Genomic DNA, 57671 nt, shown 5'->3' on the forward strand with positions numbered 1-57671 from the left:
ATTTCTATCTTTTTCATCTTCAACATAATTTAAATTATATTGTAAATCTTGCTCTAATTTCGTAGTATCATCATATAACAAATCCGAACAAAATAAAGCATAAATTCCTGCTCTTAAATCCTTAGGGTCTAAATGATAACTAGCTAAAAAGTGTTTTTTTGCTAAATCATATTTGCCTAAGAGTGCATATGCTAAACCTAAATCATATTGCAAAATACTATGCTGTGGATAAAGCTTTACTAATTCTTCTAATAACTCACTAGCACTCTTTATATCATAACTAAAAGCATAATTTAAAGCTTTTGTAATTTGTATATTTATCTTTGATAAAGTTTGACTATTTTTAAGATAATTTGAGCTTTTATCTAAATCATCTAAGTAAATATTAACATTTGCCTTATTTATCATCTTAGTCGCACTTGTCGCATCAAATACTTTAAAAGGCGAAAAATAAAATATCAAATCATATTTTTGTTGCTTTGAATCTATAAAGGTTTTTTCATAAGTATGTTGAGCGTAATTTATATCAAATATCCTATCATCTATGGTTGTTTTGACATTATAACTTGACTTAAGCCACTCTAAATCATTTTTCTCTAATTCTTTTAAAAACCTTGAAGCTTCTTGATATTCTGCTAATTTTATATCAACTAAAGCTAAAGCTAATTTTGTCTCTTTTGGTTTTATTCTTTTTTCAAGTGCATTTTTTAAATAAAATCTTGCTTTGTTATATTCAGCATTTCTTGCATAAAGTAATCCTAAAGATAAATTTTTATCATAAGAATCTTGTAAATTAATCTCTCTTATAGAATCAGAACTTTTATTAAATGAGCTTAATATTTTTGCTCTTAAATATCTTGCGTCGTTTTGATAAAGTGGATGGATTTGTTTATTTAATGCTTGTAAAGCTTCAGGATAAAATCCTTTATAAAAATTCACTAAACCCAAGTAATAATAATAAAGGCTTGAGTTTTTTTCGTTACTTAAATAAGAATATGCTAAATCTATATAATATTTAAATTCTTTATCTTTTTGTAATTTTAAAGCACAAACAGCAGCATTTAAAGCAGCCACCGTGTTATTTTCATTATTTTCTAAAGCCTTTTGAAAACTCTCTAAAGCTCCTTTATAGTTTGCTTGTTTCATTCTTGAAACTCCTAAATTATAATGCGAAAAACTCTCATTATATTTAGCTATATTTTCATATATTTTTAAAGCTTCACTTTTGTTTCCACTCTCATATAAAGCATTGGCTTTTGCCACCATTAAATCTAATTTTTGGCTTTTAAATTGTTGAATGCTTATTTTTGGTTCTATTAGCTCATTTTGCTCAACTTTAATTTCTTTTGACTTATCTTGAGTAAAAATTAAAAAAAGCAAAACTACCAATAAAATAATAATAAGTAAAGAAAGTCCAGCGATTAAAATTATACTTTTTTTGCTGAACTTACTTTGTTTTACTGGAAGAGTATTTCCTTCTTCAATAACAATTACTTGTTCTTCTGCCATACTTTATCTTACATATATTTTTGTAATACTTCAGGTATTGCTATTGTGCCATCTTCTCTTTGATAATTTTCCATAATAGCTACTAAAGTCCTACCTACTGCAAGGCTTGAACCATTTAGTGTATGAGCTAATTTGTTTTTACCATTTTCATCTTTATATCTTATTTTTGCGCGTCTTGCTTGAAAATCATAGCAATTACTAACAGAGCTAATTTCACGATATTTATTTTGTGCTGGTAGCCACACTTCTAAATCAACGGTTTTTCCTGCACTAAAGCCCAAATCCCCACTACAAAGCATTAAATGTCTATGAGCTAAACCTAAGCTTGTTAATAAATCACTTGCACAACTAAGCATATCTTCAAATACTTTATCGCTATCTTCTTGAGTGCTAATGCTTACAAGTTCAACTTTTCCGAATTGGTGTTGGCGGATAATTCCTTTTGTATCACGCCCTGCACTTCCTGCTTCTTTTCTAAAACAAGGTGAATAGCAAGTCATTTTAATAGGCAATTCATTTAAAGCTATAATTTCATCATTATATAGATTTGTTACACTAACTTCACTTGTAGGGATTAAATACAATTCTTCGCCATCAATTTTGAATAAATCATCTTTAAATTTAGGTAATTGTCCTGTGCCAAACATAGTATTAGCATTTACAATATAAGGAGTATTTACAAACTCAAATCCTCTTGAGCGGTTAAAATCTATCATATAATTATATAATGCTCTTTCAAGTCTTGCACCTTCACCGCGTAAAGCTACAAAACGACTTTTAGCAACTTTTACACCACGCTCAAAATCAAGCCAACCAAGTGCCACACCTAAATCATGATGGTCTTTTGGAGTGAAATTAAATGTTGGTGGAGTTAATACCTTTTTAATCTCTACATTTTCTTCTTCATCATTTCCAATAGGCACACAATCAGCTATTAAATTTGGAATACAAGCTGCAATTTCATTTAATTTAGCTTCACTTATGCTTACTTTTTCGTTTAATTCAGCTATTTTTTTCTTATTTTCATCTAAAGACTTTTTAAGCTCACTTATATCTTCTCCTGATTTTGCTTTAAGTCCCATTTCTTTTGAGAATTTGTTTTGAAAACTTTGAGCGTTTTCTAATTCTATTTTTAACGCTTTTGTATCATTGTAGCTATCTAATAAACTTTTTAAAACTCCATCATCTACTTTTTTTGCTTTTAATTTTTGATTAAAAACTTCATAATTTTCTTCAATTTTTCTTAAATCTATCATAATTTCTCCTTATAAACTTAAAGCTTTATAAACTTGTTGCATTTTATTTTGCGCTAATATACTAGCTTTTTTTGCACCATCGTTTAATATATCAGCAATTTCTTTACCTTGCAATAATCTTTCATACTCACTTCTAGCCTTGTCAAAATACTCCCAAATAACATCACATAAATACAATTTAAAATGCCCGTATCCTTCTCCACCTTTTTCATACCTTGAACGAAGACTTGCTAAATCATTTTCATCTAAAAATAATTCAGCAATTTTATATATATTACAATTTTTCCAATCCTTAGGCTCTTCAATAGGAGTGCTATCGCTTACTATTTTATTTACTTGTTTTTTAAGTTGTTTATAACTTGTGAAAATATCAATAGTATTGCCATAACTTTTACTCATTTTAGCACCATCTGTGCCTACTATTGTTTGAGTATTTTCATCAACTAATGCTTCAGGGATAGTAAATACATTTCCAAATTCATTATTAAATTTAATTGCAATATCTCTTGTGATTTCTAGGTGTTGAATTTGGTCTTTTCCAACAGGAACTAATGGTGCATCAAACAATAAAATATCAGCCGCCATTAAAACAGGATATGAAAATAAGCCGTGATTTGCACTAAGACCTTTTGCTATTTTATCCTTGTATGAATGTGCTCTTTCAAGTAATCCCATAGGAGTAAATTGCGATAGTATCCAATAAAGTTCTAAGACTTCTTTAACATCACTTTGTAAATAAAATATACTTTTATTTGGATTTAATCCTAAAGCTAAAAATGCAGCTGCTGCTTTGTTAATATTATCTTTAAAATTACTAGCTGTTTTTTTATCCTTTAAAATACTTGTCATAGCGTGATAATTTGCAATAAACATTATCATTTCATTATCATTTTGTCTTTTCATCATTGGAGCTATTGCTCCAAAATAATTGCCTATATGCAAATCCCCACTTGGCTGAAGTCCTGTAAAAATTCTCATTTGTTCTCCATATCTTTACTTGTAATTTAAAATTTATGCTTAATATAGAGCAAAAAAATTAATAAAGGAGCTTAAATGCTATATGATTTAGTAGTAATAGGTGCAGGTCCAGCGGGAATTGCAAGTGCTTATGAAGCACATAAAAATGGTTTAAAAAATGTTTTATTAATAGAAAAAGCAGCAGAGAATTGTCAAACTTTTAGAACTTATTATAAAGATGGAAAAAGAGTTGATAAAGTTTATAATAAAATTGATATTCCAAACTTAGGAAATATACCTTTTGAAGATGGAACAAAAGAAAGCTCATTAGAATTATTTACAAGCCTTTGCGATGGTTCTTTTGAAGTAATGTTTTCAAATGAAGTTGAGAAAATCAAGCAAGTTGATGGAAATTTAGTTGTATATTCAAGTAAAGGCGAATTTAAAACAAAAAATGCAGTAATTTCAATAGGTAGAATGGGAAAACCAAATAAACCAAGTTATAAACTACCTTCAAAATTGAGTAAAGTTATCAATTTTAACGCAAACGACGCTAAAGAAAATGAAAAAATCTTAGTAGTTGGTGGTGGTAATAGTGCTGTTGAATACGCTGTTGATTTAAGCAAAAAAGCAAATGTTACATTATGCTATAGAAGAGCTGAATTTAGTAGAATTAATGAAATAAATCATAAAAATGTATATGAAGCAAAACTTACTTTAAAATTAGCAACTGATATTAGCGAAGTAAATGAAGTAGATAACAAACCTGAAGTTACTTATACTAATGGTGAAAAAGAGATTTTTGATAGGATAATTTATGGAATTGGCGGCTCTACTCCAGTTGATTTTCTAACAAATAGTGGAATAGAAATTGATGATAAAGGCGTTCCTACTTTTGATACTAATATGCAAAGTAATGTTAAAAATATTTTCGTAGCAGGAGATATTGCTAGTAAAAATGGAGAAAGCATAATAACGGCTTTAAATCACGCTAAAAAAATTGCTGATTATATTATTAAGGGTTAAGCTTGGCTAAGAAGAATTTAACACTATATAGCTTAGGTGCTTGTGCTGTTATTTTAGGTGGAATTTATTTTGTAATTCCATCTAAAGACACAAAAACAAACCAAACACCAATAAAACCACAAGTAAAAATAGAGCAAAAACAACAAACAAAACAAGTGCAATTGCCAAAACTTGAAGAACAAAACTATAAGATATTAAATGATAGAATTGTAAAGCTTACAAAGCAAATAGAAAGCTTAAAAAATAGCAATACCAAAGCCAATGAAATAGAAAATCTATATCAAGAAATTGAAAAATTAAAAATACAAAACGAACAATTAGAAACTAAGAATAATGAATTAGTTCATCGTTTAAATAACGAAAGTTTATTAGTAAATGAAAATAGCAAAAACTCATATCAGCAAATGATAGATAAGCTAAATGAAGATTTAGCAAATTATAAAAGCGAAAACGATAGTTTAAAATTAAGCTTAAATGATAAAGAAAACGCTGTTAAAAATCTAAATTCTTTACTAGGAACTCTTAGTAATCAAAAACAAATGGACGAATTTGAACACGATAATTTAGCAAGAAAATTGCAAGATGAATTAGATAAAGCAAATGCAAAAATCATAGCAAATCAAAAAAATTATACAGATGTGGTTAAAGAAAATGATATTTTAAAACAAAGAGTAAAAAATCTAGGGAATTTAGAAAGTGTAAATGCTGAATTAAGTAAAGTAAATAATGAACTTAACTTAAAAAATCTTGAATTAAGTAAAGAAATAAAAGCAGCAAGCAAGCTAAATGATGAATTAAAAAGCAATAATAATTCTGATTTTGTAAAGCTTAATTTGGATAATAAAAATCTCCAAGCAAAATTAGATGATGCTAAAACTTCAATATTAAAATTAAATCAAGTTAAAAATGATTTAGAACAAAAATTAGATAATTTAAAAAATATTGAAAAACAAAGAGATGAATTAAAAAATGAAGTTTTTCAGGCAAAACTAGAACTTGAAAAATCTAAAAACGAACAAACTAAAGTGATTAAGGATTTAAGTGATAAAAGCCAAAATTCACTTGATAATCTTACAAAAGAGCTAAATAAAGTTAATGAATCTAATGCTAAGTTACAAGATAAAAATACAAAAAATGAAATAGCATTAAAAGATATGCAACTAAAAAATAAAGAACTAGAATTAGACTCAAAGAAAAAAGAAAAAGATTTAAGTGAAACAATAGCAAAACTTCAAAAAATTGATGAGCAATTAAAAGCAAGTAGTGCAAATAATATGGATTTAAAAACAAAATTAGATAATTTACAAAAAGAAAAAATAGAATTAACCACGCAATTAAATAAAATTAATAATGAGTTTTTAAACTATAAAAACGATAGCTTAAGTAATAAACAAAACGATGTTAAGGACTTAAATAATAAACTTTACGAAAGTTCAAAAGCTTATGATGAGCTAAATGTAAAATATATAGCTTTAAAAGAAGAATATGCGGCTAAAGAACTAGATAATAATAAAGCAAAACAAGAAAACAAAACACTTTTAGATGAAATTGAACAACTAAAATTAACTATTAGTAAGGATACAAATTCTGAAAGAGTTTTAGCCTTAGAAGAAGAAAAAGATAAGCTATTAAAACAACTAAATGAAATAAATATCAAAACTTTAAATAACTATAATCAAGAAAATAGCGAACTAATAGCAAAAAAAGAAAAAATTCAAGAATTAGAAAAAAAACTTGAATTAGCTCAAAAAGGAAGTTCGTTAAATACAAATAGTTTAAAACTACAAGATACTTTTGTTTGTGATGATATAAAATCAGGAGTAATTGGACTTAGTAAAACTTGCTCGCTTGAACTTGATAAATTCTTAGCAAAATATAATCAAAATTATTTATATGAGATAACTCCTATAATTGATGATAGTGGCTTTAAGAGTTTAAGTGCTATTGATGGAGTTCATATGGCTAGCAAAGAAGTGCAAAGATTAACTCGCTTAGCTAATTTTGGATTATCAAAAGATAGAACAAAAAGTGCTGCAAGTTATATAAAATCAAAAATTCCTAATGCACTAATTAGCTCAAGTTTAGAGCCTGAATACTCAAAAGACAATAAAAAAGGCTTTATTTTAAGAGTTTATAAATGATAATTTATCAATATAAAAACGGCTATCGCTACAATAGTGATAGCATAATTTTATATGATTTTATAAATAAAGATAAGCTTAAAGGAATAGGACTTGATATTGGTGCTGGGAGTGGAATTTTAAGCCTATTATTAAGCGAAAATAAAAATATAAAAATAGATGCAATTGATATTCAAGAAGAAAATGTAAAACTATGCAAAAAAAATTATGAAAAAAATAATCTTGATTATAAAGTAATTTTAGGTGATATTAAAGATTATAAAGTTTATAATTATTATGATTTTATAATCTCTAATCCACCATTTTATTCTAAAATGCAAGCACAAAATAAGCATTTAAATATTTCAAGACATATTGATTTTTTACCACTTGAAATATTGTTAAAAAGTGCTGATAAATTATTAAAACCAAAAGGTTTTTTATATTTTTGTTATGATGCTAAAAAAATTGATTTAATATTTGAAACCTTAAAAAATACGAATTTAAAATGCGAAATAATAAGATTTATTCACACAAAAGCAGAAAAACCATCAAATTTAGTATTAATTAAAGCAAGAAAATTAAGCAAAAGTGATGTGCTGATTTTGCCACCTTTAATATGTAACGATAGCAATGGCACAACAAAAGAATTTAATTCAATTTATCAAAATATCAAGGTTCAAAGTTATGATTTATAATAAAGATTACTCATATTCATTTGATGAGAGTAAATGCAGTGAGTGTGGCGGTAAGTGTTGCACGGGTGAGAGTGGTTATATATTTTTAACTAGCGATGAAATTATCCAACTAGCTAAGATAAAAAATACAACTTTTAATGATTTTGTTAGTAAATATTGCATTAAAGTAGGCGTTAGGTTTAGCCTAATTGAAAAGCCATATAACAATGGCTTTGCTTGTATATTTTTTGATGAAATTAATAAAAATTGTGGAGTATATGAAGCAAGACCTATGCAATGTAGAACATTTCCGTTTTGGGAATATTTTAAAAATAACCTAAAGGAGCTTAAAAAAGAATGTATTGGGGTAAATTAATACTAATCTTATTAGCTAGTATTACTTTTGCTGATAGTATTGATGATTTGCGTTTAAATGCAATGCTAAATGAAAATAATAATGCTAAATTATCTAGCGAATCATATTTAAAATTATATGATGAAACAAAATTAAAAGCTTATTTAGAAAATGGAATAAAACAAGGTTTTATTGCTAATTTAAATATGGATAAAGCAGTAAATACTTTAAGAGATATTGATAAAGATAATAATTTAATAAAAAAACTAGATATTGTTAAATTAGTAGAGCAAAAAAATTATAAACAAGCAAAAAAAGAATATTACAAATTCATATCAAAAAACGAAGATTTTACACTAGCTAATGCTATGAGTAAGGAGCTGTTTAATCAAGGATTAAAAAAAGAAGCCTTACAAATATCTAAAGATTATTATAAAAAATATAGCAATTTATACTCATTATATTTATATATTGAAATGCTTATGGCTAACGAAAAATATAAAGATGTAGTAAAACTAACAGAAGAATTTAATAAAACCGCAGAAGAAAATAATAAAGTAGATACAGAATTAGCTCCTTTTTTATTAATGCGTTTAAATGCTTTAAAAGCTCTTAATATGTGGGAGAAAACGATTAGATTAGACCCTAAAGGCTATTCAGAACAAATATTAAAATTATTTAAAGAAAAAGATTATAAAAATATCAAAGAATATACTAAATTAGTGCCTATAAATCCTGATTATTCATTGTTTTTATTGTATAGATTAGAAGCGCTTTATGAACTTAATAATTCTTCAGATATTAATGAGATTTTTAGCTTAGGAATGAAGCTTTATGAATTTACAAATAATAAAGATATTTTATACACAATAACTAAGAAATTATTGGAATTTAACAAGAAAAAAGAACTTTATGAAATAGCTAATTTAGATGATGAATTAGCTTATAAAGTATATTTTAATTTAAAAGAATATAAAAAACTTAGTGAATTTTTATATCAAAAAGCAATTAAAGAAAATAATAATAGTTATTTAATAGAATCATATATATACGAAATGCTAGATAATCCTAAAGAATTTGATTATTTCAAATTAGATGAATTAGTAGCTAAAGGTGGTGTTGCTCCTAATATGCTAAATATATATGCTTATACAATAATTGATGAAAAAATTGATATTGCAAAAGGTATAAAACTAATACAAAAAGCTTTAGAACAAGAACCTGATAATGCTTATTTTCTTGATACTTTAGCTTGGGGATATTATTTAATAAATGATTGCAAAAACGCACAAGAAACTATGCAAAAAGTATTACAAAACGAAGATGTTTTAAATGAAGATGAAATAAAACTGCATAATCAAAGGATAAATAAATGCAAGAATTAAGCAAAGAAATTCTAATAAAAAGCCTTGGATTTAATCTGTTTTATCCAAGAGATTTAAGTGAATTTAAAAATGAAATAATTAAATTTAGCTATGACTTAAATGATTTAAATGATGCTTTTATTACCAATGATTTTGATGAGCTAGGTTATGCTAGGCGTTATGTTAAAAAGCATTTATTTTATTATTCAAAAAACTTAAGCGAAGATGAATTAATCAAAGCTAGTATTTACGGAGCTGATGGGATTGTTTTGGATAAAATTGCTAATAATGATTTATTAAATCTTGCAAAAAATTGTGGTTTTAGCTTAGGGTTTTTAGCTAAAAACAATATAGATTTATTTAAAGCTACCATAAAACAATTTGATATTTTTATTGCTAACGATAAATTATTAAAAAATGTTCCAAATACTAAATACAAAGGAATTCTTAATGCAACACCTAAAAGCACCTTGGCGTGATAAATATTTTAAAGAAGATAGAAGTTTATGTCCTTTTTGCGAAGATAGTGAAGTGTTAGTTTATGAAGATGAGTTATGTAGGGTTTTAATGAATAAATACCCTTATTCTCCAGGACATATTCTAATAACTCCTAGAAAGCATGTTGAGTTTTTAAACGATTTAGATGAGATAACTTGGCTTAGAATGGCAAAAATAGCTAGATTTGCTGAAAATATTATGAGAACAACCTTGCACGCACAAGGAGTAAATATCGGACTTAATTTAGGCGATGCAGCAGGTGCTGGTATAGCAAAACACTTGCATTTACATGTCTTACCAAGATGGCATAAGGATACTAATTTTATAACCACTATTTGTGATACTAGAGTTATAGGGACTAGCCTAGATGAATTATATTTAAAGATAAAAGAGAGCTTTAAAAACTACAATGCAGCTAATTAGTGCTAAAGAATTTTTAAATATTAATAAAAATATTTTAATAGACGCAAGAAGTCCAAATGAATACAAAAAAGCACATTTAAAAAAAGCCTTAAACTTTTTTGCTTTAAATAACGAAGAGCATAAATTAGTAGGGACAAAATATGCTACTAATAAATTTAATGCAAAATTATTAGGAGCTAGTTTTATTTGTAAAAACACAAGCATTCATCTTAAAAAAATACAAAATATAGCAAATCCACATAAAGATGAAATATATATTTATTGTGCTAGAGGCGGTCAGCGAAGTGGCGCGATAGGTCATATTTTAAGTGAGATTGGATTTAAAGTCTATAAATGCGAAGGTGGTTTTAAAGAACTTAGAAACGAGATGATTTCATATCTTAATAGCTATCAAAATCCTAATTTTGTAAGCCTAGCAGGAAATACAGCTTGTGGTAAAACAAGGCTTTTAAAATTACTTGATAATAAAATAGATTTAGAAAAATTAGCCCATCATTTCGGCTCAACTTTTGGCTCTCGTGGGTTTTTACAACCTAGCCAACAACAATTTGATATAAATCTAATAAATGAATTAAAAACATTAAAAGATGCAAAAGTATTCATAGAAGCAGAGAGCAAAAACATAGGAACTATAACTTTATTTAATAATTTTTACGAGCAAATGAATAGCGGTATTAAGGTGTTTTGCGAAGCTAGTTTGGATATTAGAGTGCAAAATTGTGTGAATGATTATCAAAACATTAGCTCGGAGTTTTTTTATTTTTGTCTTGAGAGATTAAAGCCTTATTTAGGAAATGCCTTAGTTTATGAGCTAAGCACTGCTTATAATAATAAGGATTTAAAAAGTGTAGCAAAAATACTTTTAGTCAATTATTATGATAAGGTCTATAAAAAACCTAAGGAATTTGATTTATTATTAAATCTTGATGATTTAGAAAAAGCTAAAAATGAGTTAATTAAATTGTAATTTTATAATCTAAAGGATTTTTATGGATAATGTAAGCTCAAGCATATTAACTTTTGATAAATTAACCGAACTAAATCTTAGCATACCTGATTATCAACGCCCTTATGTATGGGAATTAAAGCAGGTTAAAAAATTAATTGAAAGCATAAATAAAGATGAAAAATTACTTGGTTCAATCGTGTTATATAAAAATAATGATACCTATGAAATAATAGACGGGCAACAAAGACTAACCACTATAAAACTTATTTTAAAGGCTTTAGATAAAAATAATAAGTTTTTAGAAAATGCTAAATATTATCATCAAATATCACACATAAAAATCAAGCAAAATTACGAATACATTCAAAAATACTTAAAACAAAATAATAACTTTTATGATAAATTACAAAATACTAATTTTATTTGTATTAGCACGAATGATATAAAAAGAGCTTTTGTGTTTTTTGATAATATTAATACTAAAGGTAAAAAGCTAGAAAATTATGACTTAATCAAAGCATATTGGGTATTAAATACCAATAATGATTTAATTAATTACTATGTTAAAAAATATAATGATTTTATTGAAGATGGCAAAAAGCACGAACACCCTACATATAATGGAGTAATTTATAATAATTATTTTCAATATTTTTTAAAAAATATAGCTATGATTAGGGGGTCTATGCGTGAATATAATAAAAACTATCAAGATATTAATATCATAGATGAATATTGTAAAATCACTCCTTTTAGTGCTGGATTAAATATAAATAATATAAATGCAAGTTTTACTAATGGGGTTAGCTTTTTTGCTTGGGTAAAAAAGCACTATGAAAATACAAAATTAATAGCAAAAAGTGATTTTATAAGTAAATTTCAAAAACTATATGTAAATAATAATTTATATCACTATACTATTTTTGTTTTGATTGTATATCTTGATAAATTCCCTGATGGTGATTTTAATAAAATAGCTAGAATGATAGTTAGGATTACTTATTATAGAGCTATTAATAAATTCTTCTTTAAAAGAAGATGCAAAATACATAATCCAAATCATTTTAAGCTCAAATATAGAAGAAGAATTAATTTATAGATTAAATGATTTAATAGCTCATTATCCTTACAAACAATGTATTAAACAACTTGAATTTTTAGAGCAAGAATTTAAAAATTATGGTATTTTAGGAGCTTCTTATGAATAGCAAAATCATTAAAATAAGCGAAATAAATCAAAGCATTGTAATACCGATTTATCAAAGGTTATATGAATGGGATAAAGAGCAAATAAGAACACTTTTAGATGATATTTTAAACGCAAACGAAGAATATTTCATAGGCACAATTACAACTAGCTTAAGAAATAATGAATTAATAATAATTGACGGGCAACAAAGGCTTAGCACTATATTTTTCTTATGTGCTTATATGTGCTATGAAAATAACAAAATGCAAAAAGCTGAAGGAGAATTTGCAAATGCTTTTAATTTTGCGTATTTAGAAAATGAATGTAGATTTAAAATGCCTTTAAGAGAAGATATAACAGATGCTATTTGGGATTATGATTTTAATAATTTAGGCGAGAATATAGACAATGCCTTTAATACTTTTGAAGAGTATTTTAAATACAACGATATGTCAAAATTAAACGAAAACCTTTTTGAAAATATAAAAATTAATTTAGTAATTTTAGATGATAATTTAGGCGAATATTTTTTAACTATGAATAGCAATTTAATTCAATTAAATCCAAGTGATATTTTAAAATCATATTTACTAAATCTCTTAAAAGATGATGATAAATATTTTTATTATTCAAATATTTTAAATGAATGTATGCAAATGGATAAAATAGCTGATTTTAATACAGAATACAAAGCTCTTAGTATAGATGATATTTTAAATACCAAAAATCATGAAAATAATATAAAAATATACGAAAGCCTTATTGATTACCCTACTTTTGTTTTGCATATTTTTAGGATTTTATTTGGAGATGAAATTAAAATTGATAAAACAAAATTCTTAGAAAATACTTGGAATAAAATAGAGCAAACAAAAGAAAACGCCATAAAAATAATAAATGCTTTAAAAGAATATAGAATTATTTTTGATAGAAGAAGTGTTAGAAAAACTCACGAAGATTATAAGCTTTTAGGAGATTTAAAGGATGCTAAGCTTGAATTGTTTTTAAATTATTTAAGAGTAGCTAGAAATCCTAGTGAATATTTAGAAACTTTACTAACTTGTAAAAGTGATGAAGATTTATTTAAAGAGCTAAAAAACCTAGATGATAATCTAGCAAAAAACGACAATCTTGATGATTTAAATTATAATCATCAAAATATTGTTTATTGGTTACAACGCTATGAATACTATCTAATGCAAGATGTTGATTTTAAAAACAACTATAAAAATTACATTGCAAATTACCGCTTTAGAGATATTAATTCAGTTGAGCATATTTACCCACAAAGCAAAAGTAAAATTGATGACTTAGGCAATTTAGCCGTAATAAGTGATAGTGAAAATTCACAATTTAGCGATAAAGATTTTAATAAAAAGAAAAATATTTTTCAAAATTTCATAAATGAAAAAATAATAATTAGTCTAAAATTATTAGAAGTCTATTCTAAAAATAGCTGGGATTTAGAAGAAATTAATGCCTATCATAAAAAAATGCTAGATATTTTAAATAATTCCTTTTAAGCTAAATACAAAATTATTTAAAATTCCATAAAAAATATTAAGAATTTAAAATAGATTTTGTGTTTAAAAAGTCTTTAGATAAAACGACTAAAATAGCCCTAAAGGATAAATTATGGATTTTACACATTTACATTTACATACAGAATATTCGCTTTTAGATGGCGCAAATAAAATTGATGAATTAGCAAAAAGATTAAAAGAGTTAAATTTTAAATCTTGTGCAATAACTGATCACGGGGTTATGTTTGGAGCAATTCATTTTTATAAAAGTATGAAAAAGCACGGAATTAAGCCTATTATTGGATTTGAAGGCTACTTGCACGATGATGATGATTTAAGCAGCACTGCAACCAATCGCCGTTGGCATATATGTTTATTTGCTAAAAATCAAAAAGGCTATGAAAACCTTATGTATCTTACTTCAAGAGCTCATATAGATGGTTTTTATTATCGCCCTAGAATTAATAAAAAATTATTAAAAGAATATAGCGAAGGTATAATTTGTAGCTCTGCTTGTCTTGCAGGTGAGATTAATTGGCATTTAAATGATAAAGAAGTTCGTCGCAATGGAAAAACAAATGCTGATATGGGTGCTAAAGGCTATGAAGGTGCAAAAGCAGCCGCACTTTGGTATAAAGAAGTTTTTGGAGATGATTTTTATCTTGAAATTATGAGAATGGGTATAAATTCTCAATTAAATATAGATACAAATATACTTAAATTAGGAAGAGAATTAGGCATAAAAGTAATAGCTACAAACGATTCGCATTATACTTATAAAGATAGGGCTCAAGCTCAAAATATCTTTATGGCAATTAGCACAGGAGATATTGTAGGGGTTGATCCTGAAAGTGATGAAGCCAAAAAAGACAATGGCTTAAGACATACAATGAGTGAAATCTATGTAAAAAGCGCTGAAGAAATGCACGAATTATTCCTTGATGTGCCTGAAGTTGTGCAAAATACTCAAGAAATAGTTGATAAATGCAATTTAGAGCTAAACTTAGGAAACCCTACTCCACCAAATTTTAAATTCGCTCTTGAATACGCTGAAAAAATCGGCTTAGAATTGCCTAGTCAAGATATGTTTAGCTTTAGCAATGATGATGTATTATTTGAAAGGCTTTGTTGGGATGGGCTTAATAAGCGTTTAGTATATATTGATGAGAGCAAACACGAAACCTATAAAGAGCGTTTAAGAACTGAAATCAACATTATTAAAAATATGCGTTTTAGTGGTTATATGCTAATCGTTCATGATTTTATAAAAGCTGCTAAGGATATGGGTATTCCTGTTGGACCTGGTAGGGGCTCTGCTGCAGGTTCATTGGTATCGTTTTGTTTAGAAATAACCGACCTTGACCCACTTCCTTATAATCTACTTTTTGAGCGTTTTTTAAATCCTGAGCGTGTATCTATGCCTGATATTGATGTGGATTTTTGTCAAAATAGGCGTGAAGAAGTAATTGATTATGTTGTAAAAAAATATGGTCGCTATAACGTAGCTCAAGTAATTACCTTTGGTAAATTACTTGCAAAAGGTGTTATTCGTGATGTTGCAAGGGTTTGTGATTTACGCATAAAAGATGCTGATACTTTAGCAAAATTAGTCCCTGATGAGCTAAAAATCACTCTAAAAGATGCTTACGAAAAAAACCCTGATATTAAGGCTTTCATTGAAGATTTAGACAATCGTGCAGAGTATAAAAATATAGTTTGCCACCCTGATGATGTAAGGGGCAAAAGCAAAATCGGAACTAGGGTTTGGGAGTATTCATTAGCACTTGAAGGACTTAATAGAAACGCAGGAATGCACGCTGCTGGAGTGGTAATTTCAAACGAAGAATTATGGAAAAAAACCCCATTGTTTAAACAACCAAAATCAGACGCATTAGTAACTCAATATATGAAAGATTATCTTGAAGATGTTGATTTGATTAAGTTTGACTTCTTAGGACTTAAAACTTTAACCGTTATTGATAATGCTATAAAACTCATTAAAAAACGCCATAATATAGATATAGACTGGAACAAAATTGATGTAAATGATAAAGGCGTTTATGATTTAATTCAAACAGGAAATACTCTTGGGATTTTTCAAATAGAAAGCTCGGGAATGCAGGATTTAAATGCTAGGCTTAAGCCAACTTGCTTTGAAGACTTAATCGCTGTTTTAGCACTTTATCGCCCAGGGCCACTTGATAGTGGAATGGTTGATGATTTTATAGATATTAAGCACGGAAGAAAACCAGCTGTATATGCTTTCCCTGAATTAAAGCCTATTTTAGAGCCAACTTATGGAGTTATTGTATATCAAGAGCAAGTTATGCAAGTAGTTCAAACCATTGGTGGATTTAGCTTAGGTGGAGCTGATTTGGTTCGTCGTGCTATGGGTAAGAAAAAGCTTGAAGAAATGGTAAAATTAAAAGGAGAATATCTAGAAGGTGCTATAAAACAAGGCTTTGATGAGAAAAAGGCTGATGATTTATGGGAGCTTATTTTAAAATTTGCTGAATACGGCTTTAACAAATCTCACTCAGCAGCCTATGCTCTAGTAGCCTTTCAGACTGCTTATCTTAAAAAATATTATGAAACAGAATTTATGGCAGCATTACTAACTAGCGAAGAAGGAAAAGTTGAAAAAATAGAAAAATATAAAGATGAGCTAGATAGATTAGGAATAGAGCTTTTACCACCTAATATAAACGATGGCACAAGGGAATTTAACGTTACTATAAAAGATGGAAAAGCTGCTATTGTCTATGGACTTGGCTCAATTAAGAGCTTTGGAATTCCTAGTGCTGAAGGACTTGCAAAAGCTAGGGGAAATAAGCCATTTAGCGATATGAAAGACTTTATTGCAAGGGCTGATGCTGCTTATATGAATAAAAAAGGCTTAGAAGCTTTAGCTAAGACGGGTTGTTTTGAATGTATTGGGATTAATAGAAAAAGTGCTTTAAATGCAATTGATTATATTATTAATGAGTTTAAAGCAAAAAAAGAGCATGATAAAAGATTGCAAGAGAGTTTATTTTCTCAATTTGAAACAGAATATCATAGTAGTATTGATATTACAAACCAAGAAGAATTTAGCGTAGCAGAATTAGCCGAGTTTGATAAAGAATATTTAGGAATATATCTTGGCTCACACCCGCTAGATGAGTTTAAAAAAGAAATTAAATCAATTGAGCATTATAAAAGTAGTGATTTTGAGAATTTAGATGATGGGGAATATCAAGCATTTTGCTTAGGAATTATTGAAGAAGTTGATTTTAAACAAAGCAAAAGCGGTAAAAGCTATGCAAATATTAAAGCGCTTGATTATTATTCAAATTTTAATATTTTATGTTTTAACCCTGATTTAATAGATGTTTTAGCATCAAAATATAAAGCAATGAACCTAGCAGCTCAAGATGTAAAAACCAAAAAATCTCTTTACGCATTTATTTTAAATCTTAAAAGAGATAATGCAAAAAATACTTTATTTTTAAATAATTTAATAGAAGTAAATGCTAGTGAAATAGGTGTAAATACTGATGATAAAAACGCTCTTGGATATGAAGTGTTTAGTAAAAAGGGTGGTAAGAAAATTAAGGGCGATATTAAAAGATTTTCTCATCTAACTCAAAATATTGAATACTTAAAAAGTAGCGATTTTAACAAGGCTGATTATGGAGATTACAATGCTTTTTGCTTAGGAATAGTAACTGAAGCAGAATTTAAAGTAAGCAAAAAAAATAAAGCCTTTGCTAAGCTTAAAGTGGTTGATGAAGGTGGAGAATTTGATATTTTATGCTTTAATGATGAAGTGTATAAAAAGCTAGAAAATGAGTTTTTTAGTAAAGAAAAAGAAGAGAATTTATATGGATTTGAAGTTAGTTTAAGAGCTGATGAGAATGGAGTTGGGGTATTTATTGATGATTTTTTCTTAATTACTAACGAGCTTATAAAAGAGCCAAGTGAGAATAAAAACTCATTAGGTTATGTGGTATTTGAAAAACGAATAGCAAAACCAAGAAGGCAGTATTCTAAAGAAAATAAAGAAGAATTCACGCAAAACCCAAAAGCCTTTGAAGGAGAATTCATACAAATTGATTTATTAAATATCAGTGCAGAGATTTTGCAAGAAATCACAAGATTGATTAAAGAAAATTTAAGTCAAAATGTAAGTGCAAAAGAAATAGTTTTAGAATTTTTAGATGATTCTTGTGTGAATAAGTATTCAAGAAGATTTGGTTTAAATAATGAAGCTATAGAGAAAATAAAGGAATTATCAAAAATTAGCTAAAAAATTAATATTTAAATTCTAGTGGATAAAGAATTTATAAAATAAACTATAAGACTTTATCCACTAAATAATCTTTTAATTTTATAACTAACTTAGATAAAAGTAAAAGAATTTAAAACATAGATTTTTAATAAGTCCTTATTAAGTATAAAATGCTAGTTAAGTAACATAAAATAAGTTGTATAAAAATTTTAAAAAAGCTTTAGAATTAGGCGTTTGCTAGTATTTTTTAAAGTTAGATAAGACTTAAAGCTTTCAAAACTAAAATAGATTTTTCTTACATGGTTTAAACTGATTAGCTAAGTGTAAGCTCTCATAAAGCAAACCAATCAGCTAAAACAAGTGTGCTTAAAACCTTTGCTTGTTATGATTTTTATAAAAAAAGCAATACGCAAAAATACCTAAAAGAATACGAAAATCAAATTCTAAACAAAATAATAAATGCTTAAAATAATAATTAAAATAACAAATTAGTATAATTTACTTCCAAAAAGAAGATATATTGAAAAAGTTATTGTGTTTTATACTTTTAAGCATTTGCATTATCGGTTGTTCTAAAACAAATATGCTAGAAAAAATCAAATGCGATCAAGATGATTACATTGCTTGCGTTCTCTTAGGTTATAATTATAAAGATAATTATGGTTATCAAAAGGCTGCACAACTAGCTACAAAAGCTTGTAATGATGAAGATTTTGAAGCTTGCTATCATTTAGGAGTTTTATATGAAAACGCACAAGGAGTAGAGCAAGATTATACTAAAGCATTTAATCTTTATAAAAAATCTTGCGAAGGTGGGTTTATTTATAGTTGTAATAATTTAGCTGGTTTATATGTTAGCGGAAATGGCACAAAACAAGACTATGCAAAAGCAGTAAAGCTTTATACTAAAACTTGTAGTGATGAGTATGCTGTTAGCTGTTATAATTTGGGATTTTTATATAATGTTGGAGTGGGTGTAAAGCAAGATTATACAAAAGCAATTCAATTTTATACAAAAGCTTGCGATAAAAACTATGCGAGTGCTTGTAGTAATTTAGGAACTTTATACCAAAAAGGTGAAGGTGAAAAACAAGATTTTGTTAAGGCTGTAATATTCTATCATAAAGCTTGTGAGAAAAATAATGCAATAGGTTGTATCAATTTAGGGTTTATGTATTTTAAAGGACAAGGTATAAAACAAGATACTCAAATAGCTAAACATTTTTTCAATAAAGCTTGTGATTTAGGCAACAATATAGGTTGTGAGAATGCTATGCAACTTAAATAAATATATTTAATTATTTTTAACTAAAAAATCTATATAAAAATAGTGATTTAATGTAATTGCTATATATAAATTTAACTAAAATAAGAGATTAAAAAACTTTTTTCAAGTGAAAATGTCTAGATAATGCTACAAGATATAAATAGAATTAAATAAGAGTTTTCGTTTCTAGCAAATCTAAAGGCTATGACATTCAAGAATTTGTAATGCGAGATTTTAATGATTATGTATATATAATTGCAGAAAAAAATAATTAAATTTAAAGGGAAATTATGAAAGCAGCAGTTTTAAATAATTTTAAAAGTGATTTAGAAATAAAAGAAATTGATATTCCAAAAATAACAGATGATGAAGTTTTAATTAAAGTAACTTATGCAGCCGTAAATCCACTAGATAATCTTATAAAAGATGGCGCACTAAATATAATAACTCCTTATAAATTACCACTAATTTTAGGCAATGAATTAGTAGGAGTTATAACTAGCATAGGTAAAAATGTAAAAAAATTTAAAGTTGGGGATAGAGTTTATGCAATGTGTGAAAAAGCATTTGCTGAATATGTAGCGATAAATCATAAGTATATAGCAAAAGTGCCTGAATATTTAAAAGATGATGAAGCAGCTTGCGTGCCACTAGTCTCTTTAACATTTTTACAAGCTATTAAATTAATGAATGCTAAAAATGAAAACTCAATATTTATTTCTGGAGCTAGTGGGAGTTTTGGAAATCTTGCTTTGCCACTTGCAAAAGAGTTTAAAATATATGCTAGTGGAAATGCTAATTTTAAGCAAAAAGCCTTAGAATTAGGCGTTTGCGAGTATTTTACAAAAAGCGATGATTATACAAAAATTAAAGTAGATTTTGTAATAGATTGCATTGGTAAAAATGAAACTTTTAAGCAGTTTAAAATCCTAAATAAAGGCGGAAAGCTAGTATCTTTAAAGGGTATGCCTGATATGAAATTTGCTAAAAGCTTAAAGCTTTCAAAACTAAAGCAAATTTTATTTTATTTTGCAGGACTTAAGCTAAACAATGCAGCTAAAAAAGTAGGCTGTGAGTATCATTTTATGTTTGTTAATAAAAACGGCGAAGAACTTAAGCAAATATCTTCTATGCTAGATAATATAAAATACCGCCCATCAGTCGGTGAGATTTTTAGCCTAAATGATATAAACCAAGCTTTAAAAAGTGTAAAAAATAACAATAAAATCGGTAAGGTTTTAATTAGACTTTAGGAGGTTTTATGGCAAGTAGTAGACGCAGCAAAAACACTTCACAATTTTCAATAATTAGTATAAAATTATGATTAAATTATTTTAATTTAATATAATTATTGTCAAAGAATATAATTTAAGGAAATTTGTTATGATTATTTGTGGGATAGATTTTGATTTAATAGATAGTATAGAACAAATTACGATTGCAGATAGTTTTGTTAAAGGCGGAAATAAAATAGGTACAGGTCATGGCGAAGCAAAGCTTTATGTCGGGCAAATAACAGATAATAGAACACAAGAATTTTTTAATCTAAATCCACAAAATAAGCCTATTAAATGTTTTATATTAAAAGACGACCTTTATAGATATCTACTAGATACTAAAATAGAATATCAACATCCTACGCAAAATTATCAATCAGCTAGTCTTATGCCTATGCTTTGGCAAAAAAGATTGGAAAATCTTTCATCAAAAAACAATGTGCTCGAATTTGAACTAATAAATACAAACGTCACTCCGCCTAGAATTTATTTAAATACCCCAAATACAAATGATGAGAATTATAATTTAATAAGAGAATTTGCTTTGCCAAATTTAAGCTATTTGTCTTGTCTAAAATTACGAGATAAAAGAACTTATCAAATTTATTTTTATTTTAGAATTTTTGCAGACCTTAGCTATTTATCAAATAACACCTTAATGGAAAACGAAATTATTGAAAATCCAATTATGGCTAAAAATATCAGAGATGGTCAAGCAAAATACAGACAAATTTTATTGCTTGAGTGTCCATTTTGCCCTGTAACAATGGTAAACTATGATAGATTGTTAATCGCAAGTCATATTAAACCTTATGCCCATTGTAACGATTATGAAAAATATGACCCCAAGAATGGACTTATGCTCACTCCAACCATTGATAAGTTGTTTGATAAAGGCTTTATTACATTTAACATAAATAAACAAATTGTGTTAAGCCCGTGGTTATCAAAACACACTTTCAGGTGCTTAAATTTAACAGAAGGGACTATATATCCTAATTTGCCTTTTGATGAAAAAAGAATTGCTTATATACAATATCATAATCAATCTGTTTTCAAAGCTTGAAAAATTTGTTCTAAGATTTTAACAAGAATATTAACTACAATTGAGTTACCAGCTTGTTTATACATTTGTGTATCGCTTACAACAATTTTAAAACTATCATCAAAACCCATTAAACGCAAACATTCTCTTGGGGTTAATTTGCGAATTCTTCCAGCATGAGTAACATAATTATCAACCCCAGCTCTATGCATTTTATGCATTGTGTTTAAAAGTGGTCTTGCAATGTTTAAATCAGTTTTTGTGCTAGTTTTAAAATTTTTTGTGCCACCTGCTAGAACATAATCTTTTACTTTGTCGCTTAAATAATACTTCTCTTCTACATTTCTTATATCAAATATAAACTCATCAGGCTCTAAGGCTGTTTCAAAAACAAAATCTCCGTGCCAGTTATATTGTTGATTTGCTTTTTGACAAAGTGCTATTTTACCATTAATTTGGGTGTATTTTTTAAGACGATTTTTGGAGCTTGTAACAAATTTAATACCTTTTTCTTTTAGGTAATATTTACTATCTGTAAAATCTTGTAAAAAATCTTGCATAGTGCTTGTAAGCTCTATTGGTTTTGGAAAATTAAATTTAACATTATCTTTAAAACCAACCACGAAAATTCGTTCTCTGTTTTGTGGAATTCCATAATCTTTTGAGTTTAAAATTTGAGAATAAATTGTATACCCTAAATCTTTAAAAGTTTCTTGCACTATTTGCCATGTTTTGCCTTCGTCGTGATTTGTTAATCCTTTTACATTTTCATAGATAAAAACTTTTGGTTTACATTCTTTTATCACTCTTGCATAATCATAAAACAAAGTGCCACGAGTATCTTCAAAACCTTTACGGTTACCAACAATAGAAAAGCTTTGACAGGGACTACCACCCGCTAAAATATCTATTTGTCCTTCAAAAGGTGTGGCGTCAAATTTAGCAATATCGGTATGCCAGCTACTTTCATTTATATCATAATTTGCAAAGTAACTTTGTTTTACAAAATCATCTATGTCGCCAGCAAATTTTATTGTATGATTAATGTTTAATTTTTTTAATGCCATTTCAAAAGCACCTATCCCACTAAATGTGGATGCTACTTTTAAATTGTTCATATATTATATTTCCTTGTAATTTCTTATTGTGTTAAGTATATCAAATATTTTAAAATAACTCTCATGCTCAATGGCTCGTTTTGCTTTTATATAATTCTTTATAAGTAATATTGCTAAAATAATTTTCAATCTTCTTAATTGTTGTAATTATATACAGTTTTTCTTAAGCTTGTGCATACATTGTTTGTTTAAAAACTATCTATATATTAATAAAAAATATTATACACTCAATTACATATTTTTAATAATATAAAATATTTATATTGTAGCTTAAAGAAAAATATAACAGCGTGGTATTTTCTGCTTTTTTAATAAAATAGTAATACTATAATACTAAGAGATGAAAGAATTGTTATAATATTTGTAATTTAAATCAATGACATATTAAAATGTTAATAAAAAATGGCGAAGAGCTTAAGCAAATATCTTCTATGCTAGATAATATAAAATACCGCCCATCAGTCGGTGAGATTTTTAGCCTAAATGATATAAACCAAGCTTTAAAAAGTGTAAAAAATAACAATAAAATCGGTAAGGTTTTGATTAATTTAAATAATTAGAACGCTTATAAAATATCTTTCTAATTTAAATTCTAAGAATTTAAATTAGACTAATTATATTTATATTTTAGTTAAAAAACTCAGGGTGTTTATCTTTTAATAAAGCCATAGTTTCTAAAATAAGCTCAAAATCATCTTCACTCTTCGCTTCATCAATTAGCTCAAGATAAGTAAATGCAGCCTTTTCTAGACAATTTTTCTTAACTCCTGCATAATACAAAGCAGCTTTATGCATTAGAGCAATCTCATACATTAAATCTTCAATTTCTTCATTTTTCATTAAATTTCTCCAAATAAGTTTTAGTTTGTTCGTAAATCTTAGAATATACACTACTATCTTTATAACTTGTAAATATCCCGCCACTAGCATTTGCGTGACCGCCACCATTAAAAGCCGTTTTTGCAAATAAACTAACATCAATTTTATTATTAGCCCTAAGAGAGATTTTCTTGCCAGGATTAATTTCTAAAAAGAAATCATATTCAGGATTTTTTACTAAAAAATCATTTCCTATAACGCTAACATTTCCTATATCATAGACTAATAAGCCTTTTTTATCTTTATAATAAATCGTATAATCTTGCTTATTTTCGCTTAAAATCCTTACTAAATAATCGCTTATTAAATTACACAAAGTATCGTTTTTGTCATTTTTAAAAAACTCTTTTTTAATACTATGAGTTGCATCTTCTAAAGCAATATTTGGATTTTCAAGATGAAAATATTCTCTAGCTTTGTTTAATAAAAAGAACATATAAGCGTGATTTTGCTTAGCAAACATAGTTCTATTTATCTCCTTACTACTAGCAATTATTTGCATTAAGATTTTGCCTAATTCAAAATATTTGCTATCACTTAGCCAAATATCAATGCTATTTATAATATCTACCATTAGGCTTAGTTCTTTATTTTCTCCAAAAATTTTACTAAAAAAATCATAAGTAATCTTAGTAGCACACCTTGAACTATCTAAAAAATACCAAGGATATTTTTCCATACAAGCTTTACCTGTTTGGTGATGGTCAAGCAATAATAATTTTGCGTGATTTAGCCTTGCAACCCTAGAAGTAAATTCTTCGCAAACACTTTCAATAGGATTTACATCAGTTATTAAAATAAGAGCAAATTCATCAGGATTTGCTTCTACTTTTATCATAATTTCTTCAAATTTTTCTTCAATTTCTTTGCCATAATTAGAATTATAAAATTCACAATCCTTAAAATAATTAGCTACCACATATTGGCAACCATATCCATCTAAATCAGTGTGGCTTAGGTGATATATTTTCATTATTTTCCTTTCTAAATTGCTGCATCAACATTACCTATATTATCAAAATCAGCGTTATTTGCAATCTCGCTATAAGCAAGAACAACAACTTGTTTTAATCCAAATCTTTCACAAATCTCTTTTATCTTTCTTCTAAGACTAGGTTCTACTAATAATATAAAAGTATTTGAATGCATATTATAATGCTCTTTTACTTTATCGCTAATTGCTGTATATAAAGCGTGGGTTTGCTCTGTATTGATTGCTAGGGTTGTTGTGCCGTTCTTATTAGTTACTAGCATTTCCAATAAACGCCTATTCACTTGCATTGATAGTGCATAAAATTGTAGTTTGTTATTATCATCTAAATACATATTAGTAATTACTCTATTAAGACTAGCTCTTACATGATCTGTTATTGTATCAATATCTTGAGTATAAGGCACTAAATCAGATATTGTTTCTAATATACTTATCATATCTTTTATTGGAATTTGCTCTTTTAATAATTCTTTTAATACCTTTTGTATAAGACCTATTGAAGTGATTTTCAATACTTCTTCAACCAATACACTTTGAGTAAGCTTTAATCTATCTAATAAAGAATTTACTTCTTGCCTAGTTAAAAGTTCGGCTGCGTGTTCTTTAACCAACTCACTTAAATGTGTGCTAATTACTGCACCAGGATGAACTACTACATAACCACTCATTGTAGCCTTATTTTTTTCACTTGGGTCAATCCAAATAGCTTTTGAACCAAAAGCAGGTTCTATTACTTCTATTCCTTCTATTTCATCGGTTTCATCAAAACCATTATCAATTGCTAAAAATTTATCAGGATATATAATATTTTTTGCAATTGAAATTCCTTTAATTCTAAAATCATATTCATTAGGGTCTAATTGAATATTATCAATTATTCTAATATCTTGCATTAAAAAACCTAGATTTTTAGCTATTGTTTGACGCATTGTTGGAATTCTATCTATTAAATCACTTTCAGCAACTTTTACTAAAGAATATCCGATTTGTAATTCAAGCATTTCAAGATTTAAGCTTTCTTCATTTTTCTTTTTACGCTCTGCTGCAATTTCAGCTTCACTTTTTCTAGGTGGTGTTGTGCTTTGAGCTGGTGCTGCTCCACTTGTGTTTGGTTGTTGAGCTGCTCCTTTTTGCTTTGGTTTAGGACTTAATAAATCTTCATCTTTAGTCTTCATAAGTAAAAAGCCAAGCCCACCAAATACAAAAGCCATAAAACCTAGTGAAATAGTAGGAAGACCAGGGACTAAAGCAAATACGAACAAAATAAACCCAACTATAAATAAAGTTTTATAATCTCCAAATAATTGCTCTAAAGATTTTTCAGCAAATGGTTTTTCTTCTTTGCTTGCACGAGTAATAATTATAGCTGTTGCTGTTGAAGTGATTAATCCTGGGATTTGAGATACAAGTCCATCTCCTATAGTTAAAATAGTATAACTAGAAGCAGCAGCATTTAATTCTAAATCGTGCTGAAACATACCTATTAAAAGTCCGCCAACTATATTAATAATAGTAATGATTATACCTGCAACTGCATCACCTTTAATAAATTTAGAAGAACCATCCATAGCTCCATAAAAGTTCGCTTCGCCTATTATTTCTTGACGCCTTTCTCTAGCTTGTTCTTCTGTAATAAGCCCTGCATTTAAATCAGCATCAATTGCCATTTGTTTTCCTGGCATTGCATCTAGCGTAAATCTAGCTTGAACTTCACTAACACGAGTTGAACCCTTTGTAACAACCATAAAATTAATTAATACTAAGATACAAAATACAACAACCCCTATTACATAATTTCCGCCTACAACAAATTCTCCAAAACTAGCAATTATATCACTAACCGCAGCAGGACCTTCATGCCCTTTGCTTAAAATCATTCTAGTGGTTGCGATATTAAGGCTTAGTCTAAAAAGAGTAATTATTAAAATTAATGTTGGAAAAGTAGTCAAATCAGTCGGTTTTGGAATATACATAGCTATTAAAATCATCAAAACCGATATAGCAATACTAAGTGCTAAGCAAAAATCAAGTATTCCAGATGGTAAAGGAACGATAATAATTGCTAAAATAGCAACTATTAAACCTACCATAGAAAGACTTTTAAATTTTACAAGTGGCTCTAAATAAGGAGCTACTAGGCTTAGCATAGTATTTTTTTGTTTTGCCATTATTTTAAAATCTGCTCTAAGGTAATATCAGTTAAAAAAGAATTTATTTTATCTTGTAAGTTGGTAATTATAGGATATATTTTACAAGTATCGTGCCTATTGCTAGGACACTTATCATCTCCTGTGCATTCAAAAACTAAAGGCTCTTTTTTTTCAGCAGATATTATGACATCTTTTATATTTATTAAATTTGGTTCTTTTGCCAGAATAAAACCACCATTAATACCTTTATAAGATTTTAAAATATGCGCTCTTGCTAAATTTTGTAATATTTTTGCTAAAAAGCTTCTTGGTATATTTAATTCACTTGCTAAAGTATCTACATCTATTGGACTTTTATGTTTTGCAATGTAAATTAAACTAATTAAAGCATATTCACTAGCTCTTGTAAATAACATTGTTTTCCTTAAAATATTTTTATTTAAATCTTAACTTTTTTTATTTAATACATAGACTAAGCAATAATCATTCTTGATTAGGAGTTTAAAAAATATTTATTTTATACTAAAATTAAAAAGGAATTTAAACTCAAAAAATGAGTTTAAATTCTTAAAAATTATAAAGAATACACGCTTAATGATATTTCTTCTAAAGCCTTTAAATAAGCTTTTGCAATATCAAGATTTGTAAAGCTTGCAACCTTACTCTCACTTGCTGCGCGTCTTATTTTAAATCCATCACTAAGGCTATTTTTTGCATCTCTTGGGGTATTAATTACTAATGTAATTTCTCCATTAACAATTTTTGAAATTATGTCATCTTCATCGCCTAATTTATTAACACTAATTGCATTAATTCCGTGATTATTAAAATAAATTGCTGTATTTTTAGTAGCTAAGATTTTATAACCTAAGTTCATAAATCCACGAGCAAGCTCAAGTGAATCAGCCTTATTTTTATCATCAATACTAAATAATACTCCGCCAAATTCTTCTATCCTAACGCCACTTGCAACAAGACCTTTATAAAGTGCTTTATTAGCACTTGTGCTAGTTCCCATAACTTCTCCAGTGCTTTTCATCTCAGGCCCTAAAACTGTATCAACTAAAGATAATTTTGAGAAGCTAAATACAGGAACTTTTACATAATACATTCCTTGTATTTCTTCAAATTCTTTAGTAATTCCTTGCTCTTTTAAGCTTATTCCTAAAGCAGCTTTTAAAGCTATATTTGCTAGGTTTTTATTAATTACTTTACTTAAAAACGGCAATGTTCTTGAAGCTCTTGGATTTACTTCTAATACATAAAGTTTATTTTCAAAATATACAAATTGTATATTTAAAAGTCCTTTAATTTTTAAAGCAAGTGCAAGTTTTTTAGTGTAATTAATAATTTCTTCTTTTACCTCATCACTTATACTAACACTTGGAGTTATTGCTGTGCTATCTCCACTATGCACACCTGCTCTTTCAATATGCTCTAAAATACTTGGTATATAAACATTTTCTCCATCACAAATAGCGTCTACTTCAAGCTCTTTTCCGCATAAATATTTATCAATTAATATAGGTTTATCAAGGCTTACTTCTGTTGCTTCTTGCATATATTTTTTAAGTTCTTCATCATTAAATACAACTTGCATAGCTCTACCACCTAAAACAAACGATGGACGAACTAATACAGGATAGCCTATTAAATTAGCATTTTTGATAGCTTCATCAACACTAATTGCGGTAATTCCTTTAGGTTGATTTAAGCCTAAATCACTCATTAATTTTTCAAATAATTTTCTATCTTCAGCAGTATTTATACTATCTAAACTTGTGCCTAAAATCTTAACTCCATTTGCTTCTAAAAACTCAGCTAAATTAATAGCAGTTTGACCACCAAAACTAACAATTACCCCTAAAGGTTTTTCAATATTAATAATTTCTAAAACTTCTTCATTGCTTAAAGGCTCAAAATAAAGCTTATTAGCTACGCTATAATCAGTTGATAATGTTTCAGGATTGTTATTAATTATTATTGCTTCATAGCCCATTTCTTTAATAGCCCAAATAGCATGCACGCTAGAATAATCAAACTCAATTCCTTGACCAATTCTAATAGGGCCACTTCCTAAAACTATGATTTTTTGCTTATTGCTAATTTCATTTGTGTCTTTAAATTCTTTATTATAAGTTGAATAAAAACTTGGAATTAGATTTTTATAATCCATCGGCTGAACGCATTTATAAATAGGTCTTATATTGTTTTTAGCTCTTAATTCATACACTTCTTTTTGCTTGCATTCCCAACGATGTGCGATAATTTTATCAGCTAGTCCTATTTGCTTAGCTTTTGTAAGTGCTTGAATATCAAATTTTTTCTCTTTTAATTCGTGTTCTGTGTCAATGATTTGCTTAAATGTATCTATAAATAATCTTTGCATTTTAGTAAGATTCATAATCTCATCAACACTAATTCCACGCCTTAAAGCTTCTCCTATGAAAAATATTCTTTCATCTCCAGCTTTAATTAAACGCTTTTTGATTTTTTCATCTGTGTATGTTTCGCCGTTTTTAAGACCTAGATGACAAATTCCATATTCAAGTGATTTAATAGCTTTTAAAATACTTTCAGCTAGGCTAGTTCCTAAGCCCATTACTTCACCCGTTGCTTTCATTTGAGTGCCTAGATAACGATTAGCATCTTTAAACTTATCAAATGCAAATCTAGGAGCTTTAGTAACTATATAATCAAGATTTGGTTTATACTCAAGATAGCTTAAACCACTTGCTTCGTTTTTAATCTCATCTAAAGTTTTGCCTATTGCGATTTTTGCTGCGATTTTTGCTATAGGAAATGAAGTTGCTTTACTAGCTAAAGCACTTGAGCGTGAAACTCTAGGATTTACTTCAATAATAAAATATTCTTTTGTAATTGGGTTTAAAGCTATTTGAACATTACAACCACCTTCAATTTTTAATGCTCTTATTAATTTAATAGCAACATCTATCATTTGTTGTTTGATTTTTGGCTCAAGTGTTTGAGTTGGTGCAACAACCAATGAATCACCTGTATGAATTCCAACAGGGTCAATATTTTCCATATCGCAAATTAATATAGCATTATCAGCTCTATCTCTTATAACTTCATATTCAAGTTCTATAAATCCTGCTATTGATTTTTCAATTAAACATTGTCTAGTAGGAGAATAAATTAAGCCTTCGCTAGCTATTTTTTTAAGTTCAGCTTCATTTTCACAAATTCCGCCGCCAGTTCCACCCATAGTAAATGCTGGACGAACAACAACAGGATAACCACATTCATTAGCAAAAGAAATTGCACTCTTTGTATTATTTACAATAACACTTGGTGGAACAGGTTCATTTAATTCATTCATTAATGCTCTAAATAATTCTCTATCTTCAGCCTTATTAATAGTATCTAAGCTAGAACCTAATACTTTTATATTATATTCTTTTAAAATCCCTACTTTATCTAATTCTATTGCCATATTTAAAGCAACTTGTCCGCCTAAGGTAGCCAAGATTGCATCAGGGCGAGTTTTTTTAATAACCTTTGTTACAAATTCTAAAGTAATTGGCTCTATATAAATCTCATCAGCAATATTTTTATCAGTCATAATAGTAGCTGGGTTTGAATTGATTAATATTACATATTTACCTTCTTCTTTAAGCGATAAACAAGCTTGAGTTCCTGCATAATCAAACTCTGCTGCTTGACCAATTATAATAGGACCACTTCCTATAACTAAAATTTTATTTACATCTTGCATTTTATTCTCCTTTAAAAATAATTTTTCCATCACAAATTGTAAGCTCTACTTTTGAGCTTAATACACTTCCTAAATAAGGCGTATTCTTGCCTAAACTAACGATTTCATCTTCTTTTAATTCCCAAGTTTTATCTAAATCAATTACTACAATATCAGCTATCGAACCAACTTTAAGCTCCCCTGCATTTTCTAAATTAAATCTTTTTTTAGGATTAGTGCTAAAAGCGTTTAGAATTGTTTCAAGTTTTACTAAATTAGTTTTTACTAATTTTGTATAAAGCAATGAAAACGCAAACTCACTTCCTATAATTCCAAAATAAGCCTTATTAAATCCACCTTGCTTTTCGTCTTTTGAATGTGGTGCATGGTCTGTTGCTATTACTTCAATTATGCCTTCATTTAAAGCATTTATTAAATAATCTCTATCAGCTTTGCTTCTTAAAGGCGGATTCATCTTCCACATTCCATTATCTTCTTTAATATCTTCATCACAAGAAATTAAATGATGTGGAGTTACTTCACAACTTATATTTACTCCAAGTTTTTTGCCAAACTCAACCATCGCAACACTTTCTTTAGCACTTATATGGCATACATGATAATTTGAATTGCATTCTTTACAAAGTAGCATATCTCTTGCAACTTGCACGCTCTCGCTTGAACTTGAAATTCCTTTAATTCCTAATTTTTTAGACTGAACTCCATCGTGCATATGACCGCCTTCAACTAGGTCTAAATCTTCGCAATGTGCAATTACATATTTATTTAATTTCGCACATTCTTTCATTGCATCTTTCATAATTTTTGCATTTGCAACACCTCTTCCATCATCGCTAAACGCAAAAACAAAAGGAGCTAATTGGCTAAAATTAACTAAGCTTTGACCTTTTTCTTCCATAGTAATAGCTCCATAAGGAAGAACTTTCATACAAGAATCTTTTTGAATTAAATCTAATTCAAGTTTTAAATTCTCTAAAGTATCAGGCACAGGTTTTAGATTTGGCATAGCACAAGCTGTAGTAATTCCACCTTTTGCATTCGCCATTGAACCTGTTTTTATGCTCTCTTTGTGTGAATATCCTGGCTCACGTAGGTGCTGATGAATATCAACAAAACCCGCACTAACAAGCTTACCTTTAACATCAATTATTTCTCCACTATAATCAATATTAGGAGCTATTTTTACTATTTTTTTACCTTCAATTAAAATATCAGTTTTAACAAATTTATTATCTATAAATGCGTTACAATTTTTAAGAAGCATTTTAAATCCTTTCATATACATAATCAAGTATTGCCATTCTAGCAAATACACCATTACTCATTTGGGTAAAAATCTTTGATTTTTCACATTCAACCAAACAACTATCAATCTCTACTCCACGATTAATTGGGGCTGGGTGCATTATGATTGCATCATTTTTTAATCTTTTATAATTATTAGTTGTAAGTGCGAAAGATTTTCTATATTTTTCTAAATCTAATTCGTTTTTATCGTGTCTTTCGTGTTGAATGCGTAAAAGCATACAAACATCAACCTCATCTATAATTTCATCTAATTTATAATATTCATTATAAGAATTATCTTGATAAATAGGAGGTGCAGCTAAAAATACTTTAGCTCCAAGTCTTTCAAGCGCATCTTTATTTGATTTTGCTACACGAGAATTTTTTATATCTCCAACTATTGCTATTTTTAAACCATTAAAAGTATTAAAATGCTCATAAATCGTTACTAAATCAAGCAAACATTGAGATGGGTGTGCTCCACTTCCATCACCTGCATTAACCACTTTAGCATTCAGTCCTACTAAATCATCAAAATAATTATTTTGTTTATGTCTAATTACTAAAACGCTAGTTCCAAGACTTTCAAAAGTCTTACAAGTATCATATAAACTCTCGCCTTTATTTACACTTGAACTACTAGCAGAAAAATTAAGCACTCTAAAGCCAAGCTTAAGCTCAGCAACTTCAAAACTTGTCCTTGTTCTTGTAGAATCTTCAAAAAATAAATTAGCTATGATTTGATTTTCATAATTTTTAAAAAAGCCATCGTGTTGTTTGTAATACAAAGCTTTTTTTATAAGCGTATAAAAATCATCATTGCTAAGATTTTTAGTTGTTAAATAATCACGCATTGTCCTTCTCCCACGAGAGTAAGGCCTAACCGCCATTAGAAAACAATTTTAAATAAAGGGGATTGTATAAGTGAAGTTCAAAAAAATCTGTCAATAATAATATTTTAAACTTAAAATAAAATTAATTTTTATAAATTTTAGTAAAAATATATTTTAGGAATTTAAATTCCTAAAATATTTAATTCTCTCTAAAGAATTTTTGTGCCATTTGATTGGCTTTTGCTTTATCACGACCTTTTTTAAAGCTTTTATAAATTCCACTTACATAGTTTTCAAAAGTTTCTTGAGAATCAAGAGCCTTTTCATCTTTTTCTATCTTGGTATAAATTCCATTCTCATCAAGCGTGTAAGCTAATTGATTATCACTTAATTGAAGTCTTAAAATCTCTGCTAATTTAGCGTGCAAACTCTCATTTAATATAGGTGTCATTAGTTCAAGCCTACGCTCAAGATTTCTTGGCATCATATCAGCACTGCTTATATAATATTGTGGAGTTGCGTGTTTAAAATAAAAAATCCTAGCGTGTTCAAGATATTTTCCAACTATACTTCTTACTCTTATATTTTCGCTAAATCCTTTAAGATTTGGCTTAAGACAACAAATCCCACGAACTATTAAATCAATGCTTACACCTTTGTTTGACGCTTCATAAAGTGCTTTTATAATGTCTTCATCAACAAGCGAGTTCATCTTCATTATAATTTCACCCTTTTTACCTGCTAGGCTTTCAGTTTTTATCATTTTTAAAATCTGCTCTTTTATCTGAAACGGGCTCATTGATAGAGTTTTTAAGCGTTTATTTTTGCAATAGCCTGTAAGTATGTTAAAAAACGCTGTAATATCAGTATTTGCTATATCAAAATTAGATGTAAAAAAGCTAATATCAGTATATACTTTAGCAGTTGCTGCGTTATAATTACCCGTGCCTAAATGTGCGTAGAATTTAAGCGTGCCATCGTCTAATTGGCGAATTACTTGAGTAATTTTTGCATGCACTTTAAACCCTGCTATTCCATATACTACATGAGCTCCTGCGTTTTCTAATTCTTTTGCCCAATAAAGGTTATTTTCTTCATCAAAACGAGCCTTTAATTCAACCATAACCGTAACTTGCTTTCCATCATTAGCGGCGTCCATTAAAGCCTTAATAATTTGCGAGTTTTTTTCTAAGCGATATAGGGTCATTCTAATTGATATTACTTTTGAATCCTTACTAGCTTCTTTGATAAAACTTGCAACTGGGTCAAAACTCTCATAAGGCTGATAACATAAAATATCTTGCTTATCAATTACTTCAAATACACTTACATTCTCATCAAATGGTGGCAAAATCTTAGGCACATAAGAAGCATTACATAAATGACTTAATTGCTTATTATTTACAATTTGTAGCATTGATGATAGGGCTAATGGGGTTTTGTATTCGTAAATATCTTTATTAAATACTTTTAAATGTATGCTTAAAAAGTTTTTAATCTCTTCACTAGCACCACTTTCAATTTGAATTCTAACATAAGCACCTTTTCTTCTAAGTTTTAAGCCTTGCTCAAGTAGCATCATAAAATCATCTGCTTCTTCTTCCTCAATTATAATATCAGCATTTCTAGTTACTCTAAAAGCTGCACTTTCTACCATAGTAAAACCTGGGAAAATATCTTCTAAATGCTCTTTTACCACGCTTTCAATAGGAACGAAAAGCCCCCTATCAGCTTCAAAAAATCTAGGCAATACTCTAGGAATTCTAACCATAGCGAATTTATCGTGCTTTTCATCTTCGCTTTTTAACTTAACAGCTAGTGAGAAAGATAGATTATTAAGTGGCGGAAATGGGTGCGTTGAATCTACTGCAATAGGAACAATTACTGGCATTATGGTGCTAAAGAAATATTCTTTAGCTTTGCCTTTTTGATTTCTTGTTAAATCATTATAAGTTTTAAGCTCCACACCCACTTTTGCTAATTCGCTCATTATAGAAAAATAATTTTGTTCTAAAGTGTCTTTTTCTGCGTGTAAATATTCACGAATAGCGTTTAATTGCTCTAATGGTGGTAGTTCATTTTGTGGCACTACTCCTGCTGCAAAAAGTTGCTTAAGTCCAGCAACTCTAATCATATAAAACTCATCTAAATTCGTGCAATATATACTAATAAATCTTAATTTTTCTAATAAGGGTATTTTTTTATTGCACTGATCAAGCACCCTTGAATTAAACTTAAGCCACGATAATTCTCTATTAAAAACCAATTCCTTCTTCATTAATTATCCTTAATTTATAAAACCACTTGCTACTACTAAATCACCTTGATAAAATACTGCTAATTGTCCTTTTGCTAAAGCATATACGCTTTCTTCTAATAAAACCTTTTTTTCATTTTTTAGCAATTTACAAGGCACTTCTTTAGTGTTATATCTGATTTTTACCTTGCAATCAATCTCATCAAAATCACAAAAAGCATTTACATTTTTTAATTGAAATTCTTTTACAAATAATTCTTCTTTTGAACCTACTATTATTACATTTTCTTTCGCATCAATTTCTAATACATAATGTGGAGTTAATGCACCTTTTACACTAAAACCACGCCTTTTACCGATAGTATAGTGCATATAGCCTTCGTGTTCTCCTACAACTTCGCCCTTAGTATTTTTTACTAAGCCTTTTTGATTAACTTTTACATAATCTTTTAAAATATCGGTATAATTTGTGGTTACAAAACATATTTCAGAGCTTTCTTTTTGTTCGCTGATTGATTTTAACATAGGGATTTTTAGTGCTTGTTCTTTTATGTCTTTTTTAAATTTATCCCCTAGTGGAAAAAGCACATCATTTAAGCTTTCTTTATTTACATTTGCTAGAAAATATGTTTGGTCTTTGCTTAAATCTACGGCTTTTTTAAGCATATTGTTTTCTATTTGAGCGTAATGTCCTGTAGCTAACTTTGCATTTTTGCTTTTAGCATAGTCTAACAATGCTCCTAGTTTTATTTTTTGATTGCATAAAGCACAAGGATTTGGAGTAAGTCCATCTTCATAAGTCTTAATAAATGGATTAAAAACTGCTTTGCTAAATTCATCAGTAAAATCAATAATATCATAAGAAATTCCTAAAAAATCAGCCACTCTTTGTCCATTTTCTATATTTTTTTCGTGATAGTTTAAACGATTGTGTAATTTCATATAAACACCACTTACATTAAAACCTTTTTCTTTAAGCATAAGAGCTGTATAAGAGCTATCAACCCCACCACTCATTGCTAAAACTACATTCATATAATTTCCTTTCCATCTAAATACATATTTTTTATTTTATTCGTTCTTAAAATTATTTGAGCTAATACATTATCCTTATCATAACCAAAATCATCTAGCAAGATAAAATCTGCCTTAGCACCATTACTTAAAGGCTTTAAGCCATTTAAAAATAAATGAGAATTATCAAAACAAGCCGCCTTATAAATTATGTAAGCTAATTCGTTTAATTCAAATTCATTATGAGTAAATATAAAAGCTCTTAACTCATCAAACATATTTAAACTATTATTTGAGCTAAGCCCATCTGTGCCTATGCTAAGATTTAAATCATTTGCTAAAAGATTTTTAAGCTTAATTGCACGAGAGCCTAAAAATCTATTTGATTTAGGACAAGTCGTGATTATATGATGAGATTTAAAAATACTAAAATCATCAACATAATTACAATGAGTAAAAATAGCTCTTAAATCATCAAATCCACTTAAAAAATCCTTAGTAATTAAACTAGGATTAAATCTAGCTAAGTAATTGCTTAAAGCATTACTTTTGCCTTGCAAATACTCCTTTTCATAAGCACTTTCTAAAAAATGTGTGCTGATTAATAAATCATTTTTCTTAGCAAAATTAAGTGCGTATTCATAAGTCTTATCGCAAATTGAATAAGGACTATGCAATGATATATGGTTATTAAGGTTTGAAAATCTTGAAAATCTCTCTTCAAAACTCTTAATATTGTTTTTTAAAGTTTCATCATTAGCACCTAAAATCTCGTGAAAAATAATGCTTTTTATCTTGCTATTTGATAGGATTTCTAGGTTTGCTCCAAAACTTGAAATTTCGCCTAGATACCCTACCCCGCTTTGCATTAGAATTTCAATTTGTCTATTAATCTCTTTACTTAATAAATCTTTATTTATCGCTTCACGATTTTTGATAATGCTCTCAAGCCATTTTGCAAAATCTCCATAATAAAGCTTAGATAGACAAAACTCTAAATGTGAATGCAAATTGCACAATACTGGGCTTAAAATATATTCGCTTTTATCAATTATTTGAGCGTTTTTGTATTCACTTAAAGCCTTGTTAAAATCACATATTTTAATAATCTCTTCATTAAATACTAAAGCTTTATTGGTTTGTAAAAATTCATCTTGGCTAAAGTCTAAAATAGCCTTAGTTTTCATAATTTTAATCATTTTTTTCCTTTATGAAATATTACGAAACTTTTTTTAATAAATGTTGTTAAAAATAGCAAATCGGATAATAAAAATCCTTTTTAGATAAAAATTTAATCCATAATTTAAATTCTTTTGATTAAAAATATGTATTAAAGCTTGATAAAATCACCAATTTTAAAGTATTGCTCATAATATTCAGATAATTTTAAAACCCCTTCATTACCCATTACTAAGGCACTATCATTATGAATTTTAAGAGCAGAACCATATGGCAGAGCAAAAACAGAAGAATTTTGATTTAGCTTAAAATATTCATAAAGCTTCATTGAATATTCCCTATCTTGAGGGATATATTCAGTGATTATTTGGTATTTTAAAATACCTAAAGCTTGCAAATTACTAGGATATAATATAGGTAAATCATTACAAGTTTTAATATCTTCTGATAATACACTAGCCCCAGCACCCCAACCAGCATAGGTTATAGAATTTTCTATTTTATCTTTTAAAATATCTAATAAATTTAGCTTTTGTAATCTATGTAAAAGAACAAATAAATTACCACCACTTACTAATATCCCATCGCTATCGTTTAATATATTAATAGGGTCATTGTGTATAGAAACTATTTTTGAGTTTATTTTATTTTTAAGAGTTTTTTCGTATTCATCAAATCCATCAATTACTTGAGCATAAGGAACTAGAGCTATTTGTTTAGTTTTAGCAAAAAAATCATTTAATATACTAGCACACCAATCAAAAGAATCTAAGTTTTTATATCTATCACTGCTTAATAATAAAATATTTCTCATACTATTTTCCTTTTAAAACTCATATCTATAATTAATCATACTTGTATAATTTAAACTATCATAAAAATTATGATTTGAATTTTGCTTATCATAAATCAAAGCGAAACTCAAAGATTGATTATAATCTAATTTATAATCAAAAATACTAGAAATAACTATTTCATTATCTTTTCTTTTTGAATAATAAGATGAATCAACCTTTTTATAAATTGTATGATTATAACCAAAACTTGGCTTAAAACTAACTTTATTTAATATAGGAATAATAGCCCCGATTTTTATACCATAATTTTTAAAATCAGAATTAGCACTAAAACTATCTTTTGCATTTTCTAAATCATAATTTAAATTAAAATAATAAATATTATCATTATATGCAAAAACATTATTAAGACCTAAAGAATGATGAATAAAATTAGAATCTTTATCCATACTATCAGCAAATATTCCTTTAGATAAATCATAAGAAATTAAATATAAATAATTATCATTTACATTATTTTCATAATTAATACCCATATTTAAGCTATGCAAAAACGCAGCTCTTCTAAGTAATACAAAATCATAACTAGCATTTAGAGTAATTTTATGATTATCCCTTACATAGCTTGGATTAATTGCTAATGTTAATACATTTAAATCAGGATAATTTTCGCTTTTATTTTTTAAATATTTTTTATTATTTAAACTCGCATAAAGCTCTGCAAAATAATTATTTCCTAAATCTAAATTATAAGCACCATCTATATTAAAATTAAAACTTAAAGAACCACTTGCTTGTTCATTTTTAAAATTTCTAATCTTCTCACCAACAAAATCAGTGAAATTATCATTGCCATAAAGCGGGTTTGTATCATAAGCAAAACCCAAATTAAGCCCTATAAAATAAGGCTTAGCAACTTCTTTTGTCAAATTATCTAAATTATTTAGCATATTATTAATTCTAACTTTTTGAGTAGAACTTAAATCCAAATTATTTAGCATATAATTTAATTCATCTCTCATAAGTTCAGGATTATTATTTTCATAATACAAATTAGCTATTGAAAATCTAGCTTCAATATTGTTTTCATTAATAATTAAAACCCTATCGTAAGCTGCAATTGCTTCTTTTGTATCTTTTAATTTTTCAGCACTTTTTGCCAAAATTAGGTTAAGTTTTTCGTCACTACAATCAATCTCACATTGAGCTTTAGCTAATTCTAAAGCTTTTTTATAATTTTTCTTATTAAACTCATCTATATAATTAGCAAAAGCAAGAGAGCTTATTAAAAATGATAAAATAATCTTTTTTATCATTTTTGAACTCCGTAAGTAGAATTTCTTTGCCTATTGTTTTGATAGTCTTTACCATTTAAATATCCCTTATTTGCATAATTTATTTTATTTTGTATGCAATAAGTATTGCCATTACATATTTTAATAATATCTTTAGATATTGAATTGGTATCTAAATCCCTTATTCTTTCATTATTGTATTTATAATTATTTTTATAATCTTGATAATTTTTATTTTGATAATATTCTTGTTTTGCTTTTATCATTTCTTCTTTAGAATTTAAAAACTCATTAAAACTTTCGCTATTTTTATAAGATTGTTTAGTATTTACTTGACTTTCTTTACCTGTATTAATAGTTTCAAATTCCTTAGGCACTATCTTTTCAATCTTAATAACCTTATCATTATCAAATCTTAATTGATTTCCTGCTTGAACTAAAGAAGTTTTATTACCTACTTTAACATCTATTGCACCTTCTAAACAACCTACTTTATCAACTTTTCCAAGACTTCCAACAAACACGGTTCCTCTAATTCCAATCGTTGCTGTTTTTGCTTGAAATTCAAAATTCTTTCTAGCTATTTTTGAAATATTTCCCGATATTACCTTAAAATGCCCATTATTTACTTCAAGACTTACTTTTGATTTTTTACCATCAATTACATAATCTTTAATATTTAAAGTTGTATTTTTACCTAGCGTAACTATTGTATTATCTATGAATTTAATTTGTAATTTTGCATTATTTTTTGTGATTATTTTGTCATTTTCTTCTAAAATATCATTTGTTTTTGCAATTCTTTCTTTGTTGTCACTTAAAATTACAACATCTCCTCTTAATGTAACTATTTTTCCAATATTTGCGAAAAGTGAGCTTGCTAAAAACACAATTAAAGCTATTTTGTTCATATTTTCTCCTATTTTTATAATTTGATTACATTAAAACTACTTGGTTTTAATTTTTCTAATTTGATAATTCCTAAATTTTTATAGTGTAATCTCTCTCCTTTTTTTAAATTATATTTTTTACCGCCTACTCCAACTTCAATTTCTCCTGAAATACAATTAACAAAACCATTATTAACATCTCCACTAAATCTAGTTCCACGAATGCCAATGGTCGCTGTATTTGCTTGGAAAGTAAAGTTTTGTCTAGCTAGCTTAGAAATCTCTCCACTTACTAAATCGTAGCTTCCTTTTTTAGCTTTCAAGTTCACTTTAGAATTTGCTCCATTAATTAAATATTTATTGATTTGTAAAGTTGAGTTTTTACCTAAAGTAAGAGTAGTATTATCTATAAATTTTATTTGAACTTTTGCATTATTTTTAGTAAGAATAATATCGTTTTCTAATAGCTCATAATTTTTATGATTTACATTAATTGTTGATTGATTTCTTAAAACCTCAACATCTCCTACATAATTTACAATACTTCCAACATTAGCAACTAATGAAATTGAAAAAAACACCAATAAAAGCAAAATACGCATAATAAGTCCTTTTTTAAGATTTAATCAGTGATTTTATGATATTAACTTTAATTATAAATTAAAAATATATTAAATAAAAAATATAATCAAAAGTAAATTTTATTTATAAAATAATAAATTTATAAATAATTCATCACAATAATTTTTATCTTATTGTGATGAAAGAAGATTAGAAGTTATATCTATATACTAGGTTAAAGCTATAATCTATGTTTAGATTACCACCGAATGTTTTTTCAAATTCTAAGCCTATATTTGAACGATTATTTAGCTTATAAGAGCTTGATAAATTAACAAATACTCTTGAATCTCTTTTACCATTATTAATACTTATAGTATCTAAATCTTTTATAGTTTTCTTAGAATTATTTACCAAATCGCTAGCAAGTCCAACGCCTGCTCTAAGTGATAAATCATTTTTATTAAAACCTGTAAAAATAGCTGTTTTTAAATTAAGTGGGATAAAAGAATCTGATTGTAAATATAATTTTTTATCACTGCTTGTTAATTCTTGCTTACTTACATAACCTGTTATTAATTCAATTTGTGGTTCTAAATAAAAATTATTAAAATCTTTTCTATATCCAATCTCAGCACTAGCTAAAAAAGTATAAGAATTATTTGGTTTTAAAGAATTTGTAACTTCGTTTTGATTTTTAACATATAAATTAAAATCATTTTTATAATTTATATATTTTGCTATTACATCAAAATACAATCCATTATCATATATAGTGCTAGAGTATGCTCCAAAACCATAACCTTTTATACTGCCATCTAAATTATCACTTAAACTATATTTACTAGCATTAAAAATAAGCCCTGTGTAATTTACATAATTATTGCCTTGATTTAATTTATCAGCACCTAATTGCATTTCATAAAACTTAGTCTTGTTTGCGTGTTCGTAAGAGCTTTGACCTGTATAAGCTCTAAACCAAATTCCAGCATTTGCATCTGTGTTATTTCTTAATTCTCCCATTCTTTTTTGCAAGTTATTCCATTCTAATACATAGCTAAAAAATACTTGATTTAACGAACTATCAATCATTTGTGTAACTTCTTTATTTTCTTGAACGAAGAAATAATCTTTAACACTAGGCTTATTTAAATCATCGTTAGGTTTAGGTTCTGGTTTAGGTTCTGGCTTTGTTTCTGGCACAATAGGAGTTGTATTTTCAATATCTTCTTTATTTACTTTTACTAAATACCAATTAGCTTTGCCATTTTCATTAACAAACTCAACATTAGGTGTATAAATACTGATATTTTCTTTATAATCAAGTGCTTTTAAATAATCATTATTAATAGTATTATTAGTATTTACAAGACTTGCTAATAAAAACTTATTAGCATTAGCTAAATCAGGTTTAATCATAAAAGTATTTTGCCCACCTAGTGTGCTTATACTTGATATTAGAGTATTGTTTAAACTAAACATAAAATTAGTCTTGCTAGCATTTAAATTAGCTACATTTATATTTGCATCAATATTTGCATTATTTAGCTTTAAAGTAGAATTATTATCTTCTGTGATTATAGAACCACTAAAATTAGAATTATTCATAATGCTAAGAGTTGAATTATTTTTTAATTTCACATTTGCAGTCACTTCAATATCTTTTGCAATTGAATTAAATTCATTAGCAAAAGAAGTAAATACTAAAGAGCTATTTATATGATTTGCATCGTATTTATCAAGATAAATCAAATTCTCTCCTATGCTAAGATTTGATTTATCTAAAGTAATATTATCTGATGTTAAATTGCTATGTTTTAATATTTTAAAGGTTGAATTACTTAGATTTATATTATTTATTTTGCTTGTTCTATTTTCGTATTCATCTTGAGTATTTGTATTAGGAGCAGTATTTACACCTAAAGAATTAGCTAAAGATTGATTTAGAAAATAAGAATGCTCTAAAGGATGACCTTGTAATATCGTAGTTCCACCATTTACACTTAATTCATCAGCTTTTATTTCTCCATCAAATACAAAAGTCTTAGAATTATTCAGTTTTAAATTAATATTATCGCTAATTTGTCCATGATAAATACCTATATCATTAGTGTTATTTATACTTAGAGTTGATTTTTTAGAATTTGAATTAATAATCTTAGTTCTAAAATCATTTGCTTGAATTTTATCAAAACTTAAATCAACTCCATTTAAATCCAAATATCCACCATTAAAAACTAAATTAGCATTATTAATTTGATTTGCATTAGTTATTTTTAGCCCTGCATTGTTTAGAAGATAAATTGAACTAAACGCTTTATTGCTTGTATTTAAAATCGTTAGCCCTTCGCCACTTCTTAATCCACCTGCACTTTCTTTGCTAATTTCTAGCGTTCCTTTTCCCATTTTATGCAAATTATCATTAGCTGCTGTTTTTGCATTAAAATTAAGTGTCTTACCATCATCTATCACAACTCCACCCAATAAAACTTCTTCGCCATTTAAAGTAGAATTATCTTTAAAATAAAACACACTTGAGCCAAAATTTTCATTATTGTTTAAAGCAATACTTGCAGCTTTACTAAATACTAAATCTTTATTATTTTCATTATATTTATCTTTAATATTTGAATATATATCATTTGAATTATAAGAATTACCACTTAAAGTAGCAGTAAAATCATTCTTAAAATCATTAATTATAAAACTATTTATAAGGGCATATTTTGTATAAGAGCAAGTTGTATTATCATCACCACAATCGCTTCTACTAACTACTCCAATTACTAGCCATTCTTTTTTCAGATTATCCCATACATAAATAGCACTTCCACTATCTCCTGGAGCTGAAGTATTTGAAAAATCAAGCCTTATATCTTTATAATAATCCTTTGCACTTAAATGTAAATATCCTGTTTCTGTTTTGCTTTTATCTTCATCTACATATAAAATTCCGCCGGTTAAAAACTCTGAAGGATCAGCTACTTTTTTAGGAAAAATATTTGTATTAATATTACCAATTTTTTGAATTCCACTACCAGTTCTTGCATATACGCTAAATCTTTCTGGATTATTTAAAATTTCACCTTTTCCTATATTATTATCATCTTTTTCACCGCTTGTTTTAATATATTCTTTATAAGCATCAATATCCCACTTACTAGAACTATTTTTATTAAAATACTTATCTTGATATATTACATTTTGGTCATTTTTTAAATTTTCACTAACATTTGTGTTTTTAAAATAAAATTCTTTATCAATTAGCTTTGCACTTTCATTGATATTTAATTTACTCATTTTAATTACCGCAAAATCTTTTAAATCATCAACTTGAACTAATTCACTACAAGATTTGTTCCATTTAAGATAATCTTTAAAATTTGTATCACTTGCTACTACTTTTGATTTTACTAAGCCAAATTCATATTCTTTATCTTTTTGTATTAAATAAGGTCTATATGTAGGACTAATCATATGAGCTGCAGTGATTGCAAAAGAGCCACCTATATTAGTAAGCTCGCCCATCAAATCTCCTGTAGTATTTGCTGCATTAAAACTTGGCATAGGAACTTTAAAATCAATAGTTTTTCCATAAATATCTGTAACTTCTATATTATTACCTACTTTAAATTTGCCTTTGTTATTTCCAAAATCTAAATAATCTTGATAAGCAAAATTAGGATTTACAACACCTGCAAATAAATTAACACTAAGTAAAATGGCACTATATTTGATTTTCATAGTGGCTCCTTATATTAAAATTATGTTTTATAATAATATCAATATACTTTAAATTCTCTTTAAAGAATAATTTTTATTAAAGGAAAAAATATGAAATTATTAAGCATAGCTTTAGAAAATTCTGCAAATTCTCATCTAAAACATATATTAAAAAAATTAGATAATATAGAATTATACGGGATTTATGATATTAATTTAAAAAATGAAATTCCTATTTTAAATTCTAATAATTATTGTGATTTTACAGAATTTAATGCTATGGGTTTTGTGCAGATTTTGCCACTTATTTTAAAAGCAAAAAAAGCTATAAAAGATTTGGTTCAAATAGCACTTAATGACAAAATTGAAAAGATTTTATTAATTGATTCTCCTGCTTTTAATATACCATTTGCAAAAGCCTTAAGAAAAGCAGGTTTTAAAGGCAAAATTATTTATTTTATCTTACCACAAGTTTGGGCTTGGAAAAAAGGTAGGATTAAGGTAGTTGAGAGTTTATGTGATGAGCTAATTGGGATTTTGCCTTTTGAAAATCAGTATTTTAAAAAATCTCATTATTTTGGAAATCCAAGCAATGAAGCATTGAAAGATTATTTTAAAGAAAACTCAAATTCTAAAAAATTAATAGCCTTTTTACCAGGTTCAAGAAAAAGCGAAATCAAATCTTTAATGCCGATTTTTAGGAATTTAAAACAAGATTTTAAAGACTATGAATGCGTAGTTTGTGTGCCAAATTTTTTAAAAGATAGATTAGATTTATATGGGGATTTAAGCGGCTTTACTATCTCATATGATACTAAGGCTACCTTAAAAGAATGCGAGTTCGCTTATATTTGCAGCGGGACTGCAAGTCTTGAAGCAGGGCTTATTGGAAATGCTTTTTGTTTATGTTATAAGGCTAAAATGATTGATTATTTCATAGCAAAAACTTTAGTAAAAATCAAATTTATTGGACTTTGTAATATTATTTTTGATAAGCTTAATTTGGGCGAATTTCATAAAGAATTCATTCAAAATTTAGATAAGACAGAGTTGTTAAAAGCATTTGAAAATGCGAATAAAGATGAATTTTTAGAAAAATCAAAAAAATTAAGAGAATTAACTAAAGGTGAAATAGCAAATAATTTAGCAAAATTAATCAAGGAGTAATAATATGGAAATGATGACACAAAAAGGATATGAAAAATTATTTAAAGAATTAGAGCATTTAAAGGTCGTTGAGCGTCCTAATGTGGTAAAAGAAATTGATATTGCAAGGTCTCACGGAGATTTAAAAGAAAATGCTGAATATCACGCAGCGAGAGAAAAACAAAGCTTTTTAGAAGGCAAAATTGCAGAACTTAGCGAAATTTTAGCAAATGCTAAGATAGTAAATCCAGCAGAATTTAATCACGATAAAGTAAGATTTGGTAGCACGGTTTTGATAATGGATTTAAATACAGAAGAAGAAAAAACATTTAGCATAGTAGGAAATAGTGAAAGCGATTTAGATAAAGGCTATATCAGTATAAACTCACCTATAGCAAAAGCTATGATAGGTAAAGTTGAAGGCGATGAGTTTAATGTAGTATTACCTAAAGGTAAAGCTAGTTATGAAATACTTGAAATTTATTATAAAGAGCTTGATATTTAATGCTTGTATTAAAAGAAGGAGCAATTTTTATAGCCGATGTGCATTATGATAGCACTAGGCTTGATTTTGTAGATTTTATAGATTTTTTAAAAAAGACTAATCCACCACAAGTAATACTTCTAGGAGATATTTTTAATCTTTTAATAGGTGGAATTTCAAGTTGTAAAAACGATAATTTAGATATTATAAAAGCATTAGATGATTTAGCTTTAAAAATAGAAATTATTTATTTTGAAGGAAATCATGATTTTAATTTAACTAAGCTTTTTAACAATGTAAAAATAATTAAAAATCAACCAATTTTAGCAACTTATAACAATAAGATTTTTGCTATATCTCACGGAGATATATTCTTGCCAATCATCACTCAAATAGCTTTAAGATTTTTAAGATTTAACTTTGTAATTTTTATATTAAATTTATTAAATATTTTAAGTTTTGATAAAATTTATCAAAAGATTTGCAATCAACAAAAGGTAAAAAAGCTATATAAAAAATTAGATTTTTTTAAAAAATTAATGGAATTTAGAATTAAAAAATATAAAAGTTTTTTTATAAAAAAAGGCGTAAATATTGATTATATAATAGAAGGGCACTTTCATCAAGGAGATGAGTATTGCTTAGAAAATATAAAATACAAGAATTTAGAAGCTTTTGCAAATGACCGAAGTTTTTTTATACTAGAATATGGCTTTATAAAAAAATATAACTTACCCAGAAAGGAGTAAATATGGCAGAAGATAAAGTCTTAAAGGCTGATTCTAATGAAATGGAACTTGTAGATTTTCGTATCTATAAACAAGGACAACATAAAGTCTATGAAGGAATTTATGGAGTTAATGTTGCTAAAGTTAAAGAAATCATAAAAATACCTGCACTTACAGAATTACCAGGTGTTCCTGAATATATTGAAGGAGTATTTGATTTAAGAGGAGTTGTAATTCCTGTAATAAATTTAGCTAAATGGATGAATATAATTGAGCCAAAAGATATGGTATTAAAACCTAGAATTATTATTGCTGAATTTTCAAATATTATGATAGGTTTTATAGTTCATGAAGCAAAAAGAATTAGAAGAATTAATGCAAGTGATATTAGAGGTTCTGATTTTTCAACAAATACAGGCGGATTTGATAAAAGTCAAATAACAGGAATTGCTAAGATTGAAAATGATGAAGTTTTATTAATCTTAGACCTTGAAAGAATTGTTGAAGAGCTTGGAATTTACTCTCCAAAAATTGATATAGAAGAAAAAGAAATCAAAAAAATGACAGGAACAGCAGTTGTATTAGATGATAGCTCAACTGCTAGAAAATTAGTTCGCGATGCACTTGATAAAATGGGCTTTAAAGTAATTGAAGCAAAAGATGGTGTAGATGGACTTAATAAAATGAATGAACTTTATGAAGCATACAAAGGTGATATTGCTAATCAAGTAAAAGTTATTATTAGTGATGTTGAAATGCCACAAATGGACGGATTTCACTTCGCTTCAAGAGTTAGAGAAGATATTAGATTTAAAGGTATTCCAATTATCTTCAACTCATCTTTAAGTAATGAATTTTCAACTCTTAAGAGTAAAGATGTAGGTGGAGATGCCTTTTTAACCAAATTTGATGCTAATGTATTTTACAAAGAAGTATCAAGAGTAATTGAATCATATATTAAAAAGTAAGGAGCGTAGATATGGAAGATATGCAAGAGATATTAGAAGACTTCTTAGTAGAAGCTTTTGAATTAATTGAACAAATAGATCACGATTTAGTTGAGCTTGAGAGTAATCCTGAAGATTTAGAATTGCTAAACCGCATTTTCCGTGTTGCTCACACTGTTAAAGGAAGTTCAAGCTTTTTAAACTTTGATGTTTTAACAAAACTAACTCATCATATGGAAGATGTTTTAAACAAAGCTCGTCACGGCGAATTACTAATAACTCCTGATATTATGGATGTTGTGCTTGAATCAATTGATATGATGAAAGACTTATTACATTGTATTAAAGATAATGGCAATGATACAGCAATAAATATGGATATTAGCTCGATTTGTAGCCGTCTAACTGCAATTAGCGAGGGTAAAATTTTAAGCGAAGTTAAGGCTGAGCCAAAAAGTTTAGATGAGAAAATTGAAGAATTAATTGAAAAAGATTCAAATAGTAATGAAGAAGAAGTAGATGTAAATTCTTTAAGTGCTGATGAAGTAGAAGCTGAAATTGAAAGATTATTAAAACAAAGAAAAGCTGAAGATAAAGCAAGAAGAGAAGAGAAAAAACAACAAGAAGCAGTGGTAGAAACTAAAAAAGTTGAAAAAGTAGTTGAAACACCTGTTGAAAAACCAGTAGAAAAAATCTCTGAAAGAGCTAGTGAAAAACAAGATACAAAAGAAGCTAGAAATGCAAAACAAGCACCTGTAGCTGCTGATAAAGGCAACTCATCAAATATGGAGCAAACTATTAGGGTTGAAGTAAAAAGACTTGATAACCTAATGAACTTAATAGGCGAACTTGTATTGGGTAAAAATAGACTTTTAAAAATCTATGATGATGTTGAAGAAAGATATGAAGGCGAAAAATTCATAGAAGAATTAAATCAAGTTGTAAATCAATTAAGCGTAGTAACAACTGATATTCAACTAGCTGTAATGAAAACAAGAATGCAACCAATTGCAAAAGTATTTAACAAATTCCCAAGGGTTGTTAGAGATTTAAGCCGTGATTTAGGAAAACAAATTGAGCTTGAACTTGAAGGTGAAGAAACAGAACTTGATAAATCAATCGTAGAAGAAATAGGCGATCCTATTATGCATATGATTAGAAATTCTTGTGATCACGGAGTTGAATCAGCAGAAGATAGAATTGCAGCAGGCAAACCAGAAAGAGGAACGGTTCAGCTAAAAGCATACAATGAAGGAAATCACATAGTAATTGAAATAGCTGATGATGGTAAAGGACTTAATGCTGAAGTATTAAAAACTAAAGGTATTGAAAAAGGAATTATTAGCGAAAGAGAAGCTGATAATATGAGCGATAAAGAAGCTTATGGTCTTATATTTAAACCAGGATTTTCAACTGCTAAACAAGTAACAAATGTAAGTGGTCGTGGTGTTGGAATGGATGTTGTTAAAACAAACATTGATAAGCTAAATGGTATTATTGAAGTGGATAGCGAATTAGGAAAAGGAACGGTTATAAAACTAAAAATCCCATTAACACTAGCTATCATTCAATCACTACTTGTAAAAACTCAAGAAGAATTCTATGCAATTCCACTTGCTAGTGTTCTTGAAACGGTAAGAGTTGCTATTGATGATATTTATACAATTGAAGGTAAAAATGTTTTAAGACTTAGAGATGAAGTTTTATCACTTGTAAGACTTAGTGATTTATTTGGAGTAAAACAAGTACTTGAAAATAGCGAACAAGCTTATGTAGTTGTTGTTGGTGCAGCAGCTTCTAAACTTGGAATTATAGTAGATACTTTAATAGGTCAAGAAGAAGTTGTAATTAAATCTATGGGATATTATTTACAAAATATCACAGGAATTGCAGGCTCAACCATTCGTGGAGATGGTAATGTTACATTAATAGTTGATGTTGGTGCAATGATGGATATGGCAAAAGATGTTAAAGTAGATATTAAAGCTAATAACGACACAGGTTCAAAAGTTTCAAAAGATAAGCCAAGTGATTATGTAGTTTTAGCGGTTGATGATTCTCAAATTGATAGAGGAATTATGAAAAAAGCATTAGAGCCGCTTGGAATTAAAGTAATTGAAGCAAGCAATGGTGTAGAAGCTTTAAATATAATTAAAAGCGGAGAGCATTCAATAGATGGAATGCTAATTGATATTGAAATGCCAAGAATGGATGGTTACACACTAGCAGCAGAAATTAGAAAATATGCAAAATATAGAAATCTACCACTAATTGCTGTTACAAGTAGAACTAGCAAGAGTGATAGACTAAGAGGCGTAGAAGTAGGAATGACTGAGTATATTACAAAGCCTTATTCTTATGAATATTTAGAAAATGTAGTAAGAAAGAATTTAAAATTAGGATAATGTAATGGAAAGATTAAATCAAGTTTTAAATAGACAACAAGAACAAGTTAAAGGTGCTTCTGGTAGAGATGTAAAAGAAGAACAAATTAGACAATTAGTAGGATTTATGATTGATGAAGAAGAGTATGCAATTCCAATTCTAAGCATACAAGAAATCATAAAGCCTATTGAATACACTAGAGTTCCTAGCGTTCCTGATTATGTATTAGGAGTATTCAATATGCGTGGTAATGTAATTCCATTAATTGACCTTGCAAAGCGTTTTGGCTTGGGTAGTTCAAAACATACTCAACATACAAGATATATAGTTTTAAAAGGTGAAGAAGGAAATATTGGTTTTGTTATTGATAAATTAACAGAAGCTATCAAAATTAAAGAAAGTAATATTGACCAACCACCTGAAACTTTACTTAAAGAAAAAGGTATGATTGATGGAATTGGCAAGCAAGAAAATAGTATTTTAACTATATTAAAAGTTGAAGCTTTAATGAAAAGGGATTTTTAATGAGTGGATATAGCATTTGGTGTGATTTTATTGAAAATAGTTTTTTAGATAATGAATTTTTACAAATGCTAGCTAGTGGCACTATAAATGGTGCTACTAGTAATCCTAGTATATTTAAAAATGCAATTACTACTTCAGCATATTATAAAGAAAGAATTAAGCAATTAAATATAAAAAATAAAGAAGAATTATTTTTAACTCTAGCCTTAGAAGATATTAAAAAAGCAGCTATTAAAATGAGCCATTTATATGCAAAAGATAGCAATAATGGTTTTATTAGTTTTGAAATAAATCCACTAAATAGCAATAATGCAGGTCTTAGTATTGCAGAAGGTTTAAAGATTGCTAATTTAATAAATATGCCAAATTTAATGATAAAAGTGCCGGCAACTAATGCAGGATATGAAGTTATGAATACATTGGCAAGTTATGGAATTAGCATAAATGCTACACTGATTTTTTCTTACGAACAAGCAAAAAAATGTAATGATGCAATAGCACAAGGTATGAAAAAGTATAAAGCAAAAAATCCTAATGGAATAATTAATAAAGGTGTAGTTAGTATTTTTGTAAGCAGAGTTGATAGCTTATTAAATAATAGATTTAGCGTTAAAAACCAAATAGGAATTCAAAACGCAATTTATTCAGCATCTAAAGTTGGTAGTGAAAATATAAGAGCTTTATTTGCAAGTACAGGAACAAAAAGTAATGATTTAAGTAAAGATTATTATTTAAAAGAACTAGAATTTAATAACACTATAAATACAGCTCCAATTAATGCTATAAATGCCTATAAACCTAGTAAAACTATAAAGAATTTAAATCAAGAAATAATTTCAAATTCAAAAGATTTTATATTCTCAACTATAAACGAAATTGAGTATAATGCCGCTTGCAAAAAACTTTTAGAAGATGGATTAATCCAATTTGAAAAAGCATATATAGATATTTTAGAAAGTCTTTAAAGGTTATTAATGGAAATAGATTTAGAAAATATTCGTTGGGAATTAAGAGATAATTTAGATGGTTGGTTAAATACCTTAATTGAAGTTGGTGGAAGTGATTTACACCTTAGCTCAAACCTAAATCCAAAAGGTAGAGTAAATGGAGAAATTAGCGAAATAGCACCTGATATTATATCAAGAGAAGATATGTTAGATTTATGTAAAGCCCTAACAAGAGGAGATTTTACAAGATTTGTAGATAATAAAAATATAGACTTCTCTTATGAGCCTAAAAATAAAGATAAATTTAAATATAAAGGCTCTTTTCGTGTGAATTTATTTTTTACAATGAATGGACCTAGTGCTGTTTTTAGAACAATCCCTGATACTATGCCAAGTTTTGAAGCATTAAAACTGCCAGAAGTTATTAAAGATATAACAACAACAGAAACAAGGGGATTAATATTAGTTACTGGACCAACTGGTAGTGGTAAAACGACTACACTTGCTTCAATCATTGAATATATTAATCAAAACTACCATAGACATATTATCACTATTGAAGACCCAATTGAATTTAAATATAAACCTGCAAAATCAATAGTAAATCAAAGAGCTATAGGACAAGATGCTTTAAGTTTTCAAGATGCACTAAGAGCAGCTTTAAGGGAAGACCCTGATATTATTCTAGTAGGTGAGATGAGAGATTTAGAAACCATTGAAGTAGCAATGCACGCAGCAGAAACAGGACACTTAGTTTTAAGCACACTTCACACAATTAATGCACAAGAAACATTAAATAGGGTTTTAGGAATGTTCCCTAAAGAAGAGCAAAACAGAATTAGAAGTTCATTTTCTGGAGTATTAAAGGCTGTTATTTCTCAAAGATTATGTAAAACCACAGATGGAAAAAGAACAGCTGCTATTGAAGTTTTAAGAGGAAATGAGCGTATAAAAAGACTTATTTTAGAAGGTAGGGAAAACTCAATAGGCGATGTATTAAAAGAAGGCACAATGAAAATGCAAAGTTTTGACCAACATTTGCTAATGCTATATAAATCAGGAAGAATTACAGAAGAAGAAGCGTATGATAAAGCAAGTAATGCAAATGACTTGAAAGTATTAATTGATGGTTATAAATTTGGAGAAGCTAAAAAATCATCATCTAATGTAAGCACTGGTTTTCAATTTAAACTTGCTTCTCAAGAAGAATAATATTTTTATTAAACTTTTTATAGTATTATTCACACTTATTTTTTTTGAAAGGACATTTTATGTTAGAAGGACAAATTAGACAGAGTATTGGTAGAAAGTCAGCTAAAGCTGCTAGACAAGATGGTATGCTAATTGCTAATATCTATGGCAAAGGCGTTGAAAATATCCATGCGGTATTTAAAACAAACGAATTCATTAAAGAAGTTCGTAAAAAAGACGGATTAATTTTCCCTGTTAGTGTTGATGGTAAAACTTATGAAGTTGTAATTGTTGATTATCAACACCATCCAGTAACTAGCGAAATTAAGCACGTTGATTTAAAAATAGCACTAAAAGGTGTTGAGAGCTTTTATATGGTTCCAGTAAAAGTTGTAGGAACTGCAAAAGGTCTTAAAAATAAAGGTGTATTAATTCAATCAAAACGCCGCTTAAAAGTAAAATGTAAAGCAGAAAATTTACCTAACTTCTTTGAATTAGATGTAACTGATTTAGATGTTGGTGATGCTTTATTAGTAAGAGATATTAAAGTTGCTGATAATGTAAAAATTATTGACGCTGGTCGTGTAGCTGTTGTTGGAGTTGAAAAAGCTAGATGATTTTAGTAATAGGCTTAGGAAATCCTGGCGAGAAATATGCAAATACTCGCCACAACCTAGGCTTTATGTTAATTGATAAATTACTTAACTCTTCTTACACTAAACAAAGTTTAAACTGCAATGGAGAACTTTATAAAAAACAAAATATATTACTACTCAAACCACTAACCTACATGAATAATTCAGGGGAAAGTGTAAAGAAAGTCGTAGATTTTTATAAACCAGAAAGAATAATTGTATGCCACGATGAAATGGATATAAATTTTTCTAAGCTAAAAATTAAAAAAGGTGGTAGTTCTGGTGGTCATAATGGATTAAAATCCATAGATAACTTTATAGGTAATGATTATGAAAGAATTAGATTAGGAATTGGAAAACCTGATTTAAAATATGAAGTTATTAATTATGTTCTTGACAATTTTAATGAAAATGAAAAAAAAGAATTAGAAAACTTCTTAAATTATTCAAAAGACGCTTTAGAATATCTTTTGGACAATGATATATTAAAGACTCAAAATAAATTTCATAATTAAACACTTTCAAATAATTAATAAAATCATTATTCTTAAATAATTAATAATACAAATATGTATTTAAATAGCCTAATATTTTAGCTATTGCAATTTTGCCAAACTCATAAATAAATTACAATTTATAATAATCGTGATATAGACTTAAAATAAATCATACTTAAAGCCTATTTAAAATGTTTATTTAAAAACAAAATTTTTCAAAATAAGATAAATTAAATTACAAATATAAAATTATTTATCAATTAATTCCATTAACAAAATACTCATTAAATATTTATAAATGTTTAAAAAGTTAATTTTATGAATTTAAAAATATACTTATATGATTAAATCACAACAATAGAATTTATAAAAAACTTAATATATTCAAAATCTACATATATTTCTAAAAATATAAAAGTAAAAATTAACAAATTCTCTAATTTGAACTATTTATAAAATACTTAGAAAATAATTAATTTAGCTAATTGATTATATCTAATAAGTTACTTTAATAACCTATAATCGCGACATTTTTTTAAAAAAAGGATTAAAGTGGCAGAGATAAAACTACAAGGACATACACTAAAATCATTTGACTTAAAAACAAAACCAATTATGCAAGAATACTTAAAGGATTTTGATGTTAATGTCAGTGATTATTCATTTTGTGCGAACTATATTTGGCTTTCTAAAGCTAGTGGATTTTATTCAATAATCAATAATACATTTTGCTTATTTGTTATGAATGGTGGAGAATTATCTATGTTATTGCCACCACTAGGAAAACCTCAAGATTGTTATGATAGCATACCAGAATGCTTTAAGATTATGAATGAAAACAATACTTCTACATATTACTCTAAAATTGAATATGTTTGTGATAACTTCTTAGAAGGATTTATTACCCATACAAATGAAGGTGAAGTTATGTTTAGCTCACTAGATAATTATATAATAGAAAAAAAAATTAGCAGATTATATATATGTAAGCGATGATTTAATAGAGCTTAGGGGTAATGCTTATCACACTAAAAGAACCGAAATTAATAAATTTAAAAGAGTATATCCAAATTATTTTTTACAGACATTAGATTGCAAAAAACATAGCGATGATATAAAAATGCTTTTTGATAAATGGGTAAGCGATAGGATTAAATATGTTCCAAAAGCAGAAGTAGATGCGTTTTTAGATGGAATTTATCAAGAAAGATTAGCGATTAAAAAATGCTTACAAGATTACGAGACATTAGGACTAGATGGCTTAGTAATTTATATTGATGATGAATTAAAAGGCTTTACAATAGGCGAAAAAATATGTAGTGATACAGCAAGTGTATTGATTGAAAAAACTGATTTTGAAACTTTAGGTTGTGCTCAATTTATATTTAGAGAGTTTTCAAAAGTTTTAAAAGAAAAATATGATTGTAAATACATAAATGTAGGAGATGATATGGGTTTTGAAAACCTAAAAAAAGTTAAAATGTCATATCGTCCAGAAAAAATCATACCAAAATACACAATATATCAAAAACTATGATTATAAAAGCTACTAAAACTCATTTAAAAGACCTTTTGCTAATTGAAGAAGAATGTTTTAAAAATGATTGTTTTAAGTTAGGTAAAAATAATTTCTTATATCACATAAAAAAAGAAAACATATTTATTTTTTTATGTGATAAAAAAGTAGCTGGATATATTATGAAGCTTACTTATAAAAATAGTATTAGAATATATTCTTTAGCGATAAAAGATGAATTTAAGGGTTTAAAAATAGGCACAAAATTATGCGAAGAACTAATTAATAATGCTAAAGTATTAAATAAAGAAAAGATATTTTTAGAAGTAAGAGTAAGCAATATAAATGCTATTAATTTATACAAAAAATTTCAATTTAAAGAAGAAAAAATCTTAAAAAATTATTATAGCAATGAAGATGGTATTAAAATGACGCTTATATTAAAGCCTAAAAATTAGGCTTTAAGTTTATTTTCTAATATGGGCGTTTCCTATGATTTGATATTTTGTAGTTGTTAATTCATTTAATCCCATAGGACCTCTTGCGTGAAGTTTTTGAGTGCTTATTCCTATTTCAGCCGCATAGCCAAATTCCGCACCATCGCTAAATCTAGTGCTAGCATTTACATATAAAACTGCTGAATCAATCTCATCTAAGAACTTATTAATATTAGTATAATCTTGAGAAATTATCGCTTCTGAATGATTTGTGCTGTATTTTTGAATGTGAAGTATAGCTTCATTAATATCATCTACGATTTTAATAGCTAGTATTAAATCTTCAAATTCTTCTTCCCAATCACTATCATTTGCCTTTTTATAATTTTTTAAAAATTTCTCACACTTAGCACAAACCCTAAGCTCTACATTAGGCATTTTGCTTTCTAATAAAGGCAAAATTTCGCTAGCTATATTTTTATTAATGAGTAAAGTCTCTACACTATTACATACCCCTGGTCTTTGCGTTTTAGCATTATTTATAATATTTATAGCATCATCTATTTTCGCATTATAATCAACATAAATATGGCAATTCCCTACTCCTGTTTGAATACAAGGAATTAGACTATTATTTTTAATTTCATTAATCAAACTAGCACTACCCCTTGGAATTACAACATCTATATAATCATTCGCCCTTAAAAGCTCTTTTACTAAATCCCTGTTAGTATCACTTACAATCTGAACGAAATTCTCATCTAAATCAAATCTTTTTAATACCTTTTGAAAAATTGAAACTAAAAATAAATTAGTATTTAAAGCTTCCTTTCCACCCCTTAAAATCACTACATTAGAACTCTTAAAACATAGTGCAAAAGCATCTACGCAAACATTAGGACGAGATTCAAAAATAATAGCAACTACTCCTAAAGGCACCTTAATTTGCTGCATTTTTAGACCATTTTCTAGAGTCTTTCCAAATACCACCCTACCCACTACATCATCAAGTAAAGCGACATTTCTTAAAGTGCTTATCATATTATTTATTCTATTTTCATTAAGTCTTAACCTATCTACAAAAGCACTTTTTAGATTTGAATTATCATTAATATCTTTAAGGTTTGCTTTTAATAAACCATCAATATTTGCAAGTATTTCATCAGCACAAGAATTTAAAACTTCTTTTTTAATACTTGAATTAAGCTTAGCTAATTTAGTCTTTGCATTTTTTGCATTCTTGCATAAAATATCAATCATTTTTACTCCTTATCAAAAATAGTCCCTATATCAGCACCACTAATTAACTCGCTAATATTCATAGGATTAGAGCCATTTAAAATAGCCATTCTTACACCATTTTTAGCACAATTACTTGCAGCTTGTAATTTTGTCTTCATACCACCTATACTAAACTCACTACCTTTATCTCCGCCCATTTGCATAATCTCATCTGTGATTTTTTCTACATAAGAAATTCTTTTTGCATTAGGATTGTTCTTAGGATTTGATGTATAAAATGCGTCTATATCACTTAAAATTATTAGCAAATCAGCCTTGATTAAACAAGCAACACTAGCTGAAAGGCTATCATTATCACTAAATTCAATCTCATAAGTTGAAATAGTATCATTAGCATTAATTATCGGGATAATTTCGTATTTTAATAAAGTATTTAAAGTATTTTCAGTATTTTGTTTTCTTTGTTCTATTTCAAAATCATCTTTAGTTAGTAAAACTTGTGCTACAAATGAACTAAAATTAGCAAATGCGTTTTGATAAATATGCATAAGCTCTGCTTGACCTATTGCT

Annotated in this window: 46 protein-coding genes and 2 pseudogenes (2 of these 48 only partly in view); 27 read left to right on the top strand and 21 right to left on the bottom strand. The window is 27.5% G+C overall.

Annotation, left to right across the window (positions count from 1 at the left end; genetic code table 11):
* The 3 genes in view from AVBRAN_RS05845 to trpS are tightly spaced (at most 9 nt apart) and all read right to left on the bottom strand, a layout consistent with a single transcriptional unit that may run on beyond the window.
* Positions 1-1509, bottom strand: the 5' portion of a protein-coding gene (locus tag AVBRAN_RS05845) for a tetratricopeptide repeat protein (protein WP_214120054.1). 744 nt of this gene lie to the left of the window's left edge; 1509 of the gene's 2253 nt are visible here — the first part of the coding sequence; the start codon lies at positions 1507-1509; its stop codon lies beyond the left edge, outside the window.
* Between the two features lie 8 nt (positions 1510-1517).
* Positions 1518-2765 (bottom strand): serine--tRNA ligase, encoded by a 1248-nt coding sequence (serS, locus tag AVBRAN_RS05850; protein WP_214149743.1) that lies wholly within the window; start codon positions 2763-2765, stop codon positions 1518-1520.
* Positions 2766-2774: 9 nt separating this feature from the next.
* Positions 2775-3743, bottom strand: coding sequence for a tryptophan--tRNA ligase (trpS, locus tag AVBRAN_RS05855; protein ID WP_214149742.1), 969 nt, complete (start codon positions 3741-3743; stop codon positions 2775-2777).
* Positions 3744-3818: 75 nt separating this feature from the next.
* Between trpS and AVBRAN_RS05860 the strand changes: the two genes are divergently transcribed.
* The 14 genes and pseudogenes from AVBRAN_RS05860 (at position 3819) to AVBRAN_RS05925 (ending at position 21726) form a co-directional block, all read left to right on the top strand.
* On the top strand, positions 3819-4748 hold the full coding sequence (locus AVBRAN_RS05860; RefSeq protein ID WP_214116693.1) for an NAD(P)-binding domain-containing protein: 930 nt from the start codon (positions 3819-3821) through the stop codon (positions 4746-4748).
* 2 nt (positions 4749-4750) lie between these two features.
* Positions 4751-6889 carry a hypothetical protein gene (locus AVBRAN_RS05865; RefSeq protein WP_214116691.1) on the top strand — a complete coding sequence of 713 codons (2139 nt, stop codon included), beginning with the start codon at positions 4751-4753 and terminating at the stop codon, positions 6887-6889.
* The gene (locus AVBRAN_RS05870) at positions 6886-7566 is read left to right on the top strand and encodes a methyltransferase (protein ID WP_239802724.1); all 681 of its coding nucleotides are present in this window, start codon (positions 6886-6888) and stop codon (positions 7564-7566) included. The genes AVBRAN_RS05865 and AVBRAN_RS05870 overlap by 4 nt, the downstream gene beginning before the upstream one ends.
* The gene (locus tag AVBRAN_RS05875; RefSeq protein ID WP_239802725.1) at positions 7556-7921 is read left to right on the top strand and encodes a YkgJ family cysteine cluster protein; all 366 of its coding nucleotides are present in this window, start codon (positions 7556-7558) and stop codon (positions 7919-7921) included. Before AVBRAN_RS05870 ends, AVBRAN_RS05875 begins: the two co-directional genes overlap by 11 nt.
* Positions 7903-9285: a hypothetical protein gene (locus AVBRAN_RS05880; protein ID WP_239802726.1), complete on the top strand. Its 1383-nt coding sequence runs from the start codon at positions 7903-7905 to the stop codon at positions 9283-9285. The genes AVBRAN_RS05875 and AVBRAN_RS05880 overlap by 19 nt, the downstream gene beginning before the upstream one ends.
* Positions 9273-9743, top strand: a complete 471-nt coding sequence (locus tag AVBRAN_RS05885) for a hypothetical protein (protein ID WP_239802727.1) — start codon at positions 9273-9275, stop codon at positions 9741-9743. Before AVBRAN_RS05880 ends, AVBRAN_RS05885 begins: the two co-directional genes overlap by 13 nt.
* Positions 9715-10185 (top strand): HIT domain-containing protein, encoded by a 471-nt coding sequence (locus tag AVBRAN_RS05890; RefSeq protein WP_239802728.1) that lies wholly within the window; start codon positions 9715-9717, stop codon positions 10183-10185. The genes AVBRAN_RS05885 and AVBRAN_RS05890 overlap by 29 nt, the downstream gene beginning before the upstream one ends.
* Complete coding sequence (mnmH, locus tag AVBRAN_RS05895; protein ID WP_239802729.1) at positions 10172-11152, top strand: tRNA 2-selenouridine(34) synthase MnmH; 981 nt, start codon at positions 10172-10174, stop codon at positions 11150-11152. The genes AVBRAN_RS05890 and mnmH overlap by 14 nt, the downstream gene beginning before the upstream one ends.
* Before the next feature lie 22 nt (positions 11153-11174).
* Entirely contained in the window at positions 11175-12233 is a 1059-nt protein-coding gene (locus AVBRAN_RS05900; protein WP_239802730.1) for a DUF262 domain-containing protein, read from the top strand.
* Positions 12234-12334: 101 nt separating this feature from the next.
* A complete protein-coding gene (locus AVBRAN_RS05905) occupies positions 12335-13846 on the top strand; it encodes a DUF262 domain-containing protein (RefSeq protein WP_239802731.1) in 1512 nt (503 codons plus the stop codon).
* Between the two features lie 109 nt (positions 13847-13955).
* Positions 13956-17327, top strand: a pseudogene (dnaE, locus tag AVBRAN_RS05910) (DNA polymerase III subunit alpha); the annotation flags it as partial.
* 1309 nt (positions 17328-18636) lie between these two features.
* Positions 18637-19404, top strand: coding sequence for a tetratricopeptide repeat protein (locus AVBRAN_RS05915; protein ID WP_239802732.1), 768 nt, complete (start codon positions 18637-18639; stop codon positions 19402-19404).
* Positions 19405-19673: 269 nt separating this feature from the next.
* Positions 19674-20636, top strand: a complete 963-nt coding sequence (locus AVBRAN_RS05920; protein ID WP_239802733.1) for an NADP-dependent oxidoreductase — start codon at positions 19674-19676, stop codon at positions 20634-20636.
* Between the two features lie 130 nt (positions 20637-20766).
* Positions 20767-21726 (top strand): HNH endonuclease signature motif containing protein, encoded by a 960-nt coding sequence (locus tag AVBRAN_RS05925; protein WP_239802734.1) that lies wholly within the window; start codon positions 20767-20769, stop codon positions 21724-21726.
* Here AVBRAN_RS05925 and dcm read toward each other — a convergent pair.
* The gene (gene dcm / locus AVBRAN_RS05930) at positions 21705-22823 is read right to left on the bottom strand and encodes a DNA (cytosine-5-)-methyltransferase (protein ID WP_239802735.1); all 1119 of its coding nucleotides are present in this window, start codon (positions 22821-22823) and stop codon (positions 21705-21707) included. The two genes, AVBRAN_RS05925 and dcm, sit on opposite strands and share 22 nt — an antisense overlap.
* A 389-nt stretch (positions 22824-23212) precedes the next feature.
* Between dcm and AVBRAN_RS05935 the strand changes: the two genes are divergently transcribed.
* On the top strand, positions 23213-23383 hold the full coding sequence (locus tag AVBRAN_RS05935; protein WP_239802736.1) for a zinc-binding dehydrogenase: 171 nt from the start codon (positions 23213-23215) through the stop codon (positions 23381-23383).
* A 67-nt stretch (positions 23384-23450) separates the two neighbouring features.
* On the opposite strand, the gene AVBRAN_RS05940 is transcribed toward AVBRAN_RS05935, so the two are convergent.
* The 15 genes from AVBRAN_RS05940 to AVBRAN_RS06010 form a co-directional block, all read right to left on the bottom strand.
* Positions 23451-23663, bottom strand: a complete 213-nt coding sequence (locus AVBRAN_RS05940; protein ID WP_214116664.1) for a hypothetical protein — start codon at positions 23661-23663, stop codon at positions 23451-23453.
* Positions 23653-24675 (bottom strand): DHH family phosphoesterase, encoded by a 1023-nt coding sequence (locus tag AVBRAN_RS05945; protein WP_214116662.1) that lies wholly within the window; start codon positions 24673-24675, stop codon positions 23653-23655. The genes AVBRAN_RS05940 and AVBRAN_RS05945 overlap by 11 nt, the downstream gene beginning before the upstream one ends.
* Before the next feature lie 11 nt (positions 24676-24686).
* Positions 24687-26864: a flagellar biosynthesis protein FlhA gene (flhA, locus tag AVBRAN_RS05950; RefSeq protein ID WP_214116660.1), complete on the bottom strand. Its 2178-nt coding sequence runs from the start codon at positions 26862-26864 to the stop codon at positions 24687-24689.
* The gene (locus AVBRAN_RS05955) at positions 26864-27262 is read right to left on the bottom strand and encodes an Rrf2 family transcriptional regulator (RefSeq protein WP_214116657.1); all 399 of its coding nucleotides are present in this window, start codon (positions 27260-27262) and stop codon (positions 26864-26866) included. The genes flhA and AVBRAN_RS05955 overlap by 1 nt, the downstream gene beginning before the upstream one ends.
* Before the next feature lie 158 nt (positions 27263-27420).
* A complete protein-coding gene (carB, locus tag AVBRAN_RS05960) occupies positions 27421-30585 on the bottom strand; it encodes a carbamoyl-phosphate synthase large subunit (protein WP_239802737.1) in 3165 nt (1054 codons plus the stop codon).
* 1 nt (position 30586) lies between these two features.
* Complete coding sequence (locus tag AVBRAN_RS05965) at positions 30587-31849, bottom strand: dihydroorotase (protein ID WP_239802738.1); 1263 nt, start codon at positions 31847-31849, stop codon at positions 30587-30589.
* Between the two features lies 1 nt (position 31850).
* The gene (locus AVBRAN_RS05970) at positions 31851-32726 is read right to left on the bottom strand and encodes an aspartate carbamoyltransferase catalytic subunit (protein WP_214120028.1); all 876 of its coding nucleotides are present in this window, start codon (positions 32724-32726) and stop codon (positions 31851-31853) included.
* A gap of 178 nt (positions 32727-32904) precedes the next feature.
* The gene (locus AVBRAN_RS05975) at positions 32905-34983 is read right to left on the bottom strand and encodes an RNA degradosome polyphosphate kinase (RefSeq protein ID WP_214149729.1); all 2079 of its coding nucleotides are present in this window, start codon (positions 34981-34983) and stop codon (positions 32905-32907) included.
* A gap of 9 nt (positions 34984-34992) precedes the next feature.
* Complete coding sequence (mnmA, locus tag AVBRAN_RS05980; RefSeq protein ID WP_214149728.1) at positions 34993-35997, bottom strand: tRNA 2-thiouridine(34) synthase MnmA; 1005 nt, start codon at positions 35995-35997, stop codon at positions 34993-34995.
* Positions 35994-37175, bottom strand: a complete 1182-nt coding sequence (locus AVBRAN_RS05985; RefSeq protein WP_239802739.1) for an amidohydrolase family protein — start codon at positions 37173-37175, stop codon at positions 35994-35996. Before AVBRAN_RS05985 ends, mnmA begins: the two co-directional genes overlap by 4 nt.
* A gap of 131 nt (positions 37176-37306) precedes the next feature.
* Positions 37307-37969 carry a Type 1 glutamine amidotransferase-like domain-containing protein gene (locus AVBRAN_RS05990; RefSeq protein ID WP_214116644.1) on the bottom strand — a complete coding sequence of 221 codons (663 nt, stop codon included), beginning with the start codon at positions 37967-37969 and terminating at the stop codon, positions 37307-37309.
* A 12-nt stretch (positions 37970-37981) separates the two neighbouring features.
* Positions 37982-39268, bottom strand: coding sequence for a porin family protein (locus tag AVBRAN_RS05995; RefSeq protein WP_239802740.1), 1287 nt, complete (start codon positions 39266-39268; stop codon positions 37982-37984).
* Positions 39265-40158 (bottom strand): FecR family protein, encoded by an 894-nt coding sequence (locus tag AVBRAN_RS06000; protein WP_239802741.1) that lies wholly within the window; start codon positions 40156-40158, stop codon positions 39265-39267. Before AVBRAN_RS06000 ends, AVBRAN_RS05995 begins: the two co-directional genes overlap by 4 nt.
* Before the next feature lie 14 nt (positions 40159-40172).
* Entirely contained in the window at positions 40173-40739 is a 567-nt protein-coding gene (locus tag AVBRAN_RS06005) for a FecR domain-containing protein (RefSeq protein WP_214116637.1), read from the bottom strand.
* A gap of 169 nt (positions 40740-40908) precedes the next feature.
* The gene (locus tag AVBRAN_RS06010) at positions 40909-44442 is read right to left on the bottom strand and encodes an autotransporter outer membrane beta-barrel domain-containing protein (RefSeq protein WP_239802742.1); all 3534 of its coding nucleotides are present in this window, start codon (positions 44440-44442) and stop codon (positions 40909-40911) included.
* Positions 44443-44532: 90 nt separating this feature from the next.
* On the opposite strand from AVBRAN_RS06010, the gene AVBRAN_RS06015 reads away from it, so the two are divergent.
* The 12 genes and pseudogenes from AVBRAN_RS06015 (at position 44533) to AVBRAN_RS06070 (ending at position 55880) form a co-directional block, all read left to right on the top strand.
* Entirely contained in the window at positions 44533-45588 is a 1056-nt protein-coding gene (locus tag AVBRAN_RS06015) for a lipid-A-disaccharide synthase (protein ID WP_214116633.1), read from the top strand.
* Positions 45589-45592: 4 nt separating this feature from the next.
* Entirely contained in the window at positions 45593-46072 is a 480-nt protein-coding gene (gene greA, locus AVBRAN_RS06020) for a transcription elongation factor GreA (RefSeq protein ID WP_239802743.1), read from the top strand.
* Positions 46072-46800, top strand: a complete 729-nt coding sequence (locus AVBRAN_RS06025; RefSeq protein ID WP_239802744.1) for a metallophosphoesterase — start codon at positions 46072-46074, stop codon at positions 46798-46800. Before greA ends, AVBRAN_RS06025 begins: the two co-directional genes overlap by 1 nt.
* 2 nt (positions 46801-46802) lie before the next feature.
* Entirely contained in the window at positions 46803-47747 is a 945-nt protein-coding gene (locus AVBRAN_RS06030) for a chemotaxis protein (protein WP_214120312.1), read from the top strand.
* Between the two features lie 11 nt (positions 47748-47758).
* Positions 47759-50131 (top strand): chemotaxis protein CheW, encoded by a 2373-nt coding sequence (locus AVBRAN_RS06035; RefSeq protein ID WP_214150503.1) that lies wholly within the window; start codon positions 47759-47761, stop codon positions 50129-50131.
* Positions 50132-50135: 4 nt separating this feature from the next.
* A complete protein-coding gene (locus AVBRAN_RS06040) occupies positions 50136-50636 on the top strand; it encodes a chemotaxis protein CheW (protein WP_214116625.1) in 501 nt (166 codons plus the stop codon).
* Positions 50636-51601 (top strand): transaldolase, encoded by a 966-nt coding sequence (locus AVBRAN_RS06045; protein WP_239802745.1) that lies wholly within the window; start codon positions 50636-50638, stop codon positions 51599-51601. Before AVBRAN_RS06040 ends, AVBRAN_RS06045 begins: the two co-directional genes overlap by 1 nt.
* Positions 51602-51610: 9 nt before the next feature.
* A complete protein-coding gene (locus AVBRAN_RS06050; protein ID WP_214116621.1) occupies positions 51611-52795 on the top strand; it encodes a PilT/PilU family type 4a pilus ATPase in 1185 nt (394 codons plus the stop codon).
* A gap of 59 nt (positions 52796-52854) precedes the next feature.
* Positions 52855-53391 (top strand): 50S ribosomal protein L25/general stress protein Ctc, encoded by a 537-nt coding sequence (locus AVBRAN_RS06055; RefSeq protein ID WP_214116615.1) that lies wholly within the window; start codon positions 52855-52857, stop codon positions 53389-53391.
* Entirely contained in the window at positions 53388-53924 is a 537-nt protein-coding gene (gene pth / locus AVBRAN_RS06060) for an aminoacyl-tRNA hydrolase (protein ID WP_239802746.1), read from the top strand. Before AVBRAN_RS06055 ends, pth begins: the two co-directional genes overlap by 4 nt.
* A gap of 534 nt (positions 53925-54458) precedes the next feature.
* Positions 54459-55443 (top strand): annotated as a pseudogene (locus tag AVBRAN_RS06065) (phosphatidylglycerol lysyltransferase domain-containing protein).
* Positions 55440-55880 (top strand): GNAT family N-acetyltransferase, encoded by a 441-nt coding sequence (locus AVBRAN_RS06070; RefSeq protein WP_239802747.1) that lies wholly within the window; start codon positions 55440-55442, stop codon positions 55878-55880. The pseudogene AVBRAN_RS06065 and the gene AVBRAN_RS06070 overlap by 4 nt, the downstream one beginning before the upstream one ends.
* A gap of 9 nt (positions 55881-55889) precedes the next feature.
* On the opposite strand, the gene AVBRAN_RS06075 is transcribed toward AVBRAN_RS06070, so the two are convergent.
* Both AVBRAN_RS06075 and proB read right to left on the bottom strand, forming a co-directional pair.
* Entirely contained in the window at positions 55890-57119 is a 1230-nt protein-coding gene (locus AVBRAN_RS06075) for a glutamate-5-semialdehyde dehydrogenase (RefSeq protein ID WP_239802748.1), read from the bottom strand.
* Positions 57120-57121: 2 nt separating this feature from the next.
* Positions 57122-57671 carry the 3' portion of a glutamate 5-kinase gene (gene proB / locus AVBRAN_RS06080; protein ID WP_239802749.1) on the bottom strand. Its footprint extends 251 nt past the window's final position, so 550 of the gene's 801 nt are visible here — the last part of the coding sequence; its start codon lies off the right edge, out of view — the gene reads right to left on this strand; the stop codon is at positions 57122-57124.

The organism is Campylobacter sp. RM12651, from assembly GCF_022369475.1.
Taxonomy (GTDB): domain Bacteria; phylum Campylobacterota; class Campylobacteria; order Campylobacterales; family Campylobacteraceae; genus Campylobacter_E.

Coding starts and splice junctions, on each gene's coding strand:
- AVBRAN_RS06075 (WP_239802748.1), bottom strand. CDS start 57,119: ATGATTGATATTTTATGCAAGAATGCAAAAAATGCAAAGACTAAATTA.
- AVBRAN_RS05970 (WP_214120028.1), bottom strand. CDS start 32,726: ATGCGTGATTATTTAACAACTAAAAATCTTAGCAATGATGATTTTTAT.
- AVBRAN_RS05925 (WP_239802734.1), top strand. CDS start 20,767: ATGATTATTTGTGGGATAGATTTTGATTTAATAGATAGTATAGAACAA.
- AVBRAN_RS06025 (WP_239802744.1), top strand. CDS start 46,072: ATGCTTGTATTAAAAGAAGGAGCAATTTTTATAGCCGATGTGCATTAT.
- AVBRAN_RS06055 (WP_214116615.1), top strand. CDS start 52,855: ATGTTAGAAGGACAAATTAGACAGAGTATTGGTAGAAAGTCAGCTAAA.
- pth (WP_239802746.1), top strand. CDS start 53,388: ATGATTTTAGTAATAGGCTTAGGAAATCCTGGCGAGAAATATGCAAAT.
- AVBRAN_RS05890 (WP_239802728.1), top strand. CDS start 9,715: ATGCAACACCTAAAAGCACCTTGGCGTGATAAATATTTTAAAGAAGAT.
- AVBRAN_RS05955 (WP_214116657.1), bottom strand. CDS start 27,262: ATGTTATTTACAAGAGCTAGTGAATATGCTTTAATTAGTTTAATTTAC.
- mnmA (WP_214149728.1), bottom strand. CDS start 35,997: ATGAATGTAGTTTTAGCAATGAGTGGTGGGGTTGATAGCTCTTATACA.
- AVBRAN_RS06015 (WP_214116633.1), top strand. CDS start 44,533: ATGAAATTATTAAGCATAGCTTTAGAAAATTCTGCAAATTCTCATCTA.
- AVBRAN_RS06050 (WP_214116621.1), top strand. CDS start 51,611: ATGGAAATAGATTTAGAAAATATTCGTTGGGAATTAAGAGATAATTTA.
- AVBRAN_RS05860 (WP_214116693.1), top strand. CDS start 3,819: ATGCTATATGATTTAGTAGTAATAGGTGCAGGTCCAGCGGGAATTGCA.
- AVBRAN_RS05935 (WP_239802736.1), top strand. CDS start 23,213: ATGTTAATAAAAAATGGCGAAGAGCTTAAGCAAATATCTTCTATGCTA.
- AVBRAN_RS06040 (WP_214116625.1), top strand. CDS start 50,136: ATGGAAAGATTAAATCAAGTTTTAAATAGACAACAAGAACAAGTTAAA.
- mnmH (WP_239802729.1), top strand. CDS start 10,172: ATGCAGCTAATTAGTGCTAAAGAATTTTTAAATATTAATAAAAATATT.
- AVBRAN_RS05985 (WP_239802739.1), bottom strand. CDS start 37,175: ATGATTAAAATTATGAAAACTAAGGCTATTTTAGACTTTAGCCAAGAT.
- AVBRAN_RS05945 (WP_214116662.1), bottom strand. CDS start 24,675: ATGAAAATATATCACCTAAGCCACACTGATTTAGATGGATATGGTTGC.
- AVBRAN_RS05990 (WP_214116644.1), bottom strand. CDS start 37,969: ATGAGAAATATTTTATTATTAAGCAGTGATAGATATAAAAACTTAGAT.
- dcm (WP_239802735.1), bottom strand. CDS start 22,823: ATGAACAATTTAAAAGTAGCATCCACATTTAGTGGGATAGGTGCTTTT.
- AVBRAN_RS06010 (WP_239802742.1), bottom strand. CDS start 44,442: ATGAAAATCAAATATAGTGCCATTTTACTTAGTGTTAATTTATTTGCA.
- AVBRAN_RS05965 (WP_239802738.1), bottom strand. CDS start 31,849: ATGCTTCTTAAAAATTGTAACGCATTTATAGATAATAAATTTGTTAAA.
- AVBRAN_RS06070 (WP_239802747.1), top strand. CDS start 55,440: ATGATTATAAAAGCTACTAAAACTCATTTAAAAGACCTTTTGCTAATT.
- AVBRAN_RS05920 (WP_239802733.1), top strand. CDS start 19,674: ATGAAAGCAGCAGTTTTAAATAATTTTAAAAGTGATTTAGAAATAAAA.
- AVBRAN_RS06030 (WP_214120312.1), top strand. CDS start 46,803: ATGGCAGAAGATAAAGTCTTAAAGGCTGATTCTAATGAAATGGAACTT.
- AVBRAN_RS06005 (WP_214116637.1), bottom strand. CDS start 40,739: ATGCGTATTTTGCTTTTATTGGTGTTTTTTTCAATTTCATTAGTTGCT.
- AVBRAN_RS05975 (WP_214149729.1), bottom strand. CDS start 34,983: ATGAAGAAGGAATTGGTTTTTAATAGAGAATTATCGTGGCTTAAGTTT.
- AVBRAN_RS06000 (WP_239802741.1), bottom strand. CDS start 40,158: ATGAACAAAATAGCTTTAATTGTGTTTTTAGCAAGCTCACTTTTCGCA.
- greA (WP_239802743.1), top strand. CDS start 45,593: ATGGAAATGATGACACAAAAAGGATATGAAAAATTATTTAAAGAATTA.
- serS (WP_214149743.1), bottom strand. CDS start 2,765: ATGATAGATTTAAGAAAAATTGAAGAAAATTATGAAGTTTTTAATCAA.
- AVBRAN_RS05900 (WP_239802730.1), top strand. CDS start 11,175: ATGGATAATGTAAGCTCAAGCATATTAACTTTTGATAAATTAACCGAA.
- AVBRAN_RS05870 (WP_239802724.1), top strand. CDS start 6,886: ATGATAATTTATCAATATAAAAACGGCTATCGCTACAATAGTGATAGC.
- flhA (WP_214116660.1), bottom strand. CDS start 26,864: ATGGCAAAACAAAAAAATACTATGCTAAGCCTAGTAGCTCCTTATTTA.
- trpS (WP_214149742.1), bottom strand. CDS start 3,743: ATGAGAATTTTTACAGGACTTCAGCCAAGTGGGGATTTGCATATAGGC.
- AVBRAN_RS05905 (WP_239802731.1), top strand. CDS start 12,335: ATGAATAGCAAAATCATTAAAATAAGCGAAATAAATCAAAGCATTGTA.
- AVBRAN_RS05875 (WP_239802725.1), top strand. CDS start 7,556: ATGATTTATAATAAAGATTACTCATATTCATTTGATGAGAGTAAATGC.
- AVBRAN_RS06045 (WP_239802745.1), top strand. CDS start 50,636: ATGAGTGGATATAGCATTTGGTGTGATTTTATTGAAAATAGTTTTTTA.
- AVBRAN_RS05880 (WP_239802726.1), top strand. CDS start 7,903: ATGTATTGGGGTAAATTAATACTAATCTTATTAGCTAGTATTACTTTT.
- AVBRAN_RS05995 (WP_239802740.1), bottom strand. CDS start 39,268: ATGATAAAAAAGATTATTTTATCATTTTTAATAAGCTCTCTTGCTTTT.
- AVBRAN_RS06035 (WP_214150503.1), top strand. CDS start 47,759: ATGGAAGATATGCAAGAGATATTAGAAGACTTCTTAGTAGAAGCTTTT.
- AVBRAN_RS05885 (WP_239802727.1), top strand. CDS start 9,273: ATGCAAGAATTAAGCAAAGAAATTCTAATAAAAAGCCTTGGATTTAAT.
- AVBRAN_RS05940 (WP_214116664.1), bottom strand. CDS start 23,663: ATGAAAAATGAAGAAATTGAAGATTTAATGTATGAGATTGCTCTAATG.
- carB (WP_239802737.1), bottom strand. CDS start 30,585: ATGCAAGATGTAAATAAAATTTTAGTTATAGGAAGTGGTCCTATTATA.